General features: G+C 48.6%; 42 protein-coding genes, 1 tRNA gene, 1 other RNA gene and 1 pseudogene (1 of these 45 cut by a window edge). 18 read left to right on the top strand and 27 right to left on the bottom strand.

Annotated features, from left to right (window positions below):
- The 3 genes in view from agaW to kbaZ are tightly spaced (at most 26 nt apart) and all read right to left on the bottom strand, a layout consistent with a single transcriptional unit that may run on beyond the window.
- On the bottom strand, nucleotides 1–254 hold the 5' portion of the coding sequence (gene agaW, locus M979_RS20195; RefSeq protein WP_034461297.1) for a PTS N-acetylgalactosamine transporter subunit IIC. It extends 529 nt beyond the left edge of the window; the window shows 254 of its 783 coding nt (coding positions 1–254); it begins with the start codon at nucleotides 252–254; the stop codon falls past the left edge of the window.
- A 10-nt stretch (nucleotides 255–264) separates the two neighbouring features.
- Nucleotides 265–738, bottom strand: a complete 474-nt coding sequence (gene agaV / locus M979_RS20200; protein ID WP_034461298.1) for a PTS N-acetylgalactosamine transporter subunit IIB — start codon at nucleotides 736–738, stop codon at nucleotides 265–267.
- Between the two features lie 26 nt (nucleotides 739–764).
- Nucleotides 765–2,057, bottom strand: coding sequence for a tagatose-bisphosphate aldolase subunit KbaZ (gene kbaZ, locus M979_RS20205; protein WP_064556169.1), 1,293 nt, complete (start codon nucleotides 2,055–2,057; stop codon nucleotides 765–767).
- Between the two features lie 251 nt (nucleotides 2,058–2,308).
- Here kbaZ and M979_RS20210 point away from each other — a divergent pair, with 251 nt between their 5' ends.
- Both M979_RS20210 and M979_RS20215 read left to right on the top strand, forming a co-directional pair.
- Nucleotides 2,309–3,118 carry a DeoR family transcriptional regulator gene (locus M979_RS20210; protein ID WP_064556170.1) on the top strand — a complete coding sequence of 270 codons (810 nt, stop codon included), beginning with the start codon at nucleotides 2,309–2,311 and terminating at the stop codon, nucleotides 3,116–3,118.
- A 36-nt stretch (nucleotides 3,119–3,154) separates the two neighbouring features.
- On the top strand, nucleotides 3,155–4,156 hold the full coding sequence (locus M979_RS20215; RefSeq protein ID WP_064556171.1) for a Fic family protein: 1,002 nt from the start codon (nucleotides 3,155–3,157) through the stop codon (nucleotides 4,154–4,156).
- A 37-nt stretch (nucleotides 4,157–4,193) separates the two neighbouring features.
- Here the strand turns inward: M979_RS20215 and M979_RS20220 are convergent, their stop codons facing one another.
- Complete coding sequence (locus M979_RS20220) at nucleotides 4,194–5,588, bottom strand: MFS transporter (RefSeq protein ID WP_034461304.1); 1,395 nt, start codon at nucleotides 5,586–5,588, stop codon at nucleotides 4,194–4,196.
- Nucleotides 5,589–5,724: 136 nt separating this feature from the next.
- Here M979_RS20220 and M979_RS20225 point away from each other — a divergent pair, with 136 nt between their 5' ends.
- Nucleotides 5,725–6,654 carry a LysR family transcriptional regulator gene (locus M979_RS20225; RefSeq protein ID WP_064556172.1) on the top strand — a complete coding sequence of 310 codons (930 nt, stop codon included), beginning with the start codon at nucleotides 5,725–5,727 and terminating at the stop codon, nucleotides 6,652–6,654.
- Between the two features lie 95 nt (nucleotides 6,655–6,749).
- Here the strand turns inward: M979_RS20225 and garD are convergent, their stop codons facing one another.
- The gene (gene garD, locus M979_RS20230) at nucleotides 6,750–8,321 is read right to left on the bottom strand and encodes a galactarate dehydratase (RefSeq protein WP_064556173.1); all 1,572 of its coding nucleotides are present in this window, start codon (nucleotides 8,319–8,321) and stop codon (nucleotides 6,750–6,752) included.
- A gap of 375 nt (nucleotides 8,322–8,696) precedes the next feature.
- Here garD and M979_RS20235 point away from each other — a divergent pair, with 375 nt between their 5' ends.
- The 8 genes from M979_RS20235 to M979_RS20270 all read left to right on the top strand — a co-directional run bounded on the left by M979_RS20235 (nucleotide 8,697) and on the right by M979_RS20270 (nucleotide 17,769).
- Nucleotides 8,697–10,028: an MFS transporter gene (locus M979_RS20235; RefSeq protein WP_034461310.1), complete on the top strand. Its 1,332-nt coding sequence runs from the start codon at nucleotides 8,697–8,699 to the stop codon at nucleotides 10,026–10,028.
- 26 nt (nucleotides 10,029–10,054) lie between these two features.
- Complete coding sequence (gene garL / locus M979_RS20240) at nucleotides 10,055–10,825, top strand: 2-dehydro-3-deoxyglucarate aldolase (protein ID WP_034461311.1); 771 nt, start codon at nucleotides 10,055–10,057, stop codon at nucleotides 10,823–10,825.
- 27 nt (nucleotides 10,826–10,852) lie between these two features.
- Nucleotides 10,853–11,743: a 2-hydroxy-3-oxopropionate reductase gene (garR, locus tag M979_RS20245; protein ID WP_064556174.1), complete on the top strand. Its 891-nt coding sequence runs from the start codon at nucleotides 10,853–10,855 to the stop codon at nucleotides 11,741–11,743.
- A gap of 63 nt (nucleotides 11,744–11,806) precedes the next feature.
- On the top strand, nucleotides 11,807–12,952 hold the full coding sequence (garK, locus tag M979_RS20250) for a glycerate 2-kinase (protein ID WP_034461316.1): 1,146 nt from the start codon (nucleotides 11,807–11,809) through the stop codon (nucleotides 12,950–12,952).
- 68 nt (nucleotides 12,953–13,020) lie between these two features.
- An RNA gene (gene rnpB / locus M979_RS20255) (RNase P RNA component class A) lies at nucleotides 13,021–13,399 on the top strand.
- A 90-nt stretch (nucleotides 13,400–13,489) separates the two neighbouring features.
- A complete protein-coding gene (locus tag M979_RS20260) occupies nucleotides 13,490–14,587 on the top strand; it encodes an AAA family ATPase (RefSeq protein ID WP_064556175.1) in 1,098 nt (365 codons plus the stop codon).
- A gap of 508 nt (nucleotides 14,588–15,095) precedes the next feature.
- Entirely contained in the window at nucleotides 15,096–16,418 is a 1,323-nt protein-coding gene (locus M979_RS20265) for an SLC5/6 family protein (protein WP_034461318.1), read from the top strand.
- Between the two features lie 43 nt (nucleotides 16,419–16,461).
- The gene (locus M979_RS20270) at nucleotides 16,462–17,769 is read left to right on the top strand and encodes an L-cysteine desulfidase family protein (protein ID WP_064556176.1); all 1,308 of its coding nucleotides are present in this window, start codon (nucleotides 16,462–16,464) and stop codon (nucleotides 17,767–17,769) included.
- Nucleotide 17,770: 1 nt separating this feature from the next.
- On the opposite strand, the gene M979_RS23555 is transcribed toward M979_RS20270, so the two are convergent.
- Nucleotides 17,771–17,941 carry a hypothetical protein gene (locus M979_RS23555; protein ID WP_167350291.1) on the bottom strand — a complete coding sequence of 57 codons (171 nt, stop codon included), beginning with the start codon at nucleotides 17,939–17,941 and terminating at the stop codon, nucleotides 17,771–17,773.
- Between the two features lie 33 nt (nucleotides 17,942–17,974).
- On the bottom strand, nucleotides 17,975–18,676 hold the full coding sequence (locus M979_RS20275; protein WP_064556192.1) for a pirin family protein: 702 nt from the start codon (nucleotides 18,674–18,676) through the stop codon (nucleotides 17,975–17,977).
- A gap of 106 nt (nucleotides 18,677–18,782) precedes the next feature.
- Here M979_RS20275 and M979_RS20280 point away from each other — a divergent pair, with 106 nt between their 5' ends.
- Entirely contained in the window at nucleotides 18,783–19,673 is an 891-nt protein-coding gene (locus M979_RS20280) for a LysR family transcriptional regulator (protein ID WP_034461321.1), read from the top strand.
- A gap of 87 nt (nucleotides 19,674–19,760) precedes the next feature.
- On the opposite strand, the gene M979_RS20285 is transcribed toward M979_RS20280, so the two are convergent.
- From M979_RS20285 to M979_RS20335, 11 genes are all read right to left on the bottom strand, one after another.
- A complete protein-coding gene (locus M979_RS20285; protein WP_064556177.1) occupies nucleotides 19,761–20,144 on the bottom strand; it encodes a DUF805 domain-containing protein in 384 nt (127 codons plus the stop codon).
- 105 nt (nucleotides 20,145–20,249) lie between these two features.
- The gene (locus M979_RS20290; RefSeq protein WP_064556178.1) at nucleotides 20,250–21,242 is read right to left on the bottom strand and encodes a glutathione S-transferase family protein; all 993 of its coding nucleotides are present in this window, start codon (nucleotides 21,240–21,242) and stop codon (nucleotides 20,250–20,252) included.
- Nucleotides 21,243–21,321: 79 nt separating this feature from the next.
- A complete protein-coding gene (locus tag M979_RS20295) occupies nucleotides 21,322–21,714 on the bottom strand; it encodes a DoxX family protein (protein ID WP_034461325.1) in 393 nt (130 codons plus the stop codon).
- Nucleotides 21,715–21,913: 199 nt separating this feature from the next.
- A complete protein-coding gene (locus M979_RS20300; RefSeq protein WP_064556179.1) occupies nucleotides 21,914–22,204 on the bottom strand; it encodes a YqjK-like family protein in 291 nt (96 codons plus the stop codon).
- A complete protein-coding gene (locus M979_RS20305) occupies nucleotides 22,201–22,599 on the bottom strand; it encodes a phage holin family protein (RefSeq protein ID WP_034461327.1) in 399 nt (132 codons plus the stop codon). The genes M979_RS20300 and M979_RS20305 overlap by 4 nt, the downstream gene beginning before the upstream one ends.
- A gap of 2 nt (nucleotides 22,600–22,601) precedes the next feature.
- The gene (locus M979_RS20310) at nucleotides 22,602–22,907 is read right to left on the bottom strand and encodes an ElaB/YgaM/YqjD family protein (RefSeq protein WP_034461328.1); all 306 of its coding nucleotides are present in this window, start codon (nucleotides 22,905–22,907) and stop codon (nucleotides 22,602–22,604) included.
- A 36-nt stretch (nucleotides 22,908–22,943) separates the two neighbouring features.
- Nucleotides 22,944–23,312 carry a DUF1090 domain-containing protein gene (locus M979_RS20315; RefSeq protein WP_034461330.1) on the bottom strand — a complete coding sequence of 123 codons (369 nt, stop codon included), beginning with the start codon at nucleotides 23,310–23,312 and terminating at the stop codon, nucleotides 22,944–22,946.
- 169 nt (nucleotides 23,313–23,481) lie between these two features.
- The gene (gene mzrA, locus M979_RS20320) at nucleotides 23,482–23,859 is read right to left on the bottom strand and encodes an EnvZ/OmpR regulon moderator MzrA (protein WP_034461332.1); all 378 of its coding nucleotides are present in this window, start codon (nucleotides 23,857–23,859) and stop codon (nucleotides 23,482–23,484) included.
- Nucleotides 23,860–23,870: 11 nt separating this feature from the next.
- Nucleotides 23,871–24,533 carry a DedA family general envelope maintenance protein YqjA gene (gene yqjA / locus M979_RS20325; protein WP_034461333.1) on the bottom strand — a complete coding sequence of 221 codons (663 nt, stop codon included), beginning with the start codon at nucleotides 24,531–24,533 and terminating at the stop codon, nucleotides 23,871–23,873.
- 474 nt (nucleotides 24,534–25,007) lie between these two features.
- Nucleotides 25,008–25,784 (bottom strand): transcriptional regulator ExuR, encoded by a 777-nt coding sequence (gene exuR / locus M979_RS20330; protein ID WP_034461334.1) that lies wholly within the window; start codon nucleotides 25,782–25,784, stop codon nucleotides 25,008–25,010.
- Between the two features lie 125 nt (nucleotides 25,785–25,909).
- The gene (locus M979_RS20335; RefSeq protein WP_034461373.1) at nucleotides 25,910–27,205 is read right to left on the bottom strand and encodes an MFS transporter; all 1,296 of its coding nucleotides are present in this window, start codon (nucleotides 27,203–27,205) and stop codon (nucleotides 25,910–25,912) included.
- Nucleotides 27,206–27,696: 491 nt separating this feature from the next.
- Between M979_RS20335 and uxaC the strand changes: the two genes are divergently transcribed.
- The 3 genes from uxaC to M979_RS20350 all read left to right on the top strand — a co-directional run bounded on the left by uxaC (nucleotide 27,697) and on the right by M979_RS20350 (nucleotide 31,246).
- Nucleotides 27,697–29,106 (top strand): glucuronate isomerase, encoded by a 1,410-nt coding sequence (gene uxaC / locus M979_RS20340; protein WP_064556180.1) that lies wholly within the window; start codon nucleotides 27,697–27,699, stop codon nucleotides 29,104–29,106.
- Nucleotides 29,107–29,124: 18 nt separating this feature from the next.
- A complete protein-coding gene (locus M979_RS20345) occupies nucleotides 29,125–30,612 on the top strand; it encodes a UxaA family hydrolase (protein WP_064556181.1) in 1,488 nt (495 codons plus the stop codon).
- Between the two features lie 88 nt (nucleotides 30,613–30,700).
- The gene (locus tag M979_RS20350) at nucleotides 30,701–31,246 is read left to right on the top strand and encodes a YgjV family protein (protein WP_034461339.1); all 546 of its coding nucleotides are present in this window, start codon (nucleotides 30,701–30,703) and stop codon (nucleotides 31,244–31,246) included.
- 33 nt (nucleotides 31,247–31,279) lie between these two features.
- Here the strand turns inward: M979_RS20350 and sstT are convergent, their stop codons facing one another.
- The 5 genes from sstT to M979_RS20375 form a co-directional block, all read right to left on the bottom strand.
- Entirely contained in the window at nucleotides 31,280–32,524 is a 1,245-nt protein-coding gene (gene sstT / locus M979_RS20355) for a serine/threonine transporter SstT (RefSeq protein ID WP_034461340.1), read from the bottom strand.
- A 297-nt stretch (nucleotides 32,525–32,821) separates the two neighbouring features.
- Nucleotides 32,822–33,790 (bottom strand): TerC family protein, encoded by a 969-nt coding sequence (locus tag M979_RS20360; protein ID WP_034461341.1) that lies wholly within the window; start codon nucleotides 33,788–33,790, stop codon nucleotides 32,822–32,824.
- Between the two features lie 244 nt (nucleotides 33,791–34,034).
- Nucleotides 34,035–35,033 (bottom strand): Gfo/Idh/MocA family protein, encoded by a 999-nt coding sequence (locus M979_RS20365; protein WP_064556182.1) that lies wholly within the window; start codon nucleotides 35,031–35,033, stop codon nucleotides 34,035–34,037.
- 72 nt (nucleotides 35,034–35,105) lie between these two features.
- Nucleotides 35,106–35,684: a class I SAM-dependent methyltransferase gene (locus tag M979_RS20370; RefSeq protein ID WP_064556183.1), complete on the bottom strand. Its 579-nt coding sequence runs from the start codon at nucleotides 35,682–35,684 to the stop codon at nucleotides 35,106–35,108.
- The gene (locus M979_RS20375; protein WP_064556184.1) at nucleotides 35,684–36,700 is read right to left on the bottom strand and encodes an HNH endonuclease; all 1,017 of its coding nucleotides are present in this window, start codon (nucleotides 36,698–36,700) and stop codon (nucleotides 35,684–35,686) included. Before M979_RS20375 ends, M979_RS20370 begins: the two co-directional genes overlap by 1 nt.
- A 272-nt stretch (nucleotides 36,701–36,972) precedes the next feature.
- Here M979_RS20375 and M979_RS20380 point away from each other — a divergent pair.
- Nucleotides 36,973–37,057, top strand: a tRNA-Leu gene (locus tag M979_RS20380).
- Nucleotides 37,058–37,220: 163 nt separating this feature from the next.
- Nucleotides 37,221–38,474: a tyrosine-type recombinase/integrase gene (locus M979_RS20385; protein WP_064556185.1), complete on the top strand. Its 1,254-nt coding sequence runs from the start codon at nucleotides 37,221–37,223 to the stop codon at nucleotides 38,472–38,474.
- Nucleotides 38,475–38,519: 45 nt separating this feature from the next.
- Here the strand turns inward: M979_RS20385 and M979_RS20390 are convergent, their stop codons facing one another.
- The 4 genes from M979_RS20390 to M979_RS20400 all read right to left on the bottom strand — a co-directional run bounded on the left by M979_RS20390 (nucleotide 38,520) and on the right by M979_RS20400 (nucleotide 42,511).
- Nucleotides 38,520–41,111 (bottom strand): HD domain-containing protein, encoded by a 2,592-nt coding sequence (locus tag M979_RS20390; RefSeq protein ID WP_064556186.1) that lies wholly within the window; start codon nucleotides 41,109–41,111, stop codon nucleotides 38,520–38,522.
- Between the two features lie 428 nt (nucleotides 41,112–41,539).
- Nucleotides 41,540–41,806, bottom strand: a complete 267-nt coding sequence (locus M979_RS24085; protein WP_074388689.1) for an ogr/Delta-like zinc finger family protein — start codon at nucleotides 41,804–41,806, stop codon at nucleotides 41,540–41,542.
- Nucleotides 41,799–42,044: an ogr/Delta-like zinc finger family protein gene (locus M979_RS20395; protein ID WP_064556187.1), complete on the bottom strand. Its 246-nt coding sequence runs from the start codon at nucleotides 42,042–42,044 to the stop codon at nucleotides 41,799–41,801. The genes M979_RS24085 and M979_RS20395 overlap by 8 nt, the downstream gene beginning before the upstream one ends.
- Entirely contained in the window at nucleotides 42,044–42,511 is a 468-nt protein-coding gene (locus M979_RS20400; protein WP_167350288.1) for a hypothetical protein, read from the bottom strand. Before M979_RS20400 ends, M979_RS20395 begins: the two co-directional genes overlap by 1 nt.
- On the opposite strand from M979_RS20400, the pseudogene M979_RS23425 reads away from it, so the two are divergent.
- Nucleotides 42,411–44,584: pseudogene (locus tag M979_RS23425) on the top strand (DEAD/DEAH box helicase); the annotation flags it as partial. The gene M979_RS20400 and the pseudogene M979_RS23425 overlap by 101 nt on opposite strands.
- Nucleotides 44,585–44,707 lie beyond the last annotated feature (123 nt).

Consider the following 44,707-nt stretch of genomic DNA (forward strand, 5'->3'; position numbering starts at 1 on the left):
GCAAAAGTGGTACCGACGATGGTGCCGATAATCACGTTAGGTGGCTGTGCGCCTGCAAGTGGCGCAAGCCCCATCCAGACCAGCTCCAGCGTACCGCCACACAAAATACCGGTATGAAGATCCCCTAGAATCAAGCCAACCAGTGGCCCTAACACAACCGGGCGGTGCATGTGCGTCAGGCCGTTGAACATATCCAGACCGGCAATAAAGGCCAGAATACCCAACGCTAATGCCTGTAATAAGCTAATTTCCATAGAAAATACCTCAGAGGAGTTTGTAGAGATCCTGAGCGGATTCCGTCGGCACACCCTGAACAAAACATTCTACTCCGGCCTTTTGTAAGCCATTAAAAGCAGCAATATCCTGGTCATTCACAGAGACGGTTTTCGCGATTTGTTGTTTGCCTTCTGCGTAGTGCATGTTGCCGACGTTGATCCGCGTAACAGGCACATCACCTTTCACTAAAGTCAGGAAATCATCCGGGTTTTTGCAAACCAGCAGGATTTTCTGGCGGTCTGCTGCACGGTGAATATTGTCGATAACTTTTTGCAGTGACCAGAAACGTACGGCTATCCCTTCTGCCAGAACCATCTCCATCAAGTTTTGCTGCACGGGGTCTTCTGCGACTTCATCGTTGGCAACGAGGACAAGGTTTGCACCAGCAAAACCGACCCATTGAACACCAACCTGGCCGTGAATTAGTCGCTCATCAATGCGGCTTAATACAATGTTTGGCATGTTATTTTCCTCTTATTATCATTGTGTTATTTGGATTGCTGTGTGCCCAGACAGGCGCAATGGTACTGGCGCAACACGTCCTGGATATGGTCGATAATCAGTTCATGCGACGTTGCCGCGATTTTTCCTTCACGGACCTTAGCGTATTGAAGTGGCAGATACTGACTGATCAGTGGCAAAGGTATGGATTCACCAGCCAGATTGGTAAGAAGTCTTGAATACGCTTCGTCAATGTCATGATCTGGCCAGTAGTAGCGAACGCGGTCGGAGAAGCTATATCCACGTGCCAGACGGCGATCGCTGTCATTGCCGTGATAATGGTGTTTCCAGTATTCAGGGTGCTCAAGCATCACGCTTTCAAGAACATCGCGGAGCCCGGAGCATTTATGTGCTGGGCGTAATTCGCGTTCGATAGCGGCTAATGAAAACAGTGCTTCACGCAGTGCAAAGGTCAGTGCCGGGCCGACTTTCAGAATCGCAAAGTGGTTTTGTACCAGTTGTTGCAATGCCTGTGGCGTCTGGTAATCGGTGGAGTGCGCTTCAAACACCATGGTGTCGAAGGCTTCAATCATCTGGCTTAAGAAAAGTGATTTCTCAGGTTGGTAATCAATAACCTGCGTGTGGTCGAATTCCACGCCTGGCTGGACAACCAGCCCGATAATGCGCGGCCACAAGTCGCTTAAACCTTGTAATTCAAACGCATGGCGATGGGCTTCAAGCGTTGTTTTCGCGGCCTGTGGTGTCGTGACGGCGAGTTCTGCCAGCGTTTCGTGCGCGCCACCTGGGACGGGAACTTCAGTGCCGATAACGTACACCAAATCGGAAGCGCCAAATTTCTCAATACAGGTTTGTTCTGCGATCTTTGCAAGCCGGGCGGCACGCATGGCAACAATGGTGTCGGTCAGAGGAACCGGGTCATCTGCGCAAGACATGCTGCAATCGAGATGAATCTTTTTGAAACCAGCTGCGACATAACAACGGATTAGCTCGTCTGCGTTATGCATCGCTTCTTCTGCGGGCAGAGCCTGCCAACGGTTCGGACCAAGATGATCGCCCCCCAGAATGAGTTGCTCCCGTGGGAAGTGGTATTTGTCTGCCATTTGTTCGACAAAACCACGGAAATCCTCCGGTGTCATTCCGGTATAACCGCCGTGTTGATCGACCTGATTGGACGTTGCTTCTATTAATAAGAGAGATTTTTCGTCCCGACTATGGCGCATCGCCGCTTCGAGAACTAACGGGTGAGCAGAACAAACGGCAAAAATGCCACATCGTGAATCCTGTTTATGGTCGGCCACAAACGCGGTTAAATGTTTCACTTTCCTCTCCGTATGGGTTGGTTATCTATTTGTCTTTCGATTTGTTTCATTTAATAGTGGTGTATCGTGCGATAAAAACAAAACGAAAGATAATAGAATTGAGATCTGTTTCGCAAAAGAAACATAATGAAAGCCTATTTGACACAATGACAGTGAATGCAGCACGCGATGTAAAGGCTTGCTTTCCGCGAAAAGAAAGGTGTTAATAGACAAAGTGAAATGAAACGAAAGGTTTTATGAAAGGATCATGTATGAATAATACCGACGCAGCAACGGACAAGCGTGTAACAGGTACAAGTGAAAGGCGTGAGCAGATCATTCAGCGTCTTCGTCAACAAGGAAGCGTGCAGGTTAATGATCTATCATCATTTTTTGGTGTCTCGACGGTGACGATCCGTAACGATCTGGCTTTTTTGGAAAAGCAGGGCGTTGCGGTGCGTGCTTATGGCGGGGCATTGGTTTGCGATTCGGGAACGGCTGCAGTTGAACCGACCGTTGAGGATAAAAGCTCTCTGAATACTTCGGTCAAGCGCAGCATTGCGCGTGTGGCGGCGGATCTTATCAAGCCAGGTCATCGTGTGATTCTGGACTCCGGTACTACCACGTATGAAATTGCTCGCCATCTACGTAACCATAAGGATGTGATTGCGATGACCAACGGCATGAACGTGGCGAATGCGCTGCTTGAAGCTGAAGGTGTGGAGTTGCTGATGACCGGTGGGCATTTGCGCCGCCAGTCGTTGTCATTCTATGGCGATCAGGCCGATCAATCTTTGCAAAACTATCACTTCGACATTCTGTTCCTGGGTGTCGATGCCATCGATCTTGAGCGTGGCGTGAGTACTCACAACGAAGACGAGGCGCGTCTTAACCGCCGGATGTGTGAAGTGGCCGAGCGTATTATCGTGGTCACGGATTCCAGTAAATTTAACCGCTCAAGCCTGCATAAAATCATCGATACCCAACGCATTCATATGGTTATTACTGATGTGGGGATTCCTGCGGAAAGCCTGAATGGGCTGCGTAAAGTCGGGATTGAAGTGGTATTGGTTGGGGAATAGAAATTGTAATGTTCGTTTCATGCAGGAGGCTGACTTATGGCTGGTTACCAACCGCCTTTTAGTATCACTCCATCTATTATTAATCGAGTGGTCGAGATTGGTGAATTGTTAGGTCGCTGGGCTACGCATGCTGAACAAGCATCGCCGATGCTACGTAAAGAAAACCGTATTCGTACCATCCAGGCCTCGCTTGCAATTGAACATAATAGTCTCTCAACAGAACAGGTTTCCGCCATCATGGATGGTAAACGTGTGTTGGCTCCAGCCAAAGATATCCAGGAAGTCCGTAACGCTATTATTGCTTATGAGGCGATGTCTTCCTGGAAAAGTGGGCGTGTTCAGGACTTGCTAGCGGCGCAACGGATTTTAATGACTGGCCTGGTAGATGCACCAGGACAATTCAGAACAGGCAATGTTGGGGTCTACAGGGAGAAACAATTAATCCATATGGCCCCACCTGCTAATCAGGTTTCACGTTTAATGGCAGATTTACTTGGCTGGTTGGATCAAACGGACGTTCATCCTCTGATTGCGAGTTCCATTTTTCATTATGAGTTTGAATTTATTCACCCTTTCGTTGACGGGAATGGTCGAATGGGGCGGTTATGGCAAACGCTTATTCTGAGCGAGTGGCGTGAAGAACTCGCGTGGTTGCCAGTGGAAACCATCATTCATAATCAACAGAAAAGCTATTACCAGGTATTAGGTGAATGTGATCGGGCAAGCGATTGCACGCTCTTTATAGATTTTATGCTCGAGAAATTAATTGAGGGTCTGAGTGAAGGCATTGCTACTGAGCAAAGTAGAGCCACCAAAGTGGCGGTAGAAATGGCGGGAGAAATGGCGGGAGAAATAAGTGCCAGCGAATACCAACTCCTTACGGTGTTAGCTGATAAACCTCATGTAACCGTTGCTGAATTGATCGAAGTGCTTGGCAGAAGCCGCAGAACGATTGAAAGGAATATCAGGTCACTGCAGGAGAAAGGAAAACTTCAGCGAATGGGAGCGACAAAGAAAGGATTCTGGCGGGTGATATAAAAAGGTGTGGCGCAAACCACACCGACCTGGGTTCACCTTATCCTGCTGCTAATTTATATCCCCGTAAGCGGCTAACACTCAGCATAATCGCTAACACCGTTGCGATAACTGCCATCCACAGACTGAAATGCACTGCGCTGTTTTGCGCATAAATCGACATCATCACACCGACAAAGGCGGCGCCCAGGCACTGTCCGAAGGTGCGCATGATTGCCAGAACACCGGATGCATATCCGCTGTTTTCCCGCGAGGCATTGGACAACATTTCTTTGTTATTCGGGCTTTGGAAACAGCCAAAACCTATTCCGCAAATCAAACTGCGCAGACAGATGTCCCACGCTTGTGCGTGTTCCGGGAGTATTGCCAGCAAAGCAAGACCGATGGCGAAGATAAACAACCCTACTGTTGAGATTATTGCGGCTGAATATCGGTCGGCAAGGCGTCCGGCATGAGGTGCGGCCAGAATAATGCCTATCGGCCATGGAGTGAAAAGCAGTGCTGAGACAAGTGCGCTATAACCGTAAACGCTCTGAAAAAGAAACGGCAGTGCAATGAACGTGATGCCCTGACTAACAAAGGAGGCCAGCGAAGTGAGTGCTGCCAACGAAAACCGTGAAGAGGCAAAGATATTTAGCGGAAGCAAAGGCTTAGCTACGCGGCGCTGAACCCAGATAAACGCAAGTCCGGTGAGAATGGCGATGCTTGCGAAAATCACAGCAGTAGTCAGGTCGCCATTGCCGGGATGGGTAAAAGCATCTGCGGCCATAATCAGTGCGCCTAACGCAATTGCCGAAAGTAAGGCTCCGGCATAATCGAACGATTCGCGTTTCAAAGCCGGGTTATGGGGAACAACACGCAGTGTTAGCAATAAAGAGATAATGCCCAGAGGAATATTAATCGCAAATAGCCATGGCCAACTCAATGTGGAAAGAATTGTGCCTCCCAGAAGCGGTGCGATGGCAGTACTCGTGCCAATCAGCAGCGCGTTCAGGCCAAGTATTCGCCCCAAAAGGCGATTGGGGAAAACTGAGCGTAGTATCGCTGGGCCAATACTTAATGTTGCCGCCCCACCAATACCCTGCAAAACCCGCATGATAACTAACATATCCAGTGACGATGAGAGCGCACATCCCACAGAGGCCAGCGTGAAAAGGCCAAGGCCGAAGGCAAAAATCGAGCGAAAGCCTATGCGGCTGGAAAGGGCGGCAAATATCGCCAACGTCATCGCCGCCGATAATAAATATCCGTTGGAAACCCAGACGGTGGCACCTAATGAAGCGTCTAGCGAGTGTGCTATTTGTGGCAAGGCAATGTTTATCATCGAGCCGTCAAACACGGCCATAGTAGTCATGGTCATGACAGCAGCCATCGCTAAGCCGCGTTCGCGGCCCGGTAATCCTTCATCGCCTGGTTGATTGGTAAATAGTGCCATCGGTTAAAACTCTTTATCTCTGGTGAGTGCCAGAAATATAGCGGCACCGCAGATAAGGCGGAAGGCGCAGCATTTGCATTAATAACCTGCACCAAACGCCTTCTCCCATTTCAACGCGCACGCTACTATTGAGTTTATGACTGAACCCGATCTGAACTTACTTATCGCTCTGGATGTGCTTCTTGCCGAAGGCAGTGTGGCAGGGGCTGCGCGTCGTCTGGGATTAAGCGCCTCCGCGATGAGTCGGACATTAAGCCGCCTGCGCGACACCACTGGCGATCCGCTGCTGGTGCGAGCTGGGCGGAATATGGTGCTGACTCCTTATGCTGAAGATATTCGTGAGCGCACGCAAAATGCCGTCTTTGAAGCTCGAGCGATACTTCGCCCTTCATCGGATGCTCTTAATCTTGCAACACTTGAGCGCAGTTTTACCTTGCGTACTAACGCCGGGTTTATCGAGATATTTGGTGCTGCATTGATTGCTGCGGTAGCCGCCGTTGCGCCTTTGGTACAACTGCGCTTTATGCCAAAACCCGAGAAAACGGTGAAGTATTTGCGTGAAGGTTTAATTGATCTTGAGATCGGTGTACTTGGGGAGATGGGGCCAGAAATACGCTTAACGGCGCTGTATCGGGATAAGTTTGTTGGTGTGGTTAGAAAAAATCATCTGCTGGAGCAAGACGGTGATATTACCGCCACGAAGTATGCCGAGCTGGGGCATGTCGTGGTTTCCCGCCATGAACGAGGAACGGGGCCGGTTGATGTGTTGCTGGCAGAACTGAATTTAAGCCGCAAAATTGCGGCGATGGTGCCTGGGTTTCCCGCGGCGATTGCGGTGGCGCAGGCGTCAGATTTAGTCGCGTTGGTGCCAGCAACTTTCTTGCTTAACCAGCCGGGGTTGAATGGCAATTCAGGTGAGGCCAGGCTTTATGTTTTTGAGCTGCCGGTAAAAACCAATGAGATTACGGTGTCGTTGATGTGGCATCCGCGTTCGGAAGCAGACCCAGCGCATCGCTGGCTGCGGCAATTGGTGTTGAAGGTTTGCCGAGAAAAAGTGCCGGGGTAAGGCGCCCAGGCCGTAAGACCCCGGGAGCATAGTAACTATGTCACCGGGGCGCACGGCTGCAGCCAACGCATCTGCAGCTTGAAGTATGATGAGTATCAGGTCACCGGCGCTGGGTTGAAAACGGCCAGTGCATTATGAAGCCCCCACTGATCTGAGAAGGTTTTCTTACGACCACTCGCCACATCAAGAATAAATTTGAATAACTCCCAGCCCACATCCTCAATGGTTGCTTCGCCTGTGGCGATGGTGCCGGCGTTGATGTCCATTAAGTCATACCAACGGTTGGCCAGTGCAGTACGGGTCGCCATTTTAATGACAGGCACAGCCAGCAAACCGTACGGCGTACCGCGCCCGGTTGTGAACACTTGTACCGTAATACCTGAGGCCACCTGCTGTGTGCCGCAAACGAAATCACTGGCAGGGGTTGCTGCGAAAATCAGGCCGCGTTTGGTTGGGCGTTGTCCTGGTGAAAGCACCTCAACAATGGCGCTTTGGCCTGATTTAGCAATTGAACCAAGTGCTTTTTCCACCACGTTTGCCAGGCCACCTTTTTTGTTGCCCGGGGACGGGTTGGCGCTACGGTCGGTTTTACCCATATCAAGATAGTTGTCGTACCATTCCATCTCTTCGAGCAGGCGTTTGCCCACTTCTTCATTGATGGCGCGCGGTGTTAAAAGGTGGATGGCATCACGTACTTCAGTGACTTCAGAGAACATGACTGTTCCACCGCAACGCACAATCAGATCAGATGCATAGCCAACAGCTGGGTTCGCAGTCACGCCTGAGAACGCATCGCTACCGCCGCACTGCATACCCACAACCAGGTCAGACGCCGGGCAGGTTTCACGTTGGCGTTGGTTCAGTTTGACCAGATGGCGCTCAGCGACGTTAAGAATGTCATCGACCATCGATTTAAAGCCGACGTGGTGTTCATCTTGCAGGCGCACGATACTTGCATCGCCAACATTAATAGTTTGAACGTCATCGGTACCCTCCAGCAGACGCTCTGGCTGTAGTTTTTCACAGCCCAGGCCAATCACCATAATTTCGCCGCCAAAGTTTGGATTCAGAGAAATGTTATGGATAGTGCGAATAGGGATGACCGCTGCAGGCGCGTTGATCGCCACACCACAGCCGTAAAGGTGATTCAGACCAACTACGCCGTCGACATTCGGGTAGCGTGGCAACAACTCACGTTCAATAATTTTGATGACATAATCCACAACACCTGCAACGCAATGTACGCTGGTGGTGATGCCAAGCAGATTTTTGGTGCCTACACTGCCGTCAGCATTGCGATAACCTTCGAAGGTATAACCTTCCAGTGCTGGTAAAGACTCTGGCACTTTTGTTGCCAACGGCAGGGTGTGAAGCGGCGGTGCTTTTGGCAGTTCTACTAAGGATTCGTCAATCCAGCTACCGCGTGGAATATCACGTACCGCGTAACCAATCACTTCGCCATAACGAACAATTTCGCCATGCGCCGGAATATCAACCAGTGCAGCTTTATGACCTTGCGGGATATGTTCGATAAGTTCCAGTCCATCCGGAAATTGAGTACCGGCTTTCAGACCATTGTCATTAACAATAATAGCGACGTTATCTGTCTCATGAACTTTTATATAAAAAGAACCAGGGGGTTGTTGTTTAATTTCAATATTCGACATTGCCGCTATTCTCCAGAATTTTTCTAATCATGACTTCTCACAAGCTAAATAAAGAATGTCAGGCTGTGAGAAATAAAAATGTGAGCGAGATCACTTTATATTGTGAGGCATTGCTAACCAGGGAGGGTTATCTATGAAATTGTGCAATACACCCCACAAACATGTGCATAAGTTTAATTATTTGGCTTTTAAAGTGTTATCAATTGGGCGTATGCCTAATGTCCATTTGTTATGTGCTGGCTATACTGTGTTGCGAATGACAAACACCAGGTTAATTTCAGAGAGCAGTGTTATCCCGAAAATATATTCGTGAAATATTGCTTTATATAAATAAAAAATCCTTGAATTAAGTACCCGCAACAGAGGATGTAGAAAATGATTTTGGATACAGCAGTTGAGTCGAAAAAAGGTAAGAACACACGATATTTAATATTATTAATTATCTTTATTGTAACGACGATTAACTACGCAGATCGCGCCACTCTTTCTATTGCGGGTACTGAAGTTGCTAAAGAATTACAGCTCAGTGCAATCTCAATGGGCTATATTTTCTCGGCATTTGGTTGGGCATACCTGTTAATGCAAATCCCTGGCGGCTGGTTACTTGACCGCTACGGCTCGAAGAAAGTTTATACCTACAGTCTGTTTTTCTGGTCGCTGTTTACGTTCATGCAGGGCTTTGTTGATATGGTGCCGCTGGCCTACGCCGGTATCTCCATGTTTATCATGCGTTTTATGCTCGGATTCTCTGAAGCGCCATCGTTCCCGGCTAACGCCCGTATTGTTGCGGCCTGGTTCCCGACAAAAGAACGCGGCACTGCTTCAGCCATTTTTAACTCTGCACAATATTTCTCGCTGGCGCTGTTCTCACCTTTACTCGGTTGGCTGACTTTCGCATGGGGTTGGGAGCATGTGTTTACCGTGATGGGCGGTATCGGTTTTGTACTGACCTTCCTGTGGGTGAAGTTTATCCATAACCCGACTGACCACCCGCGTATGTCAAAAGAAGAGCTGGATTACATCACTCAAGGCGGCGCAGTGGTTGATATGGACCACAAAAAACCTGGTGCCGTGGTTGAAGGACCAAAACTTCATTACATCAAGCAGTTACTGACTAACCGTATGATGCTGGGCGTGTTCTTCGGTCAGTACTTTATCAACACCATTACCTGGTTCTTCCTGACCTGGTTCCCGATTTACCTGGTGCAAGATAAAGGTATGTCGATTCTGAAAGTGGGTATGGTCGCTTCAATTCCGGCGCTGTGTGGTTTCGCAGGTGGTGTGTTGGGCGGCGTATTCTCCGATTCGTTAATCAAACGCGGTTACTCACTGACCGTTGCTCGTAAGATACCGATTGTTCTCGGGATGTTGCTTGCTTCAACCATCATTCTTTGTAACTACACCGAAAGCACGGCTCTGGTTATCACCCTGATGGCATTTGCCTTCTTCGGTAAAGGTTTTGGCGCGCTGGGCTGGCCGGTTATTGCCGACACCGCACCAAAAGAGATGGTCGGCCTGTGCGGTGCTGTGTTCAACGTGTTCGGTAACGTCGCTTCTATCGTAACGCCACTGGTGATTGGTTACCTGGTCAGCGAACTCCACTCCTTCAATGCGGCACTGATTTTCGTTGGTTGCTCGGCACTGGCAGCGATGGTTTGTTATCTGTTCGTAGTGGGTGACATTAAACGTATGGAATTGCAGAAGTAAGCAACCACAAAATTAAGGTAAGGCTCATGAATAGCAACGTTTTCCCAAATAAATTCAAAGCAGCACTGGCAGCACACCAGACGCAAATCGGTTGCTGGTCTGCACTGGCAAATCCTATCAGTACGGAAGTGCTGGGCCTGGCTGGGTTCGACTGGATTGTGCTCGATGGCGAACATGCACCAAACGATATCACCACATTCATTCCACAGTTGATGGCATTAAAAGGCAGCGAAAGTGCCGCCGTAGTGCGCGCGCCGACCAATGACCCGGTGATCATCAAGCGCCTGCTGGATATCGGCTTCTATAACTTCCTGATCCCGTTTGTGGAAACGCAGGAAGAGGCTGAGCTGGCGGTCTCTTCAACCCGTTACCCACCGGAAGGGATTCGTGGGGTGTCCGTTTCACACCGCGCCAATATGTTTGGCACCGTGCCGGACTACTTTGCGCAGTCCAACAAGAACATCTCTATCCTGGTTCAGATTGAAAGCCAGCAGGGCGTTGATAACGTAGATGCCATCGCTGCAACCGACGGTGTTGATGGGATTTTCGTTGGGCCAAGTGACCTTGCTGCGGCATTAGGCCATCTGGGTAATGCTTCGCATCCGGACGTGCAGCAATGCATCAAACACATCTTTGCCCGAGCTAAAGCACACGGTAAACCAGCCGGCATTCTGGCACCAGTTGAAGCTGACGCGCGTCGTTATATGGAATGGGGCGCCACCTTCGTGGCTGTGGGCAGTGATTTAGGCTGCTTCCGCTCGGCAACCCAGAAATTGGCTGATTCTTTTAAAAAATAACCACCACCTGAAAAGAGAGACTGAATTATGACACTGAAAGTTGGGTTTATTGGCCTGGGTATCATGGGCAAACCAATGAGTAAAAACCTCATCAAAGCCGGTTATTCACTGGTGGTTGCCGACCGTAATGCAGAGGTAATTGCTGAAGTTATCGCAGCCGGTGCAGAAACTGCCGCCACACCAAAAGATATTGCTGAGCAGTGCGATGTGATTATCACCATGCTGCCTAACTCCCCACACGTTAAAGAAGTGGCGTTGGGCGAAAACGGCATTATCGAAGGGGCAAAACCGGGCACCGTCGTTATCGACATGAGTTCCATCGCACCGCTGGCGAGCCGCGAAATTAGTGAAGCACTAAAAGCAAAAGGCATCGATATGCTGGATGCACCCGTGAGCGGTGGCGAACCTAAAGCTATCGAAGGCACGCTGTCCGTCATGGTTGGCGGTGATAAAGCGATTTTCGACAAGTATTACGACCTGCTCAAATCAATGGCCGGTTCCGTGGTGCACACCGGTGATATTGGTGCGGGCAACGTCACCAAACTGGCAAACCAGGTGATTGTAGCGCTGAACATTGCTGCGATGTCTGAAGCACTGGTGCTGGCAACCAAAGCGGGTGTAAACCCAGAATTAGTCTTCCAGGCGATTCGTGGTGGTCTTGCGGGCAGCACCGTTCTGGAGGCGAAAGCGCCGATGGTTTTAGATCGCAACTTCAAGCCTGGTTTCCGAATCGACCTGCACATTAAAGATCTGGCGAACGCGCTGGATACTTCCCACGGTGTGGGCGCGCAATTACCACTGACTGCGGCAGTAATGGAAATGATGCAAGCGCTGCGTGCAGACGGCCATGGTAACGATGACCATAGCGCAATCGCGTGCTACTACGAAAAACTGGCGAAAGTAGAAGTCAGTAAATAAAAGAGATGGGCACCTCTTGGGTGCCCGGTTTTCTCGGCCCTATTGTTTTGGCATGGACTCATTATGAAAATCGTAATCGCACCCGACTCTTATAAAGAAAGCCTCTCAGCGGTTGATGTGGCACAGGCTATTGAAAAAGGATTCCGCGAAATATTTCCTGATGCGGAATACATATCTGTCCCGGTTGCTGATGGTGGGGAAGGTACGGTCGATGCCATGATCAGTGCAACACAGGGCAAGAAAATCACCACTACGGTGACAGGGCCGCTAGGCGAGCCTGTTACAGCATATTGGGGTCTGTCCGGTGACGGTCAAACCGCGTTTATCGAAATGGCTGAAGCCAGTGGGCTTGCACTGGTGCCTATTGTGAACCGCAATCCTCTGATTACGACTTCGCACGGTACTGGTGAACTGATTTTACGGGCTCTGGATAACGGTGCGCGCAACATTATTATCGGTATTGGTGGCAGCGCAACTAACGACGGCGGCGCGGGCATGGTACAGGCGCTGGGCGCGAAACTGTGCGATGCAGTCGGTAAAGAAATTAGTCACGGTGGTGGCAGCTTAATGAGCCTGAATAGCATCGATATTTCAGGTCTCGATAGTCGTTTGGCTGACTGTGTGATTAACGTTGCCTGTGATGTGACGAATCCATTAATTGGTGATAACGGCGCTTCACGTGTTTTTGGGCCACAAAAAGGGGCCGATGAAGCGATGATTCTTGAGCTGGATGCCAATCTTGCTCATTTTGCTGATGTAATTAAAAAAGACTTACGTATTGATGTGAAAAACGCCCCTGGAGCGGGAGCTGCGGGCGGTATGGGCGCGGCATTAATGGCGTTTCTCGGCGCGGAACTACGTAGCGGAGTCGAGATAGTGACGGAAGCTTTGCGCCTTGAAGAACATATTCATGATTGCTCGCTGGTGGTGACTGGTGAAGGGCGTATGGATAGTCAGAGTATCCGCGGCAAAGTGCCGGTGGGTGTGGCAGCGGTGGCGAAAAAGTACCACAAGCCGGTGATTGGTATCGCGGGCTCGTTGACCAGTGATGTGGCGGTTGTTCATCAATATGGCATTGATGCCGTGTTTAGTGTGCTGACTAGTATTGGTACGCTCGAAGAGGCGCTGAAAAATGCGTTCGATAATATTTACCGTGCTTCGCGCAATATTGCAGCAGCGGTAGCTATTGGGATGAATACTACATCTTAGATTCCCCTAAATAATTCAAGTTGTGGGAAGGCGTGACAGGGGAGCGCAAACCCTCTATAATCCGCGCCGAAGCTGACCAGACAGTCGCCGCTTCGTCGTCGTCCTTCTTCGGAAGGAGACGGGCGGAGGGGAGGAAAGTCCGGGCTCCATAGGGCAGGGTGCCAGGTAACGCCTGGGGGGGTAACCCACGACCAGTGCAACAGAGAGCAAACCGCCGATGGCCCGCGCAAGCGGGATCAGGTAAGGGTGAAAGGGTGCGGTAAGAGCGCACCGCGCGTCTGGTAACAGTTCGCGGCACGGTAAACTCCACCCGGAGCAAGGCCAAATAGGGGTTCATAAGGTACGGCCCGTACTGAACCCGGGTAGGCTGCTTGAGCCAGTGAGCGATTGCTGGCCTAGATGAATGACTGTCCACGACAGAACCCGGCTTATCGGTCAGCTTCAACCATTCAACAAAAACCCCGCTTCGGCGGGGTTTTTGTTTTTCTGCCTTCCATTACCATAGTAGAACTCCTTTCATCACCAGGCAGCACTGTCATGATCAAATCCATCTTCATCGACAACTACCGATCTGTACGCAAACTCTCCATTGATTTGGGGCGGCTGAACGTGGTTTTCGGCCCGAATGGTTGCGGTAAATCCAATATCTATAAAGCAATCCATTTGATCCACGGCGCAGCAATGGGGCAGTTGTCACACTGGTTGTCTGATGAAGGTGGGATTCAAAAGGTTATGTGGGCAGGCGATCGTGCCAAAGGGTATGCCAGTGCGCCACGACGTATGACACTTGCTGTAGATACCGACGACTTTGAATACGAATTGCAGGTCGGCTTCCCGGATAAGTTACCCTACCCAACGATGTTTGACCTCGATCCCATCGTAAAAGAAGAGCAAATCTGGCTGAGTGGTTTTCGCCGCCGGCCTTCTTCGTCAATTATGCATCGCCGCAACCAGGCTGTTTTTCTCAACGACGTAAACGGTGAGAAAGTGACGCATGCCGCCACGCTTTACGAAAACGAGTCTTTGTTCGGCCAGCTTGGCGAGCCACACCTTTATCCTGAAGTTTCCAGCGCCCGTGAAACGCTGCGTAACTGGCGTTTCTACCATGAGTTCGATATCACAAAAGGAGCCGGGCTGCGCTTGCCGCAGGTTGGTTACCGTTCGCCAGTGTTAGCGGGTGATGGGCTAAACCTGGCCGCTGCGTTTCAGACCATCGTTGAAATTGGTGATAGCGAGTTACTGTTTGAGGTGCTGGATGAAGCTTTCCCTGAATGCACATTTTTCTGTGATAACAGTAACGGACGTTTCCAGATGATGATGCACCGGCAGGGGATTAACCGCCCGCTGGAGTCGGCTGAGTTTTCCGATGGGACATTACGATTTTTGTGCCTGACCGTGGCGCTACTGAGTCCGCGTCCACCGCGCTTTATTGCATTGAATGAACCGGAAAATAGCCTGCATCCCCAGATGTTACCGGCGCTTGCTCGCCTGATTGCCGAAGCGAGTCGCTACACGCAAATCTGGTTAACCAGCCATTCGCCAGAATTGGCCACATTTATTGAAAAACATACGCCGTTTACGCTTTATCAGTTGGGGATTGAGAATGGGGAAACGCGAGTTAACCGTCTCTCGTGATCGTTTACTGTAAGAAAATGTCTTGATGATAGGAGAAAAATCTTAACCGTAACCTTATTGAAACAATAATCAGAGGTTCCTGCTAAAGCGATGCCAGAGTGTGAAGTGCATCAAAATACTCGTTCTCTGATGTTACAGGCTATTAACCTCGCTTGTTGCGTCAGCTCACACTGCCCTGTTGAGTCTGAATTCGCTTAAAAACAAATAATTTAGTAAAAATCGTTTAAAAATAACTACTTAAGTGTTTCTCTCAACTTCTGGAATAATTATTTCCTACACAAAATGCAAAGTGTGAATCATAACTGAATATATTTCTCTGAATGGAGGATTATTTTCTCTTTTATTGCGAATGTGCAGATGGAGTAGCAAATTTTTTCTCCTCCGCACGCGCTATCCTTTTTACATTCGAATAAGACCAGAAAACACGTCTTCATGTTTTTAATGGTCTGGGAAATCACTCTGTAATAAACACTCATAATTAAAACCTACACATTAAAGCGAGCATTTTATGGAAACAGGAAGCATTACTGCCGTTAATATTCCGGCATCGAATCGCGCAGGAATGACTGAAAGTGAATGGCAAGCCGCCACCAAATTTGACAGCACTGATGTCGGCTGGATCATTATGAGTATTGGCATGGCAATTGGTGCAGGAATAGTTTTTCTACCCGTTCAGGTTGGATTAATGGGATTATGGGTTTTCCTTCTTTCATCGATAGTCGGCTATCCAGCAATGTATCTGTTTCAGCGTTTATTTATTAATACGCTGGCGGAATCCCCGGAGTGTAAAGATTACCCAAGTGTGATAAGCGGTTATTTGGGTAAAAACTGGGGGATATTATTGGGTTTACTCTATTTTATTATGCTGGTTATCTGGATGTTTGTTTACTCCACAGCCATCACTAATGACAGTGCCTCTTATTTACATACGTTTGGCGTCACAGAAGGACTGTTATCGGATAACCCCTTCTATGGCCTGGTGCTGATTTGTATTCTGGTCGCCATCTCATCCCGCGGTGAAAAGCTCTTATTTAAAGTTTCAAGATACATGGTGCTAACCAAGCTTTTAGTGGTCGCCGCGTTGGGTGTTTCTATGGTCGGGATGTGGCACTTGTATAACGCCGGCACGCTGCCGCCAATGGGGTTGCTGCTGAAGAATGCGATTATTACACTGCCATTTACGCTGACGTCTATTCTGTTTATCCAGACGCTTAGCCCGATGGTTATTTCGTACCGTTCTAAAGAAAAATCACGCGAAGTGGCTCGTTTCAAAGCGCTGCGTGCGATGAACATCGCTTTTGGCATTCTGTTTGTGACCGTTTTCTTTTATGCAGTCTCTTTTACTCTTGCGATGGGCCATGACGAGGCGGTAAAAGCGTATGAGCAAAATATTTCAGCGCTGGCTATTGCCGCCCAGTTTATTAACGGAAATGCCGGGGCATGGGTCACTGTGGTCAGCGTGATATTAAATATCTTCGCTGTTATGACCGCATTCTTTGGGGTTTATCTCGGATTCCGTGAAGCAACGCAAGGTATCGTGATTAATATTCTGCGCCGTAAAATGCCTGCAGAAAAAATTAATGAGAAATGGGTGCAGCGTGGAATTATGGTATTCGCCATATTACTGGCGTGGAGTGCGATTGTACTGAACGCTCCGGTATTAAGTTTTACCTCAATCTGTAGCCCAATATTTGGCATGGTAGGGTGCTTAATTCCAGCCTGGCTGGTCTATAAAGTCCCTGCATTGCATAAATATAAAGGTGTCTCACTGGTCATTATTGTTATCACTGGCCTCTTATTGTGTATTTCTCCATTCCTTGCATTCTCCTGATTGCAGGCATGTGTTTTCTGAATATAAGCGTTAAGGTTAAAAAATGGCAAATTCTGCAATTAACCCGGCATGGGCTGAACTCATCCTGGCTGTGAAACAAAATGTGAAGCCCGCAGTGGGCTGCACAGAACCCATTTCGTTAGCGCTGGCAAGTGCATTGGCCGCCTCGCATCTGGCGGGGCCAGTTACAAGCATCGAGGCTCGCGTTTCACCGAATCTAATGAAAAATGGTATGGGCGTTACTGTTCCGGGAACCGGGATGGTCGGTCTGCCTATCGCCGCTGCGGTGGGAGCGCTCGGGGGCGACCCACTTGCGGGACTGGAAGTACTCAAAGGCGCGCCGGTTGAAGCGATTGCTGCCGCAAAACTGCTGCTGGTACGTGGCGATGTGAAGGTCAGCATTCAACAACCGTGCGATGAGATTTTATATACCTGCGTGACGGTATTTACCGCCAAAGAGTCGGCAATGGTGGTCATCGCTGGCGAACACACCCGAGTCATCAGAATCGAGAAAGACGGCGATGTGCTGTTTGATGCCGCTGAAGATTGTCAGGTGGAAGGAAAGGTGCAAACTTGCTCGATGGAAAATGTCAGCCTTGAGCAGATTGTTGAGTTTGCACAGGGCGTTCCCTTTGATGAAATTGGTTTTATTCTTGATGCGGCCTTGTTGAATAACGAGCTTTCCCGCGAAGGTTTGCGGGTGCAGTACGGTTTGCATATCGGTTCGACGTTACAGCGGCAGCTTGATCGTGGCCTGATGGCAAATGATCTGTTGAGCGACATTATGATCCGTACGGCCGCCGCTTCTGATGCACGTATGGGTGGCGCGTGTCTTCCGGCAATGAGCAACTCAGGTTCCGGCAATCAAGGTATTGCCGCGACAATGCCGGTGGTTGTGGTGGCTGAACATCTTGCCTGTGACCGTGAGAAACTGGCGCGAGCGCTGATACTGTCGCATCTGACGGCGATTTATATTCACCATCAGTTGCCGGCACTCTCTGCATTATGCGCGGCAACCACCGCAGCAATGGGGGCGGCGGCAGGGATCACCTGGTTAATCGACGGCAGCTACAAAAGCATTTCAATGGCTATCAGCAATATGATCGGTGATGTTAGCGGTATGATTTGTGATGGGGCTTCAAACAGTTGCGCGATGAAAGTGTCTACCAGCGCCGCTTCGGCATGGAAAGCGGTACTGATGGCACTTGATAATACGTCGGTCAGCGGAAATGAGGGGATCGTAGCTCATGATGTAGAGCAGTCGATCCGTAATCTTTGTGCGCTGGCAAGTCAGGCGATGCAGCACACCGATCGTCAGATTATTGCGATTATGGCAAGTAAGGTCGCGTAACTCAGAGGCTGGCTTCTTCTTCCGCCAGTCGTACATCTGCTTCGACAACAATCGCTTCCAGTTCGTTGAGCATCTCGTCGTAACTCAGCCCGGCATCAGCGGTTGTTGCCTCAACTACAACCGCTGACACTGCTTTTTTGGTTGCTTTCTTCGTCGATGGTTTTTTGCTCACGGATAACTCCTGTTGGTCTATTCCTGATACTGGTCAGACCGGTAAATCTATCAGCAATGCACGCAATGGGGTATCTGCAACCAGCGTAATGTTAGCTTCATCACGGATAAAAGCGCCGTCACCACAGGTAAGGCCTTCTTTTTCTTCGGCAGATGTTACAGCGTGAACCGTACCATGAATTGACTGTAAATAAGCACGCGGGCCGTGTAGCTGGAAACTGAGCTGCTGGCCTTTCTCCAGTTCAATCTGGTGAATCCATACTTGTTGGCGCAGTTGTAGGCTCTCTTTACTACCATCCGGCGAGGCCAGTAATTGTTGTGACTCATCAGTAAGCGTGATTTTCTGCACCAGCGGATTTTCGCGCTCCGGGCAAGCATCAAGCCATAGTTGCATCCGCGTAAGAGAGTTCTCTTTACTCAGGTTATGCTCGCTGTAACTGAGTCCTGGCTGGGTGGAAATGAGCAGTGCTTCACCCGCTTTAGCCTGAACGTGGTTGCCCTCGCTGTCGCGGTATTCCGCTTCGCCTTCGAGAATCAAATTGAGAATATCAACCTTCGGATAGGTACGTGGCTGGAATGACGCACCCGGTGCTAACACTTCCTGGTTGAGTACGCGCAACGAAGCATAGCCCAACAATTTCGGGTCGAAATAGTGACCGAAGGAAAACGTATAGCGGGCCTGGAGCCATCCATAGTCCGCTTTCCCGCATTGTTTGGCAGTTCTTGGCGTAATCATAATTTCTTGACCTCTTTTTACACTGTACCCATGGTAAAGCTCTGGACGCTGCATTGTTAGCCAGTTAATCTGCTTGGTATGTTCAAATTTCCTGAATGAGAACGAGATGGCTAAAGAGAGAGCATTGACGCTAGAGGCTTTGCGGGTCATGGACGCAATTGACAGGCGTGGGAGTTTTGCCGCTGCTGCTGATGAATTGGGGCGTGTACCGTCGGCGCTGAGTTACACCATGCAGAAGTTGGAAGAAGAACTGGATGTCGTGCTGTTTGACCGTTCAGGCCATCGCACCAAATTTACCAATGTCGGGAGGATGTTACTGGAGCGCGGGCGAGTTTTGCTCGAAGCGGCTGAAAAACTTACCACTGACGCCGAAGCGCTGGCGCGTGGTTGGGAAACGCATCTCACCATTGTTACAGAGGCTCTGGTGCCGACAGCGAAGCTGTATCCGCTGGTGGAAAAACTGGCCGGTAAAGCTGACACCCAGTTGTCGATTATTACTGAAGTACTGGCGGGTTCATGGGAGCGTTTAGAGCAAGGCCGGGCGGATATTGTGATTGCTCCGGATATGCACTTCCGTTCTTCATCTGAGATTAACTCACGCAAGCTGTATAAGGTGATGAGCGTTTATGTCGCGGCACCTGATCACCCGATTCACAATGAACCGGAGCCGCTTTCAGAAGTGACGCGCGTGAAGTATCGCGGTATCGCGGTTGCTGATACCGCACGGGAACGTCCTGTGCTGACAGTGCAGCTACTGGATAAACAGCCGCGTCTTACGGTAAGTAGCATGGAAGATAAACGCCAGGCATTGCTGGCCGGTTTGGGTGTGGCAACGATGCCTTATCCGATGGTCGAGCAGGATATTGCTGAAGGACGACTACGTGTGGTGAGTCCTGAATATACCAATGAAATTGACATTATCATGGCGTGGCGACGCGATAGCATGGGCGAAGCAAAAGCCTGGTGCTTGCGTGAAATTCCAAAATTATTGAAATAAAAAGGGTGGGCAGCTTTTGCGCTGCTCCACCCTTTTTAAGTGAGTTTGTTGGGCGCGAAAGCACTACCCGCCACGATGCTTAAATTATTATTCACTAACGAATCGTGCATCCAGGCGCTTTGGGTCCGCACCATACTCGTTTTCGCCTGGCGTGCCGTTCTGGCAATTAAACGCCAGAATAATCAACCAGCCCACTAACGGAATTAACAACAGTAACAGCCACCAGGCTGAACGGTCGGTATCGTGTAGGCGTCGGAACTGTACGGCCCAGTAAGGAAGAAAAATCAGTACGCCGTAAATGGTGGTCAATGCGCCTTCATCCCCTGCAATTCGTAGCCCTAACATCTTGTCCAGGATGCTTAAAACCACGGTGAGCACAAGGTTGACCAGGATAAACATCCAGAACTCTTTGCGGCGTGCACGTCCACTAAAGCCAAGATAATTTTTTAAAACTTTGAAATACCAATCCATTTGTAGCCCGCCTTGATTTTTTATCAATCACTTGATCTGTAAGCGATCTATTTCAAGAATAGCCGTGAATGGATTTTACGTAAATCATAGTTCATATGAATTTTATCAACCCTTGTTAAACCGTTCGTCGCGCCCGTGAGGCTCATTCAAATCCTGAGCGGGGCCAATGGAAATAATCCCGGTAGGGTTAATGGTTTTATGGCTGCGGTAATAGTGGTGGCGGATATGCGCGAAGTCGACAGTTTCAGCGATGCCCGGCATTTGGTAGATATCACGTAAGAATCCGTACACATTCAGGTAATCGCTAATGCGATGTTTGTCGCATTTGAAGTGGGTGACATATACCGGGTCGAAACGCACCAGTGTGGTCCACAAACGAATATCCGCTTCCGTAAGTTGGTCGCCAGTTAAATAGCGGTGCTGGCCGAGGATTTGTTCTACACGTGCCAGCGCTTCAAATACTTTGGTTACGGCTTCATCGTAAGCTTCTTGAGACGTAGCAAAACCGGCTTTATATACGCCGTTATTAATGCCGTCGTAAATCCAGCTATTTAGATCATCAATCTGGCTACGTAATGCAGTTGGGTAATAATCCCCCGCGCGAGCACCTTGTGCATCAAACGCAGTATTCAGCATACGGATGATTTCAGCAGATTCGTTACTGACGATAGTCTGTGTTTTCTTATCCCATAAAACAGGTACGGTAACGCGCCCGGTGTAATCTGAATCAGCTTGTAAATAGAGCTGATAGAGATATTCATGCTGGTATAAGCCATCACCGGTAGCGTTTGGGAAATCATCATCAAACGTCCAGCCATCCTGCAACATGAGCGGGTTAACCACAGAAACAGAGATAAGAGACTCGAGGCCTTTTAACGCGCGCATGATTAACGTGCGGTGCGCCCAGGGGCAGGCGAGGGAGACATAAAGATGATAGCGGTCTTTTTCAGCAGCAAAACCACCTTTACCGGTTGGGCCGGGTTCACCATCCGCTGTTAGCCAGTTGCGAAAAGCTGACTCTGAGCGTTTGAAACTGCCGCCTGTGGATTTGGTGTCGTACCAGACATCGTGCCAGACGCCATCAATTAATTGTCCCATTTCATTCTCCTCGTGAGCCTTAAAAACAAAAAAGCGAAGGGATTAACCTTCGCTTTTACTTCTAATCAGTATAGAAGCCTTACCAGTTTTTCTTCAGAATACGGTCGATGCTGTAGGCACCTGGTCCGAAGATAGCCAGTAACAGGTAACCACCGGCGATGGTGAAGTTCTTCATAAACATTGTTGAGTTCATGCCCTGGCTGAAATCACCGTGGAACAAGAACGCTGTCAGAATTGTGAACACGGCAGTGATAATCGCTGTGGTACGAGTAAAGAAACCGAACAGAATTGCCAGGCCGCCGCCAAACTCAAGCAGAATGGTCAATGGCAGTAAAAACCCAGGAACACCCATCGCTTCCATATATTGTTGAGTGCCGGCATAACCGTTAATTTTGCCCCAACCTGCAACGATGAACAGAATCGGCATCAGGATACGAGCTAACAGAACACCTGCATCATCTAATTTTTTCATTTTACTCTCCAGCGAATCTCTTGTGGGTGCTATCAGCCCAGGGATGTTTGTCTTTGCAATTCCCGGAGTTACCGGTGATTGCGGTTGATGGAAAGGATAATAGACGGGACGTTAAGGGATTGTTAGCAAGGAAAACTGTCGATGTTTTTCAATATTACTGACTAATAAAAACGCCGCCTGAATAAGGCGGCGTTGGAGACTAATGCGATTGCGGCTGTATTGTGTTGCGAATCAGGCGCCATGTACTCCAGACGCCTAGCCCGCGCCTTGCCCAACGCATCAGGAAGCCAGGGTGGCGCACTGTCCAGATAGCCATAGCACTGCTGGCGACTAATGCATACCGGCGTAAGCTAATCAGTGTGTTCCAGCTTCTGTCATAAGTCGCTGTCACTTCAAGCCAGTCGCGTTTGCTTGCACTTAAATCCAGCCGTTGCTGCTGAATCTGGCTGAGTAAAAATGCTTTGCGTTTATCTAGCTCACGTTTACTCATAGTTTGTCATCTTCCAGCAACGAGCGGTCATTTTCGAGCTCGCGACGGGTATGGCGAAGCAAAGTGGACTGACGCGATTTATGCAGAGTCCAGATACCACCGATGAAAGCCAGACCCAACAAAACGACTGTTGTCGCGATCATAGCGTTCAGGCGGTATTGCGGCTCGACGGCCCAGAAAACCAGCACCACAAGACTCATTAAGCCAAATGCAGCAAACAGCATGGTTAACCCAAGCATCAGGAGTAACTGGATGAGATGTGCTTTCTCCTCTTCCAGTTCCACGACTGCAAGCCGCACACGCGTTTCCACCATCCCAACGATGATAGTGACAAGGCGCTGGCCAATGCCGAGCACGCCTTTACCTGGACCTTGAGGTTGATGGGATTCAGGCATAATTAACGACGCGTCAGCAGGACACCGAGTACGACGCCAATCGCCGCCCCAATGCCAACACCAGTCCATGGGTTTTCACGCACATAATCGTCAGCTTTCGCGGCGGCTTCACGGGTTTGTTTAGCAATAACATCTCCGGTATCACCCAGGCGTACACGGCTTTCTTTCAGTGCTTTTTCAGCTTTGCCACGCAGCTTTTCAAGTTCAGATTTTGATTTATCCGTCGATGCACTCAGCACCTCTTCAAGGGTATCTGCCAGGGATTTCAACTCAGCGCGCAAATGTTCTGATGTAGTATCTTTTGACATGGTTCTCTCCAGGTGTTTGAGGTTGATCCTTAAAACTTAGTAATCACGAGCCTGCAAAGTTTTCAGCTCGTGCTCAGCTTCAGCCAGTTTCTGTTCCCGTTTTGAAATTTTATCAGCATCGCCTTTTTCGCGAGCTTCCTTCAGATCTGCTTTCCGTTCGGTGATTTCAGCTTTTTGTTCGTTGATTTTCTTCTGATGAGCCGCGCGTAAACTGCTGTCAGTACAATTAGCGCGAACTTCTTTCAACGCTTTGTTGAGCCCGTCGACACGGCTTTTGTTCTGGTGCTTCTCCGCATAGCCAATTTCACGTTGAATATCCTGTTCTTTTTCACTGCACAGCGAGCTCGCATGTGCCACAGAAGTCAGAGATAACAAGGCAAGAGCCAGTACGGTACGGTAATTCATGTTTACAACCTTCCATTGTGAATGTGCATTTAGCCGCGAGGTTAAGGCCACACAAAATCCAAAAATTATACGAATATGATGATTTGTAGCGATTTAAGTAAAAACAAGCATAGTCAGAAATTGAGTAAAACCCCAATCCTCGTTAGCAAATTAGGATTGCAGGAAAGGGTTAACCGATGCGGATATTTTCGTTGAGCACACGCGTAAGCCATGTGCTGGCGCTGTCATCTTCATCTTGCTGAGCGATAACGTAGCCATGCGGCAGCGTTTTATACAACACGGCTTTAGCAGCCTCGCTTTGCGCACTCGAATCAAATTTTATCAATAACGAATTGTTGTCAGGCGTAATGCTTTTAAAGCGAATACCGTTGGCATCAAGGTGGTGCCAGACATAAAACCCGTCAGGCATGCTGATGCCTTGTTGGCTGGAGCGAATCTCAAGTGTGGACTCAGTGCGCTGCATTCCCGACCATATCAGTATCGAGGCCGCGGCAATTGCGCCAATCAACATCGTGGCCCTTAGGCCACGAAAAAAATGTGTTTTCATCGTTATCCCTCTTAACTGCGGTTACCGTATTTTTTACGCCAAAGCACAATCAACGAACCGATCAGACCAATAACCAGTAACACGACTGGTAGCAGCATCAGGCAGGACATCAATGCATCTTCATATTTCAGGAATACTGGCGTTTTACCGAGCAGATATCCTAGCGTGGTGAGGATTAGTACCCATAACAGGCCGCTCATCCAGTTGAAGAACTGGAAACGCGCATTGTTCAGACCAGATAAACCAGCAATAGTTGGTAACAGGGTACGAACAAATGCAATGAAGCGACCAATCAGCAATGCAGACAAGCCATGTTTATGGAACAAGTTGTGCGCACGCTGGTGATAATGTGCGGGAAGATGCGATAGCCAGTTCTGCACGATTCTCGTGTTTCCAAGCCAACGCCCTTGAATATAACTAAGCCAGCAGCCGAGGCTTGCGGCGGTTGTCAGTAAAAGTACGGTTTCCGGAAAACCCATCGCCCCTTTGGCAATCAGCACACCTACCAAAACTAATAAACTATCACCGGGTAGGAAGGCTGCAGGCAGGAGGCCGTTTTCAAGGAATAAAATCATGAACAAGACGAAATAAAGCATGCCAATCATTCCCGGATTGGCGAGCGTTTCAAAATCCTGGCTCCAGAGAGCGTTCAACAGTTGCGAGAGAAGTTCCATTCAGTGTTCCTGGCACATCGGTTAAGGCCGCTGATCAATGTCAGATAAGTAGAGTGCGGCTTTGTTATACCCTTACATACTTCAAGTCGCATGTGCGTTGGCAATACTCGACCCATTCCTGGGCCTCGCTCACCTCAGTCACTTACTTAAGTAAGCTTCGGTGAATTCACTGCCTCGCCGCCTTCCTGCAACTCGAATTATTCTGGATATATGCCTTGTTGTAGTTGCCGCCTACAATCCACTGCTCGTAAGCCATTCGCGCCACAACTCCATGTGAATGCGACCGGGTAGCTACTTAGCAAAGCTAATACCAACAGTGAAATTGCATCTAATTGTAACAAAGCTCTGTCTAATGCGTCACAGTATTTGTGCTTTGTTGAGGATTGATTTTGATGACTCGTCGGGGGGCTGGCGAGGGTATTTACAAACGCTGACACTATTGGTTGGTTTGCTTACCCTCGCGCGGGAAAATGACTATTTTTGACCGTTTGCGGCAGTATCGAGATGAATAACCGGGTTATCTGCAAATAAGTAGCGATCGGCGTTAAATTCGAAATCATCGCTGGTCGCATCAAATAGCATCTGTTTGGTATTTTCCAGATGTTGCCACATCGCCAGTTTGGCGGCATGAGGGTCTTTACGAATCAGTGCTTTAAGAATTTGGTCGTGGTCTTCACACCAGTTATCCACGGTGCGTTTATCAATGTGCTCGTGAAGTTTTTTCCAGTATGGGTTGTGGATACGCTGGCTCCACATTTTTTCCACGATTGCGGCAAGGGCGCTATTTTGAGAGGCGAGCGCGACTTGAGTGTGAAAATGAAGGTCCCACTCTGAATCGCGGAAACTTTCCTCATTACGCGCCATTTCCTGAATTTCCATCAGTTTGACAATATCTTGCTTCGTGACCTGGGTGGCGGCAAATTCTGCGATATTGCTTTCAATCAACTGGCGAGCCTGTAGCAGCTCAAATGGCCCAAAGCTTGCGAACTCAAACTGTTCGTCAGGAAGGTTGGTGTACTTCGCCTGATTGGCGATGACGTGGATGCCAGAGCCTTTACGTACTTCAACGTAACCTTCCACTTCCAGCATAATAATCGCTTCACGAACCACAGTGCGGCTCACGTTCTTTTCTTCAGCAATAAAGCGCTCTGCCGGGAGTTTTTCCCCAACCAGATAAACACCGTTTTCGATGCGTTGTTTAAGTTCAGCTGCCAATTGCTGATAAAGACGACGTGGTTCCATAACTTCCATCTGTAGCTCCGGGAAAGGTCCTGCGGGTAACCTTATTTGTTATACCACTTTTCAAAGTTCGGCTCCACATTCTAGATACACAAAAGCCGCCCGTGGGCGGCTTTGTAAACAAATTTGAGACACCGTTATGCTATTGCTTGCTTCGGTTTTTGCGAGTCGTTCAACTCACTGATTGGTTTGTTTTGTAGCACGGTCCAGATAACGATAGCGCCGAGGATATCGAACACTGCCAATGCAGCAAACAGTGGGCTAAAGCCAAGGGTATCAGCCAGTGCGCCTACAACCAGAGCAAACATGGTGCTCGCAGTCCAAGCTGCCATACCGGTCAGGCCGTTTGCCGTTGCCACTTCGTTACGACCGAACACGTCAGAAGACAGAGTGATCAGTGCGCCAGACAGTGACTGGTGAGCAAAGCCGCCAACACACAGCAGAGCGATTGCAACATATGGGCTAGTGAACAGGCCGATTGTACCTGGAGCAATCATCAGAATCGCACCCATGGTCACAACCAGTTTACGAGAGACAATCAGGTTAACACCGAATACGCGTTGGAAGATTGGTGGCAGGTAGCCGCCAACGATACAACCCAGGTCAGCAAACAGCATTGGCAGCCAGGCAAACATCGCAATGTGTTTCAGGTCAAAGCCGTAGACTTTAAACATGAACAATGGGATCCAGGCGTTGAAAGTACCCCAGGCTGGCTCAGCAAGGAAACGCGGCAGAGCAATACCCCAGAATTGACGGTTCTGCAGGATTTTCCAGGCGCTCATTTTTTTGCTGTTGTTAGTCTGGTGATGCGCTTCCTGCCCACCGATGATGTATTCGCGTTCTTGTTCAGAAAGACGTTTCTGATCGCGTGGGTGTTTGTAGAAAACCAACCATGCCATTGCCCATGCAAAGCTCAGCACACCGGAGATGATGAAAGCCATCTGCCAGCTGTGCATCACAATCGCCCATACCACTAATGGGGGGGCAATCATGCCGCCGATAGAAGAACCCACGTTGAAGTAGCCAACGGCGATTGAACGCTCTTTAGCCGGGAACCATTCACTACTGGCTTTCAGACCAGCTGGAATCATAGCCGCTTCAGCTGCACCAACTGCACCACGAGCGATAGCCAGGCCACCCCAGCTTCCTGCCAGTGCCGTTGCACCACAGAAAATTGCCCATGCGACAGCGAAGAATGCGTAGCCCACTTTCGTACCCAGTACATCAAGCACGTAACCTGCAACAGGCTGCATGATGGTGTAGCAAGCTGAGTAAGCCGCGATGATGTAGGAATATTGCTGAGTGGAAATATGCAACTCTTCCATCAATGTTGGCGCTGCTGCAGCAATAGTGTTACGTGTCAGGTAACCCAGAATTGTACCCATGGTTACCAGGGCTATCATGTACCAGCGCAAGCCTTGAATCTTTCGCATTTCGAATGTCATCCCGTCTTATAAACAACCGCATATCATGCGGTCGTACGTCCGGCACTGCTGCCAGAGCGTTTGATCTATAAAGGGGTTCATATCCGGGGGTATCACCCGGTACGACCCGTACCTTGCCATATTTAAAAAAACTGCCTGTGGCAATTCCGGTTTCCGTACCGCGATGCGCTGTTATTGATATCAGCGTCTGAAGTAATTCCATTACGACTGTATTGCGACGGCAGAAAGATAACTTGTCATACAGCTTCAAAAGTTGAGTGATATCACAAAAGTGTCGATCGGCTCCCTCTTAGGGGGTAGGGGCTTTCAGGCCAGAACTGGCGCGGGATGCGGCTTGGTTTTAAACACAATATTAACAATAAAAGTGTGGTTTTTGTGACGGATACCACAAAAATCCACTCGGTCTCCAGAAATTGGTGTGATAACTTTATTTGCATTATGCGCAAGCATCGAACTGCTATGAACAGAGGAACCCTACAATGACCCAGTTTATGACTGAAGATTTTCTCCTGGATACCGAATTTGCACGCCGCTTGTATCATGAGTTTGCAGCCGATCAGCCTATTTTCGACTATCACTGCCACTTACCACCACAGCAAGTAGCTGAAGACTACCGTTTCAAAAACCTGTATGACATCTGGTTAAAAGGTGATCACTACAAGTGGCGTGGCATGCGTGCAAACGGTGTGGAAGAGCGTCTGTGTACTGGCGATGCATCTGACCGCGAGAAATTTGATGCCTGGGCTGCAACTGTTCCGCACACTATCGGTAACCCGCTGTATCACTGGACTCACCTCGAACTGCGTCGTCCATTCGGCATCACTGGCAAACTGTTATCACCAACAACAGCTGATGAAATCTGGAACGAATGTAACGAGTTACTGACTCAGGACAACTTCTCTGCGCGCGGCATCATGAAGCAGATGAACGTGAAAATGGTCGGTACGACTGATGACCCAATTGACGATCTGCGTTTCCATCGCCAAATCGCACTCGATGCGTTCGAAACCAAAGTGCTGCCAAGCTGGCGCCCGGATAAAGCGTTCAACATTGAACAAGCTACCTTTGCTGAGTACATGGGCAAGCTGGCTGAAGTGTCTGATACCGACATTCGCCGTTTCAGCGATCTGCAAACTGCACTGAGCAAGCGTCTGGATCACTTCGCAGAACATGGTTGTAAAGTATCTGACCACGCACTGGACGTTGTTCTGTTTGCAGAAGCAGACGAAGCGACTCTGGATGGCATCCTGGCGCGTCGTCTCTCCGGCGAAACTCCGAGTGAGCACGAAGTTGCACAGTTCAAAACTGCGGTTCTGGTTTGGCTGGCTGCGGAATACACCCGTCGCGGTTGGGTTCAGCAGTACCACATCGGTGCGCTGCGTAACAACAACCTGCGTCAGTTCAAACTGCTGGGACCAGATGTGGGCTTTGACTCCATCAACGACCGTCCAATGGCGGAAGAACTTTCTCGCCTGCTCAGCAAGCAAAACGAAAACAACGAACTGCCAAAAACTATTCTGTATTGCCTGAACCCACGCGATAACGAAGTGCTGGGTACCATGATTGGCAACTTCCAGGGCGAAGGTATGCCAGGAAAAATGCAGTTTGGTTCCGGTTGGTGGTTCAACGACCAGAAAGATGGCATGGAGCGTCAAATGACGCAGCTGGCGCAACTGGGTCTTCTGAGCCGTTTCGTTGGCATGCTGACTGACAGCCGTAGCTTCCTGTCATACACCCGCCACGAATACTTCCGTCGCATCCTGTGCCAGATGATTGGCCGTTGGGTTGAAGCGGGCGAAGCTCCAGCTGATATCAAGCTGTTGGGCCAAATGGTGGAAAACATCTGCTTTAACAACGCCCGAGACTACTTTGGCATTGAACTGAACTAATCAGGCTCTGAGGTTGATATGCAATACATTAAGATCCATACGCAAGATAACGTCGCTGTTGCGTTAGTGGACCTGGCTGAAGGTGAAGTGGTTACCGTTGAAGGTGTAGAGGTTACTCTGCGCCAGCCGGTGCTTCGTGGCCATAAATTTGCGCTGGTTACCATTGCGCAAGGTGAGAACGTCGTTAAATACGGTTTACCAATTGGCCATGCTTTGGCGACGATTGAAGCCGGTGAGCACATTCACTCACACAATGCGCGTACTAATCTGAACGATTTGGATGAGTATAGCTATCAACCTGATTTCCAGTCTCTGGCAAGCCAGGCTGCAGACCGCGATGTGAGCGTTTACCGTCGTGCAAACGGCTCAGTAGGCGTACGTAACGAGCTGTGGATTCTGCCAACCGTGGGCTGTGTAAACGGCATCGCACGTCAGATCCAGAATCGTTTCCTGAAACAGAACAACGATGCCGAAGATATCGACGGTGTGTTCCTGTTCAGCCATCCGTTCGGTTGTTCACAGTTGGGTGAAGACCACGTCAACACTCGCACCATGCTGCAAAACATGGTGCACCACCCAAATGCGGGTGCGGTACTGGTGATTGGCCTGGGTTGCGAAAACAACCAGGTGAGCGCCTTCCGCGAAACGTTGGGTGAATATGATGCATCTCGTGTTCACTTCATGGTTTGCCAACAGCAAGACGACGAAGTTGAAGCCGGGCTTGAGCAACTGCAAGAGCTGTACGAAGTGATGCGTCATGACAAACGTGAACCAGGTAAAATTAGCGAACTGAAATTCGGCCTTGAGTGCGGCGGTTCTGACGGTTTATCCGGTATTACGGCTAACCCAATGCTGGGTCGTTTCTCCGATTATATGGTGGCAAACGGCGGCACGACTGTGCTGACGGAAGTCCCGGAAATGTTTGGTGCTGAACGTATTCTGATGAGCCACTGCCGCGACGAAGCGACGTTTGAAAAAACCGTCACCATGGTGAACGACTTCAAACAATACTTCATCGAACACAACCAGCCGATCTACGAAAACCCATCACCAGGGAATAAAGCTGGCGGTATCACCACGCTCGAAGAAAAATCCCTCGGCTGTACGCAAAAAGCCGGTGAGAGCGAGGTTGTCGATGTCCTGCGTTATGGCGAGCGTCTGAAAACGCCTGGCCTGAACCTGTTAAGTGCGCCGGGTAACGATGCGGTTGCCACCAGTGCATTGGCTGGAGCAGGTTGCCATATGGTGCTGTTCAGCACCGGTCGTGGCACACCATACGGCGGTTTTGTACCGACAGTTAAAATCGCAACCAACAGTGAACTGGCCACCAAAAAGCCACACTGGATTGATTTTGACGCAGGCAAACTGCTGCACGGCAGCGACATGAATACACTGCTGACAGAGTTTATCGACACCATTGTTGATATCGCTAACGGCAAGAAAACCTGCAACGAGCGTAATGATTTCCGCGAGTTGGCCATCTTTAAAAGTGGTGTCACGTTGTAAGTAGCGTCGCAGGTGCTACCATGAAACGGCATTTTGATATTCGAAATGCCGTTTTTTTTCGCCTCATTTTAACTCACAAGGATTTGTCATGACCGCGTATTGGGTTGCCCAGGGCGTCGGCGTTCTCGCCTTTGTGGTTGGCATTACCACGTTCATTAACCGCGATGAACGGCGCTTCAAGTTACAACTGGCGGCTTACAGCGCCATCATCGGTATTCATTTCTTCCTGATGGGTGCAAGTCCCGCGGGCATGAGTGCGGAGCTTAACGCGATCCGAACCGTAATTTCCCTGCGCACTCGCAGTCTGTGGGTGATGGGGATTTTTATCGCGCTGACATTGGGCTTGGGTCTTGCGAAGTTTAATCACGCGATGGAATTACTGCCGATTGCCGGAACTGTCGCCAGTACCTGGGCATTATTCCGCTGCAAAGGGCTGACCACGCGCTGTGTGATGTGGTGCTCTACCGCTTGCTGGGTAACGCATAACTTCTGGCTAGGGTCGATTGGCGGGACGTTAATCGAAGGGAGTTTTTTGGTTATGAACGGCCTGAACATCATTCGCTTCTGGCGCATGCAAAGGCGGGGAATTGACCCGTTTAAGGTCGAAAAAGAGGTGCAGCAACAAGAGGGATAACTCCCCGCCACCAAGGGCAGGGAGCTTTGAGCATTAACCGCGTAACGGATTATTGTCTGCCAGACGTGCATCCTCAGCCTGGCAAGCCGCTGCGGTAAACAGCACGTCGGTAGAAGAATTCAGCGCGGTTTCGCAAGAATCCTGCAACACGCCGATGATAAAGCCGACAGCAACCACCTGCATGGCAATCTCATTCGGAATACCGAACATGCCGCATGCCAGTGGAATAAGCAGTAAAGAACCACCCGCCACACCAGAAGCCCCGCAAGCACACAATGAAGCCACCACGCTCAATAGCAGCGCAGTTGGCAAGTCCACCGGCACGCCCAGAGTATTGACTGCCGCCAGCGTCAGTACGGTAATAGTGATTGCCGCACCCGCCATGTTGATGGTAGCGCCTAACGGGATAGATACTGAGTAAGTGTCACGGTCCAGATTCAGCTTCTCGCACAGCGCCATGTTCACGGGAATGTTGGCCGCAGAGCTGCGGGTGAAGAAGGCAGTTACGCCACTCTCACGCAGGCAAGCGAAAACCAGTGGGTACGGGTTGCGACGAATTTTGATGAATACCAGCAGTGGGTTGATAACCAGCGCCACGCCGAACATACAGCCAACCAGTACCAGCAGCAGTTGCGCATAGCTCCAAAGCGTTTCGAAGCCCGTCGTTGCAAGTGTTGATGCTACCAGGCCGAAGATGCCGATTGGGGCGAAGCGAATCACCACACGAACGATGAAGGTCACCGCATCGGAAACGTCGTTAATCAGGTTTTTAGTGCTTTCATTCCCGTGGCGCAGAGCAAAGCCCAGACCCACAGCCCACACCAGAATCCCGATGTAGTTCGCTTCCAGCAGTGCGTGAATCGGGTTGGAAACCATACTCAACAACAGGCCGCGCAGCACTTCCACAATGCCTGATGGTGGCGTGATATCAGTCGCGCCAGTGACCAGATGTAGTGTGGAGGGGAACAGGAAACTGACCACTACAGCGGTTAACGCGGCGGTGAAAGTTCCCAGAAGATAGAGCACCAGAATCGGGCGAATACTGGTTTTCTGGCCGTGCTTATGGTTGGCGATTGACGCCATCACCAGCATCAGAACCAGCACCGGGGCGACGGCCTTCAGTGCGCCGACGAACAGTGTTCCGAGCAACCCAACAGCAATAGCCGCAGGTTTTGAAATTGCCGCCAGTGCGATACCCAGCACCAGACCGACGAGAATCTGTTTTACCAGACTGCCTTGTGCCAGGCGTTTAAGAATACCCGGAGATTGCGTAGCCATGAATAACCTTCCTGTGTTGTATGTCGTCCCATCCTGTGTCGGTACTCTGAGGTACTTTTCTGACCGGATGTAAAGAAATGTGTTTGCCTGGTCGAGTATAAGGAAATGTCGCAGGGTAGTAAGTAGTAATCACTGATTATTTCGACGCAGGCCAGGTTTTATAACCAATAATTAACAAATCCGTGACATTAGCAACATTTCTCACGGCAGATGCTATAAAAAGAAAAACCCCGCCATAGGCGGGGTCAACGATGCTTTATCGTAGGTCGGATAAACGGAGTGTCATCCGACGAGATATTACTTCGCGAGTTTCTTCTGGTCGTTACGGTAATTCACGATAGCGTTGATGATTAATGTTAACGCCAGAATACCGCCCACCACACCAAGCGAAATCGCGATTGGAATGTGATAGAAATCGACAATCATCATCTTCACGCCGATGAACACCAGGATAATCGACAGGCCGTATTTCAGCATGGAGAAGCGCTCAGCCACGCCTGCCAGCAAGAAGTACATCGCACGCAAGCCGAGGATTGCGAACAGGTTAGATGTCAGCACGATGAACGGGTCAGTCGTTACCGCGAAGATTGCCGGAATACTGTCGACCGCGAAAATCACGTCGCTTAGTTCAACCAGAATCAGCACCAGCAGCAATGGCGTTGCGAACAAAATACCGTTCTTACGAATAAAGAAGTGCTCACCTTCAATTTTATCCGTCATACGCAGGTGGCTGCGAATCCAACGCACCAGCGGTTTATCGCCAATGCCGCCTTCATCTTCTTTCGCCAGCGCCATTTTGATACCGGTGAACAGCAAGAACGCGCCGAACACATACAGCAGCCATTCGAACTGGGAAATCAGCCAGCTACCCGCGAAGATCATAATGGTACGCAGCACAATCGCACCCAGCACGCCGTAGACCAGCACGCGGCGCTGCAATGCAGCAGGAACAGCAAAGTAGCTGAACAGCATCAGCCAGACGAAGACGTTATCCACCGCCAGCGCTTTTTCAATCAGATAACCGGTGAGGAAGGCGAGAGCTTGTGTGTCTGCCACTTCACGGCCAGATGTCCCGGTGAGATACCACCAGAATGCTGCGTTAAACAGCAGCGAAAGCGAAACCCAGACCAGGGACCAGACGGCCGCCTGCTTCATGGACATGGTGTGCGAGCCTTTACGTCCCTGAAGAAGGAGGTCGATAGCCAGCATGATGACGACTACGACGGCAAAACCGCCCCACAGTAATGGAGTGCCGACACTATTCATAAAAATTATTCCTATAAAAACAAAAACGGCCAACGTCGGAAGACGCCAGCCGCTAATGCTTGCAACAGGGATCTCGCCTTCCGGCAAGGTCTCACTTACAACGTTTTAAACGTTGCTCGGTAACCGGGTGCTTTCACACCGTAATGACGATTAACCGACAATGAAGTTACTCCCCTTTGCGGGTAACAAAATATTACGAATGCTACAATCCGTCAACATGCTGCTACCCCGATTTTACACACCTTTACGCCGGTAGCTGTACAGAGACATCATCCGCTGGGAATTTCACGCCGGTTTGTGCGCGGATCTCGGTACTCAATGCCGCAGTAGAACGTGATGTAACCAGACCTGGATGATTCACTTCGTTGTCATTGACCAGACGAGCAAAGACTTCGGCTTCATAAAGCATAGTATTAATATGCTGTGGCAGTGTCAGATCCTGCGGTTTGCCGCCGCGTGGAATAAAGGTGATGCGCTGGCATTCAGAGATTTTCTCTATCACCAAAGAACCGGCTTCGCCCTGAATCTCGCTTGGGATAGTTGAGTCGCTCACTTTTGAGTGCAGTAGATTCACGTCAAAATCGCCGTAATTCATCTGCACCGAACCGTGTGCATCGACACCACTTTCCAGCAAGCTGGCGGTTGCTTGAACCGAATACGGTTCGCCCCACAGCGCAACCGCCGAGGCCAGCGTATAAAAACCGATATCCATAATCGAGCCGTTGGAGAACGCCGGATTAAAGGTGTTAGGGTTCTCGCCATCGAGATAGCGCTGATAGCGCGAAGAGTACTGACAATAGTTGAGCAGCACTTTGCGAATCTTGCCCACTTTCGGCAGCGCTTGTTGCAGCGCGATAAAGTTTGGCAGGCTGGCGGTTTTAAACGCTTCGAACAACACCACCTGGTTTTCACGCGCGCAGGCAATCGCCGCTTCCACTTCACGCAAATTAGACGCCAGCGGCTTCTCGCAAATCACATGCTTTTTATGGCTGAGAAACAACAACGTTTGCGGGGAGTGCAGAGAATTCGGGCTGGCGATGTAAACCGCATCAATGGCGTCGCTCTTCGCCATAGCATCCAGGTCGGTAAAAAGATGTTCCACCGGATAGTCACTGGCAAAACTTTGTGCCTGTTCCAGCGAGCGGGAGTAGACCGCGGTGAGTTTATATTTGCCACTTTCGTGGGCAGCATCGACGAACTGACGGGTGATCCAGTTAGTTCCAATAACAGCGAGGCGTATCATAAACGGGTGCTATCTCCGAAGGGGATTATCTTTGAAAGACTATCATGATGTGTGGGGAAAACCAGTGTTGGGCTAGCGTTTTCTGAGAAGTGCATTTAGCCATATCTCGTCACGCTCGGGACGCTTGTCTTGCGTCGTCCACAGCGATTCAATTTCCACTTCTGGCGTGGTTTCCAGTAAAGCCAGGAAACTTGCTTCGTTCATATCCGTAAATTTACGCCCATCCTTTTCACGCTCGCCGTCGCCATACTTAAATGACACGTACCAGATGCCATCAGGTTTGAGGGCGGTTGTCAGGTTCTGCATTACCGTTGGTAATTCCTGCGCGGGAACGTGAAGAAGGGAAGCACAGCACCAGATGCCGTCATATTTTTCTTTTGCATCCACATCTGCGAATGTCATCTGCTGAACAGATAAACCAGAGTGCTGGATTGCTAACGCCACCATTTCTGATGAGGCATCGAACGCTTCAACTTGATAACCCATTTCATGGAACGCTTTAGCGTCACGACCTGAACCGCATCCAGCGTCTAATATCTTTGCACCTTGCGGTAAATGAAAGGTAAAAGTTTCATACAGCGCGCTCATATCGACATTTACCGTGCCATCGAAAAAGTTCTGCGCGTTGTTTTGGTAATAATTAAGCGTCATCAGAATGTTGCCTCACCTTCGGCTTTCGGTTCCCAGGTATGGAAAAGCCTGTTGTTTTTCGCAGCTTGCCAGTTCTTTTCAAGGAAGTGTTTGCGTTGAGTTGTCTGGTTACCCGTCTGATTCACAATGGTTTCATGTAGTGGCAGTTTGCTTTGAATAAAGTACTCGTTGCGGACATGAAGCCGCTGCAATAGTTTGCGGCTTGGCAGATGCGAGGATTTACCCTCAACGCCACGGTTGCAGCATTTACACGCCAGCACCAAATTCCACACGCCATTGATATTGTTTACCTCTTCACGCGCAGACCACGGAATAAAGTGATCAACGTCAGCCAGTTCGGCGTCACCGGGTATCAGACTGATGGGTTTAAAACAGTAAAAACAACGGCCCTTCTGGTAACCATTCAGACTATCCCGACAACTGGTGATATCGACTCGGCGTTCATTAACGCGGCTAAACAGCAGCTTATTATGTTCATCGAACTCAACCGCAACAAGATTCCGGGAAACGCCCATCGCCCAGGCCTGCTCGACCAGATTCCAGCGCGCTTTGGTCTCAAAGGCCAGATTCTGATATTGCTGCCGTTCGCTCAACTGGTAAAAGTTATCGGTAAGCCGAATCCCCTTATGCGTTTTTCGTTCATCAAGGAAAAAGCGCTTCTCTATCTCGCCTTGGTTAACATTATGGAAGGCATCAATCACATTGTTGAACCCGAGACGCACCGTGGTTTCTGTCAATTTATCCTGCGATATCTCACCATTGTTAAACTGCACGCAGGCTTTCAGATACTGACTACCCCGGGACGTGATTTGCTTTGGGGCATGTAAAAGATGCTCGCAAAGATGCCGACTAAACGGAACGGCCAGATCTTCAAGTGTGACCAGATCACTACCTGATTTGTCCACTTCATACAAAGCATGTGCGAGAGCAAATTTGTAAGATGCGACGTTTCTTCCAAAAAGGATCACGCCGCGCCAATAATTCTCAAGCGTGGGGTCAGCCTGATAAAAATCCATTCACGTTTCCCGGTTACGGTTTGGTCATGCAGAAGAGAGCTGGGTTAATGAAACCTGTAACGTGATCACATAACAAATGAAAGGTGATGTAAACCGAGGAAGGATAGATTTAGTGAATCTGTGAAGCGGATACGGCGGGGAAACGGCAGAGAAGGGTAATAAACTGAGGATGCGTTTGTTTTTTCAGCACTTAGAACGTAAAAGGTAGAATGGGGCTTGCAAGGCAGTCTGTGACAGGTATAATCCCCAACGTTTTCCGCATACCTCTTCGTGCCGAAGTGGCGAAATCGGTAGACGCAGTTGATTCAAAATCAACCGTTGAAAGACGTGCCGGTTCGAGTCCGGCCTTCGGCACCATTTGAATGTTCGAGAACGTCCGTAACAGTCCGTAAGTTACTAAAAAAAAGCCGAAAGGCTTTTTTTTTGGTCCCAATTCGTCCGAGCACATCCGTTGCAATCCGGACATTGGTGGGGGCATAATTGGGGGCATCTTCACTTCGATTGAAAATGTGCCCCCAAAATGAAGCTCAACGCCCGCCAAGTCGAAACAGCCAAACCAAAAGAGAAATCCTACAAAATGGCCGATGGTGGCGGTTTGTATCTTGAGGTTACGAGCAAAGGATCTAAATACTGGCGCATGAAGTATCGGCGACCAGTGGATAAGAAAGAAGACAGATTAGCGTTCGGTGTCTGGCCGACTGTCACTCTTGCCGAGGCAAGAGCAAAACGTGATGAAGCTAAAAAGTTACTCGTTCAGGGAATAGATCCAAAAGCCGAGCAGAAAGAAGCCCAAGCTGAAACCTCCGGTGCCTATTCCTTTGAAACCATTGCACGCGAATGGCATGCAAGTAATAAGCGGTGGGGCGAATATCATAGTTCGCGTGTGCTTCGCTATCTGGAACTTTATCTCTTCCCTCAAATTGGCTCCGCTGATATTCGTAAGCTCAAAACCAGTAACCTTCTAGCGCCGATCAAAATTGTGGACGCTAGTGGAAAACACGATGTAGCGCAGCGGCTGCAACAACGTGTTACGGCCATCATGCGTTATGCCGTTCAGAACGATTACATTGATTCTAATCCTGCCAGCGATATGGCTGGAGCATTAACTTCAGCCAAAGCTCGTCATTATCCCGCCTTACATTCAAGTCGATTCCCTGAGTTCCTTGCCCGTCTTGCTGCCTATCGTGGCCGCAAAATGACGCGTATTGCAGTCGAGTTATCTCTACTTACCTTTGTTCGCTCCAGTGAGATGCGATTTGCTCGATGGGATGAGTTTGATTTTGATAACGCTTGCTGGCGGATACCGGCGCAGCGTGAAGAAATTAAAGGTGTGCGTTACTCCTATCGTGGGATGAAGATGAAAGAGGAACATATCGTCCCGTTAAGCACTCAGGCTTTAACTTTGTTGGATGAGTTGAAGCAGCTCAGTGGGGATAATCCGAGGCTGTTTCCCGGTGACCACGATCCAAACAAAGTTATGAGTGAAAACACGGTTAATAATGCGCTAAGGACTATGGGCTATGACACTCAAACGGAAGTGTGTGGGCATGGTTTCAGAACAATGGCGCGTGGTGCTTTGGGTGAGTCAGGTTTGTGGAGTGATGACGCGATAGAACGCCAGTTGAGCCACTCAGAACGAAATAATGTGCGTGCAGCTTATATCCATACTTCTGAGCATTTGGATGAGCGTAAATTGATGGTGCAGTGGTGGGCTGACTATTTGGATGCAAATAGAATAAGCGGAGTGGCGCCATATGATTTCGCGAAGAAATAACTCAATATTGAACAGGCCATTAATGAATAATGGCCTGTTATGTTTTTAACTATTATTCCTTTTATAAATGCATGTGTTTCGTATTATCTCTTTTCCATTTACATGACCAATGACTCTATCTTCATCATCCTCTTCAATAAAGTCACCCCATACTTCCGAGATGGTTTTTTCTAGACGTTCAGTATATTTAATGCTAGAAATTCCCATTTTGCCTAGTATTTCATCTAGAGTTATTCCATTGGCATGTGAACGTTGGAGTTGTTTCATTGGAATTAAAATAACATTATTATTAATTATCAATGCCCTCTCAAATTCTGAAGGCATAATGTCATCATCTTCTTCATAATCAATTGAACCATTCAAAACTAAAATTTCATCGAGGCTATTCAATAACTCTTTAATTTGGGAAAGAAAACAACGTTCACGACCAATATGCCAGATATTTAAATCTTCCTGAGGTATGAGTGCATGTAAACGAACTTGATGCGAGACTGAAAGAAAAGGTTCGGATTTTGTAATGTCTAATGCCCAGTTTTTCCAGCATTCAACTGGATAATCAGGAATTGCATCATTTCTTTCAGCTTTTTCATTGTTTGATAACGATTTACATATGCCTTGAAAACCGAATAGTTGGCCAGCTCTAGCCCCTTTGTAAGACACTACCGCAAAAAGTGATTCATACAAGTAATAGTAGTTGTCAGTGATTCTCAAACGGCCGACCACATCTCCTTGACATTTTAATGAATATAGTTTTTTATTTTCCTTCTTTTTTTGCAGCCTGGAAATTAATTCTTCATCAGGTATGTCAGTCCAATCATTTGCGGTTATTATTTTTTTTGTGATGTTGTTGTAGGTTAAGTTGATGTCAATTTCACATGCAGGGAAAATCCATTTTATAAGGTTGGAGAAATCATCAAAAATAGATTTTTGAGGCTGATTTTCTTTGTTGCCAAAGACTGTTGATGTCTGTGTTAAAATGTTAAGAATATATGGTGATTTTTCTTCTTTTGGAATTGTTAATAATTTTTGTAAAACCTCGTCTTTTACTTTGAATGAGATTCTTGTGCCGTGTTTTTTTAATTGTTCGATTTCTTTTGGACGAGAGATAAATGGTCTTTCAGTAAGCCCATTTTGGAATGTTAGTTTCCAGTGAGTGCTGTGCTCATCTGTTTTAGATTTATAGCGATTAGTTACAATATTAACTTCATTCGATAACATGAAAACCGAATAAAATCCTATTCCAAATTGCCCGATTGAACTAAAACCGGTTTGAGCCAATGTTGGGTGTTCGTATCTGACATCATCACTGCACCATAATGATTTTCCGAAATCTAGAAGTATGTCAGACAGCACATACCTACTCATTCCAAGGCCATTGTCCGTAATGCTTATAATCCAATTGTCATTTTCAATTTTTTCCAAGTTTAAGTTAATTGCACCTTCATTGTTTTCAAGGTATCCAAGTTTTCGTGCTGCTATAATTGCATCCAACCCATTTTGAATTAATTCTCTTAATCCAACATCATTGTTTTCGCCGTATAAGGCCTTGCCTCCAAGGGTTGAAATTAATCTCGGTAAGTTACTGACATGGATTGATATGTCTTCGGGTTCCCATCCTTCAGCCTTAACATATTTTGAGAAATTTACTGGAGAGTCTACGGCTAAAACTTTTCTAGCCTCAAATGGTTCCCTGCCTGCTTCGAAGAGATAATTATAAGCATCTTGGAGTTCTTTGTTTATCATTTTTGCAGTATCAAATGCCAACCACCAAGCATTTCTTTCTTCATTAGAAAATGATGATCCTGATGATATTCTTAATAAATGGTTGTCTATTAAGGTTGCCCTTCCTAGTTTATTTTGAAAATGCCAGTGTTCTTTCGATATTCCTTGAGGGGAAAGGTAGTTATACGCATATGTTGGTGCTCGGCGGGAATCTATATGTGCAGCATCAGCAGTTCGTAATATGAATGCTATTTTTAATGCATCCACTTCCCATGAGTTAACGTTAAAGAATGCAGGTGCATTTATCTTTCGTTCTAAAAAAGTCTCATATACTTTCTTAGAACTCCAATGATGGCTTTCAGCTATTTCACCAATTAATTCGCTATAGTAGTTTCTGATTTCTTCGTCAGAAATTAAGAAATAAAAGCTGTTTGAAGCTTCAGATTTCCATGCGCGTTTTATAAGATTTCTGGCTTGGTTTGCATGCAATTGGCGAACTATTTCAAATAATGCTTTTTTCTCATTGTCAGAGCCTTGTTCAGGTTCTTTATTATCAAATCTGAGCGATATTAAATCTTTCCATTCGTTTTTTTCTTTAAGAGCGTTAAACCCACCTTCATATGCAACGCTTACATGAGCTGCATCATGTAAAAGGAATGCTCCACCTAACACGTAGGCTTCCATGGGGTTTAAATATATTTTATCACCAATGATTTGATCTGATACTTCCCATAATGAATCAATATGAGATATATCATGTACAGTTAAACCTGGTAACTCAGTTTCGATATTTTTGACTAAGGCCTCAATCTTTTTCCTGAAATCAAGGAAACTATTTCTTAATTTCTCGACGCTTTCATCATCTTTGCCTAAGGTTGATTGCCAGAGTTTAGCTTTCTCAAAAGTGTAAGCCATGAAAGTTCCTTTTATATGAAGTGAATTATTTTTATAAATTACTATCGGCGTGATTTTTCTTCAATACATTCATATGGTTTGAAAGAAATATCTACTTAGTCACCTCTTGTTGTAGATCTTTGTACTGCTAACCTTACTATAAGTCGTAGCGCGCAATGCTATCCCCGCCACGCCTGCCCGCTTCATGGGTGGGTTTTAATGCAGGTGCCTGACTATCCCGAAGCCGCGCCAGCTCTGGGGCGGTCAGGTGTAAAAAATACGGGGTTTTGCATGCAAAGCCATGCACAGAAATGCAGACAAATAATCAGAAAATTGTGTTTTTTTGCGGGGATGGATGACGTTAAATTACGGAGTTAATACGGGGTTTTTAATGCGATAAAACGCCGCATTTTGCGTCAGTACAACAAAGCTAAACACGGCGATTTTTATTATTCAAGGCGCATGGTGTGGCTTACCGTTTTTTCCGGCACAGGGCGTGTGATGGGCTGCTCTTGTGCCTTCACAATGCTGTCGGATGGAACAGGTCTGCAAATAAACCGGGTTAACACATGGAACGTTTTAAACGCAAACCCGCATTCAGAATCCCTACAGATGTAATAACGTTCAATGGTTTCACTGGATGCCGGTCTTGAGGTTCTGCTGTAGCAAATCCTCTGACAGCGTGGGCATTTGAAGCCCACAGTGGATTTAGCCATTTTCACTCTCCCGCTTGGCGTTAATCGCGGTATCACTCTCGTCCGGCGATGAACACAATTGACCAGTTATTCTGGGCTTTTGTATCGAATTAACGGCCATAAACAAGCTCTCATTCGTTACAAAAGTGGCTGAACAGTAGACGTTCTGACACTGCACTATCATCTCCTTGCTGCCGTCCTCCAGGTATGCGGTTTCCCGCGTATGCCCGGCGGTGCTGCACAGCGGGCAGCGCATCATCACAGACCTCCTTTTTCTTTAAGCTGGCTCTCCTTAAGCTTGATTTCGTTAAAAGCAACGTGGCGTTTCGCTGGTGAGGCCAGTGCCTCATCCATGTATTTGCTCAGCGCAGGCGAAAGGCCGAAAACTGACAGCTCCGGTTCACTGGCCATATCAAAGGCGTATTTCGTTACTCGTGGCTCCAGGTAGGCCCGGATCTCCGCATAAACACTTTTATCAATATCGACTTCATACTCGCTGAAACGGCCATTGTGCGTCGTACGGGCTTGTTCAGCCGACAGCGCCATACGTTTTAATTTTACTGCACGCACGATGCCATCAAGGGCACTGAGTGACTGACTCAGCTCCTTGTCCGCCAGTGCGACAACCGGAAAAAACACACTGGTTCTTTCTAACATTGCGACCGAATGGGCGAGAGCCGCCCTCGATAAAACAGAGCCACCGGTAGTGATTGCTACCTCAACCAACAATCAGGCCGTGACCAATATCATTGAAGCGTTCGGTAAAGATTTTTCCACCGGCACTGGAGTAATGGCCGGGCGTTGGCTGCCTGAGCTGAAAAGCTACGGCGCTTACTTTCCGTCTTCGGGCCTTAAGGCTGATGCCGCAAAAAAATATCAGACGGATGACTTTTTCAATCGTGTTGAGTCTCTTTAATATGTTGAGGAGGCGCTGGTCTTCTATATAGAGAAAGCAAGGGCGGCGTTTCCATTGGCAGATTGCAGCTCCCCCGAACGCGTCGTGGATCTTCTGCATGAGTGTTTAACCAGGCCGTCAGCGCAGCTGAAGCTAATAGAACCAGCATGGGACAGCCTTAACCGCATCCGCCAGGAGCGGAATTCCATTAGCGAAGATCTCGACCAATATATTCAGGATAAAAATACGTCACTGCTCGGCTGCGCGAATGAAATCGTATTTTTAACCCAGGTAAAAAGCATTGGCAGCAATACCGTGCGGGTGAGCCGTTGGTATATGCGTTCTTCTCCTGGATCCCCGCCATTCGCACTAAACGGCACTATCAGATTAACAATTTCCTGGACGAAACGTTTGGCACAAGAATGATTCCGTTCCAGGGGACTGCACCGGAAGGCATCGATGCATTTATCGACGGCCTGATTGCGCAAGCAAATAAAGAGCAGGACAGATATGAGCAGCAAATCGATCTTGCGCAAGACGTTTCCCAACGCGAAAGAGAGGCTGCCCGTTGTTGGCACGACTTGACCCATTTGCTGGGGCATGCGAGTGAAGAGGAACTGAGCCTGACGGGAGCCGACGAGCTTGCCGATATGCAGATCCGCTTCCCCGCATTCCTGTTGGCGACTCATTACTGGGAAGGCGGCTGGTTAATGGATATGGCGGCGATTGACAATATATAGAAAGAAAAAGGTCTTAAAGGGGCGAAAACAATTAAGGCTCGCTGGCAACGTAGAATGAAGCTTACTCCATGCGTGGTGATGACCCGTTACATGCTGCCTCACCATATGGTCATCAGGGAACATATTGGCGGGGCTAAGAAATTTGATGATGGCTATTTATATAACTTCACTGATTTGCTGATTGTCGATGAAGCAGGGCAGGTGCTCCCCGAAGTGGCTGCAGCTTCTTTTGCACTAGCGAAGAAAGCGCTAGTGATTGGCGACGCCGAGCAGATTGCACCTATCTGGAACAGTTTACCCGCCATTGATATAGGCAATATGGTGGAGGAAAACATTCTCCCCGGTGGTACTCAGGAAGAGCTGACGGATGCCTATGCGCTAATGTGTAAGTCAGGTAAAAGCGCTGCATCGGGCAGCGTTATGAAAATGGCTCAGTTTAGCTCGCGCTATCAGTACGATCCGGACCTTGCCCGTGGGATGTACCTTTACGAACACCGTCGCTGCTTTGATAACATCATCGGCTATTGTAATGCGCTCTGCTATCACGGCAAGTTACAGCCAAAGCGGGGAACCGAAAAGGAGACGCTTCTTCCTGTAATGGGCTATCTACATATAAATGGTCTGGGTCAGCAGGCAAACAGTGGGAGTCGCTATAACGCTTTTGAAGAGGAGACGATAGCGGCCTGGCTTGCGGCGCACAAAGAACAAATAGAACGTCATTACGACAAGCCACTGCATAAAGTGGTGGGCGTCGTTACGCCATTTTCGGCGCAGGTCAGCGCTATCAAGATGGCATTGCGTAAGCAGGGTATTAACTGTAGTGGTGATGAAGATTCGCTAACGGTCGGCACAGTGCACTCTCTGCAGGAGGACGCGGAAAGGGCGATCGTTATCTTTTCCCCTGTTTATTCCAAACATGAAGATGGCGGGTTTATCGACAGCGACAGCAGTATGCTGAACGTTGCCGTCTCACGCGCCAAAGATAGCTTCCTGGACTTCGGAGATATGGATCTGTTTGAGATTCAGCCTGGCTTTTCGCCGCGAGGGTTGCTGGCAAAATACCTGTTCTCTTCTGATGGCAATGCTTTGCAGTTTGAGTTCAAGGAACGCAAAGATTTAAGCGCAACACAAACACAGATTTCAACCCTACACGGTGTGGAGCAGTGACCCTTGAATGTGAAGCAGTATATATGTAGTGCCGTATGAGTTAGGCCGAATCGTCATTTTCTATCCTTTATATAGAAGAAGAGATTCCTTTCGGGGTCTTGAGTGGAAATATCGACACGA

It is taken from the genome of Buttiauxella noackiae ATCC 51607 (genome assembly GCF_001654865.1).
Classification (GTDB): domain Bacteria; phylum Pseudomonadota; class Gammaproteobacteria; order Enterobacterales; family Enterobacteriaceae; genus Buttiauxella; species Buttiauxella noackiae.

Excerpts from the sequence above, each read along its gene's own strand:
- agaV (WP_034461298.1), bottom strand. The coding sequence starts at position 738 with ATGCCAAACATTGTATTAAGCCGCATTGATGAGCGACTAATTCACGGC.
- M979_RS20210 (WP_064556170.1), top strand. The coding sequence starts at position 2,309 with ATGAATAATACCGACGCAGCAACGGACAAGCGTGTAACAGGTACAAGT.
- M979_RS20215 (WP_064556171.1), top strand. The coding sequence starts at position 3,155 with ATGGCTGGTTACCAACCGCCTTTTAGTATCACTCCATCTATTATTAAT.
- M979_RS20220 (WP_034461304.1), bottom strand. The coding sequence starts at position 5,588 with ATGGCACTATTTACCAATCAACCAGGCGATGAAGGATTACCGGGCCGC.
- M979_RS20225 (WP_064556172.1), top strand. The coding sequence starts at position 5,725 with ATGACTGAACCCGATCTGAACTTACTTATCGCTCTGGATGTGCTTCTT.
- garD (WP_064556173.1), bottom strand. The coding sequence starts at position 8,321 with ATGTCGAATATTGAAATTAAACAACAACCCCCTGGTTCTTTTTATATA.
- M979_RS20235 (WP_034461310.1), top strand. The coding sequence starts at position 8,697 with ATGATTTTGGATACAGCAGTTGAGTCGAAAAAAGGTAAGAACACACGA.
- garL (WP_034461311.1), top strand. The coding sequence starts at position 10,055 with ATGAATAGCAACGTTTTCCCAAATAAATTCAAAGCAGCACTGGCAGCA.
- garR (WP_064556174.1), top strand. The coding sequence starts at position 10,853 with ATGACACTGAAAGTTGGGTTTATTGGCCTGGGTATCATGGGCAAACCA.
- garK (WP_034461316.1), top strand. The coding sequence starts at position 11,807 with ATGAAAATCGTAATCGCACCCGACTCTTATAAAGAAAGCCTCTCAGCG.
- M979_RS20260 (WP_064556175.1), top strand. The coding sequence starts at position 13,490 with ATGATCAAATCCATCTTCATCGACAACTACCGATCTGTACGCAAACTC.
- M979_RS20265 (WP_034461318.1), top strand. The coding sequence starts at position 15,096 with ATGGAAACAGGAAGCATTACTGCCGTTAATATTCCGGCATCGAATCGC.
- M979_RS20270 (WP_064556176.1), top strand. The coding sequence starts at position 16,462 with ATGGCAAATTCTGCAATTAACCCGGCATGGGCTGAACTCATCCTGGCT.
- M979_RS20275 (WP_064556192.1), bottom strand. The coding sequence starts at position 18,676 with ATGATTACGCCAAGAACTGCCAAACAATGCGGGAAAGCGGACTATGGA.
- M979_RS20280 (WP_034461321.1), top strand. The coding sequence starts at position 18,783 with ATGGCTAAAGAGAGAGCATTGACGCTAGAGGCTTTGCGGGTCATGGAC.
- M979_RS20285 (WP_064556177.1), bottom strand. The coding sequence starts at position 20,144 with ATGGATTGGTATTTCAAAGTTTTAAAAAATTATCTTGGCTTTAGTGGA.
- M979_RS20290 (WP_064556178.1), bottom strand. The coding sequence starts at position 21,242 with ATGGGACAATTAATTGATGGCGTCTGGCACGATGTCTGGTACGACACC.
- M979_RS20295 (WP_034461325.1), bottom strand. The coding sequence starts at position 21,714 with ATGAAAAAATTAGATGATGCAGGTGTTCTGTTAGCTCGTATCCTGATG.
- M979_RS20300 (WP_064556179.1), bottom strand. The coding sequence starts at position 22,204 with ATGAGTAAACGTGAGCTAGATAAACGCAAAGCATTTTTACTCAGCCAG.
- M979_RS20305 (WP_034461327.1), bottom strand. The coding sequence starts at position 22,599 with ATGCCTGAATCCCATCAACCTCAAGGTCCAGGTAAAGGCGTGCTCGGC.
- M979_RS20310 (WP_034461328.1), bottom strand. The coding sequence starts at position 22,907 with ATGTCAAAAGATACTACATCAGAACATTTGCGCGCTGAGTTGAAATCC.
- M979_RS20315 (WP_034461330.1), bottom strand. The coding sequence starts at position 23,312 with ATGAATTACCGTACCGTACTGGCTCTTGCCTTGTTATCTCTGACTTCT.
- mzrA (WP_034461332.1), bottom strand. The coding sequence starts at position 23,859 with ATGAAAACACATTTTTTTCGTGGCCTAAGGGCCACGATGTTGATTGGC.
- yqjA (WP_034461333.1), bottom strand. The coding sequence starts at position 24,533 with ATGGAACTTCTCTCGCAACTGTTGAACGCTCTCTGGAGCCAGGATTTT.
- exuR (WP_034461334.1), bottom strand. The coding sequence starts at position 25,784 with ATGGAAGTTATGGAACCACGTCGTCTTTATCAGCAATTGGCAGCTGAA.
- M979_RS20335 (WP_034461373.1), bottom strand. The coding sequence starts at position 27,205 with ATGCGAAAGATTCAAGGCTTGCGCTGGTACATGATAGCCCTGGTAACC.
- uxaC (WP_064556180.1), top strand. The coding sequence starts at position 27,697 with ATGACCCAGTTTATGACTGAAGATTTTCTCCTGGATACCGAATTTGCA.
- M979_RS20345 (WP_064556181.1), top strand. The coding sequence starts at position 29,125 with ATGCAATACATTAAGATCCATACGCAAGATAACGTCGCTGTTGCGTTA.
- M979_RS20350 (WP_034461339.1), top strand. The coding sequence starts at position 30,701 with ATGACCGCGTATTGGGTTGCCCAGGGCGTCGGCGTTCTCGCCTTTGTG.
- sstT (WP_034461340.1), bottom strand. The coding sequence starts at position 32,524 with ATGGCTACGCAATCTCCGGGTATTCTTAAACGCCTGGCACAAGGCAGT.
- M979_RS20360 (WP_034461341.1), bottom strand. The coding sequence starts at position 33,790 with ATGAATAGTGTCGGCACTCCATTACTGTGGGGCGGTTTTGCCGTCGTA.
- M979_RS20365 (WP_064556182.1), bottom strand. The coding sequence starts at position 35,033 with ATGATACGCCTCGCTGTTATTGGAACTAACTGGATCACCCGTCAGTTC.
- M979_RS20370 (WP_064556183.1), bottom strand. The coding sequence starts at position 35,684 with ATGACGCTTAATTATTACCAAAACAACGCGCAGAACTTTTTCGATGGC.
- M979_RS20375 (WP_064556184.1), bottom strand. The coding sequence starts at position 36,700 with ATGGATTTTTATCAGGCTGACCCCACGCTTGAGAATTATTGGCGCGGC.
- M979_RS20385 (WP_064556185.1), top strand. The coding sequence starts at position 37,221 with ATGAAGCTCAACGCCCGCCAAGTCGAAACAGCCAAACCAAAAGAGAAA.
- M979_RS20390 (WP_064556186.1), bottom strand. The coding sequence starts at position 41,111 with ATGGCTTACACTTTTGAGAAAGCTAAACTCTGGCAATCAACCTTAGGC.
- M979_RS24085 (WP_074388689.1), bottom strand. The coding sequence starts at position 41,806 with ATGGCTAAATCCACTGTGGGCTTCAAATGCCCACGCTGTCAGAGGATT.
- M979_RS20395 (WP_064556187.1), bottom strand. The coding sequence starts at position 42,044 with ATGATGCGCTGCCCGCTGTGCAGCACCGCCGGGCATACGCGGGAAACC.